This window comes from Dactylosporangium sp. NPDC050588, assembly GCF_040654975.1.
In the GTDB taxonomy this organism is placed as follows: domain Bacteria; phylum Actinomycetota; class Actinomycetes; order Mycobacteriales; family Micromonosporaceae; genus Dactylosporangium; species Dactylosporangium maewongense.
This window is the reverse complement of sequence record NZ_JBFAJA010000031.1, coordinates 1-57,671: the sequence shown is the minus strand read 5'-3', so window position 1 is coordinate 57,671 and position 57,671 is coordinate 1. Positions and strand designations below refer to the sequence as shown.

The following is a 57,671-nucleotide window of genomic DNA, read 5'->3' as shown; positions in this document are numbered from 1 at the left end:
CGCATCCGGCAGTAGCCGTACCAGTGCGCCGTACAGCGACTGGTTGAACACGAAGCCGGGTTCGCCGACGCGGCGGAGCTCGAAGAGGGCGCCGAGCCAGTAGCGCCGGGAGGCGTCCGGCGCGACGGCGGCGGTCAGGGCGCCGGCCGCACCGAACGTGGCCGCGGCAGTGGCGGCCGCCCGGTATCGCCTGGTCGCCAGCAGGTACAGGACGAACACCAGCGGGACGAGCTTCACCGCGGCCGCCAGCCCGATGCCGATCCCGGCGAGGCGGTGCCGCCGCGCGACGAGCAGCCCGAGATCGGCGGCCACGAGCCCGAGCAGCACCAGGTTCACCTGGCCGAACGAGAACACCGCCCGGACGGGGTCGAGCATCGCGGCGCCGGCGGTCGCGCAGAGCAGCACCGCGCCGGGCGGCCAGCCGGTGCGGGCGGTGAGGGGGCCGACCAGCCAGGACAGCACCCCGGTCAGCGCGGCGGCGCTCACCACGAAGCTCGCGCCGACGGCGACCGGCCAGGGCGCGACGGCGAGCGGCGCCATGAGGATCGCGGCGGCCGGCGGGTAGGTGAACCCGTACGGGCTGCCGGGCAGCAGGTACGCATACAGATCCCCGCCGGCCAGCCAGAAGCTGACGGCGCCGCGGTACACCCGCAGGTCGAACAGGCCGTTCCAGCCGGTCAGCGTGGCGCTGACGAGCACGGCGGCGAGGAGGCAGGCACCGGTCGCGACGTACGCCACCCGCTGCCGCATGCGATCACGGTAGCCGCCGATGCTCTGGCCAGCCTCAGCCGTTCGACTGGGAGCCGTTCGATCATGCGAGGGCGGCCGGGGGCGAGGAGGGGGCGCCGTGGATCGCCTTGTAGGCGAGGTAGGCGGTCAGTCCCTCCGGGCCGAGCTCGCGGCCCATGCCGCTGGCCTTCACCCCGCCGAACGGGGCGGCGTGCGAGGTGCCGTACATGTTGACGCCGATGGAACCGGTCTCGATCTGCCGGGCGACCCGCAGGGCGTGCTCGACATCCTGGCTGAAGACGCAGCCGGCGAGGCCGTAGTCGGAGTCGTTGGCGATGGCGATCGCCTCGGCCTCGCTGCTGTACGGGATGACCGCGACGACCGGGCCGAAGATCTCGTCCCGGGCGATCCGCATGCTGTTGTCGACCTGGTCGAAGACGGTCGGCTCGAGGTAGTAGCCGCGGTCCAGGCCGGTGGGCCGAGCCGATCGCGGAGCACTGCTCCCGCCCCGGGGGGTCGAAGGTGCTCCCGCCGGAGTGGCTCATCGACGCTCCACAGTGGACGGCGCCGGCGGTGGCCGGCTCGCTGGCCTTCGTGGACTGCGAAACCTACCGGCACTTCCCGGCCGGCACCCACCACGTCATCGTGGGACGGGTGCGCGGCGTCGGGCTGGGTCCGGCTCCCGATCCTGGCCCGCTGGTGCACTACCAGCGCGGATACCAAGCACTGCACCCGCTACAGGAGACGACGCGCATGCCATTCACCGCACCGCTCACCACCAACGGGAGCGTCCGATGACCCGTAGCGGCGACCAGTACCTCGAGGGGCTGCGCGACGGCCGCCAGGTCTTCATCGACGGCGAGCTCGTCGGTGACATCACCCGGCACCCGGCGTTCAAGGGCGCCGTGCGCTCCGTCGCCGCGCTCTACGACACCGTCGACGACAAGGCCGACCGCGACCAGCTCACGTTCGCCTCGCCGGCCACCGGCGAGCCGGTCAGCCTCGCCCACCTCATCCCGCGCTCGGCGGCGGACCTGACCCGCCGCCGGATCGCGCTCAAGGCGATGGCGGAGCAGACCTTCGGGCTGATGGGCCGCGGCCCGGAGCACGTCGCCGGGTTCCTGGCGGGGTTCGCCGGTCACTCGCACGTCTTCGCCGCCGGCGGCGAGCACTTCGCCCGCAATGTCGAGGCGTTCCACGCCAAGGCCCGCGACGAGGACCTGTACATGACGTACACCATCCTCCCGCCGCAGATCGACCGCTCGAAGCCCGCGCATCAGCAGGCCGACCCGCACCTCTACGCGGGCGTGGTGGCCGAGCGCGACGGCGGCATCGTGGTGCGCGGCGCGCAGATGCTCGGCACCGGCACCGCCGTCTCCGACTACGTCTACCTGAGCAACATCGCGCCGCTGCAGCCCGGCGACGAGGCATACGCGCTCGCCGCGATGGTCCCGGTCGGCGCGCCCGGCGTGAAGATCTACGCCCGCCGCTCGTACGCCGCGGCCTCCTCCAGCCTGTTCGACTACCCGGTCAGCGCCCGCTTCGACGAGACCGACTCGCTGCTCGTCTACGACGACGTGTTCGTGCCGTGGGAGCACGTGTTCGCCTACCGCAACCTCGACGTCGTCAAGCGTCAGTGGTTCGCCACCGCCGGGCACCTGCTGGGCAACAACCAGGCCCAGATCCGGTTCTGGACCAAGCTGGAGTTCCTGATCGGTCTCGCGCACCGGGTCGCGGAGATGAACGGCTCGGTCAACTGCCGCCGGTCAAGGGCGCGCTGGGTGAGATGGCCGCGCAGGTCGCCACCGTCACCGGGCTGATCCTCGCCCAGGAGCAGCACGCGACCGTCGACGAGCACGGCGTGGCGTGGCCCGGCCGCGCCGAGTGCTTCGCCAACATGGCGCTGCAGCCCGACCTGTACGCCAAGCTGCTGGTGATGATCCGCGACCTGTGCGGCGGCGGGCTGATCCAGCTGCCGTCCTCGGCCAACGACTTCGCCAACCCGGCGATCGCCGCCGACGTGAACCGGTTCGTGCAATCCCCGGGATGTCCCGCCACTGAGCGCGTCAAACTGCTCAAGCTGGTGTGGGACATGGTCGGCTCGGAGTTCGCCAGCCGCCATCACCAGTACGAGATGTTCTACGCGGGAGCTCCGTTCGTGGTGAAGATGCGCATGTACGACGCCTACGACTTCGGCGCGGGCCGCCGGCTCGTCGACACGATGCTGGACAGCTACGACCTGAGCGGGTTGCGCGACACCGCGCTCCCGCCGGCCGGCGACGCGCTCGACCCGGTGCGGGGGTGACCTTGGGGCAGGACCTGCGGGGCGCGTTCGAGACGCTGCGGCGGCACGGCAAGGCCGTCGTCGTCGCCGAGCCGGTCAGCTGGGAGTACGAGGCCGCGGCCGTGCTGTGGGAGCTGGCGCACGGCCCGGCCGTCCGCTTCGACGACGTGCCCGGCTACCGGGTCCCGCTGGTCGGCAACCTGCTCAACACCCGCGACAAGCTCGCCTGCGTGCTCGGCGTGGACCACGAGCGGCTCGGCGAGGTGCTCGCCGCCGCCCTCGACACGCCGGTCCCGCCGGCGGTCGTCGACGACGCGCCCTGCCAGGAGGTGGTCGTCACCGACGGCATCGACCTGACCGGGCTGCTGCCGATCCCGGCGATCAGCGAGCGCGACGGCGGCCGGTGCCTCTCCGCCGGCGTGCTGCTGTGCGCCCCGCCCGGCGGCTGCCGGCAGAACCTCGCCATCGCCCGGCTCCAGGTGCAGGGCCCGGACCGGCTCGGCGTCAACTTCGCCCCCACCCACTCCTGGCAGTTCCTGCAGGAGTGGTGGGCGCGCGGCGAGCCGATGCCGGTGGCGGTCGCGCTCGGCTGTCACCCGGCCGTCGTCGCCGCCTCGCAGCTGCTGGTGCCGTTCGACGAGGCGCACGCCGCAGGGGCGCTGTTCGGCGAGCCGCTGCGGATGGTCCGCGGCCGCACCGTCGACGTCCTCGTCCCGGCCGAGGCCGAGATCGTGATCGAGGCGCTGCTGCACCCGGGCGACCGTGCCCCGGAGGGCCCGTTCGGCGAGTTCCCCGGCCTGTACGCGCCGATGCGCGACAACCTGGTGCTGCGGGTCACCGCGGTCACCCACCGGCGTGACCCGTGGCTGACGATGATCGTCGGCGGCAACCACCCCGAGCACCTCGTCACCGGCGCCGTCGCGCGGGAAGCGACGCTGCTGCGGGCGGTCCGCGCGGTCGTGCCGAGCACCCGCCGCGTGGTGCTCACCGAGGCCGGCAGCTGCCGCTTCCACGCGGTCATCGCGATCGAGCAGCGCAACCCGGGTGAGGCCCGCCTGGCGATGCTGGCCGCGTTCAGCACCCAGGACCTCATCAAGCACGTCACCGTCGTCGACGACGACATCGACCCGGCCGACCCCCGGCAGGTCGAATGGGCGGTCGCCACCCGCATGCGCGCCCACGAGGACCTGCTGGTGGTGCCCGGCATGAGTCCAACCCGGTCGACCCGATGTCCGTCGGCCGGACCATCTCCAAGCTCGGCATCGACGCGACCCGCCCGCTGGGCGCCGACCCGGAGCGCTCGGTCCTCGTCGACGTGCCGGCCGGCGTCCGCGACCAGGTCCGCGCCCGCTGGTCCGAGCTGTTCCCCGATGCAGGTGCCTCATGATCGATCCGCAGGACGTCCGGGACCGGATCGCTCCGCGCATCCTGGTCGCCGGGGAGCCCGTTGCCGGCCTGCGCGCCTGCTCGCCGACCTCACCGTCGGCTCGACGGTCGACCGCACCGTCGAGGTCCTCTCCACCACCCCGAAGTCCGGCCGCCAGGGCGACTTCGTCCTGTCCACGGTGCAGACCCGCCTCACCCGCGCGGACGGGGTGCTGGCCGTGGTCGAGACCCAGGACATCGTGTACCGCCCGGCCTCACCCCCGACCTCAGCGGCACCCGTACTGCCGGAGGCGTCCTCGGTCGACGCGCTGCTGTCACAGGCCGGCCCGGGGGAGTGGGTGCTGCGCACGGACCCGGTCCGGCTCATGCGGTTCAGCGCCGCGACCGCCAACGGCCACCGCATCCACTACGACCTGGCCTACGCCATGGGCGTGGAAGGCTACCCGGGCCTCGTCGTGCACGGACCGCTGATGACCCTGGCCCTGCTGGAAACCGTCCGCCTGCGCGACGCCGCCCCGGTGACCGAGGTGACCCACCGAAACATGCGGCCCCTGTTCTGCGGCCAGGAGGCCCGCATCACCGGCACCAGCGAACTGTCACTGTCCACGGTGGACGGCGTGCACGTGACCGTCCGTGTCGCCGGCGGATCCCCGAGCGTCAGCGCGTAAGTTTCGTCGCGAGGACACGCCTGGACTGCGGAGCGTGCATCAGGGGTGACGGTGACGGTAGTGAGCCCGATACGGCATGGGGCATCATCGATGCAGCCGCGGTGGGTGGTGCTGCCGTCGCGATCCAGGGATGTGGATGCAGATGGGCTTCGACGCGGGGCGTGTGGTCGGGACGAAGCTGCCGCACCTGCTGGTCTGCGTCCTGCTGCTGGGCATCGCCGACTCCATGATCGGGCCGTATCTGGTGCTGTTCGGTGCGGACCGGGCGCTCCTGTCCCCGCTGCAGGTCGGTGTGTTCCTCTCCGTCATCGCCGTCAGCGGACTGTTCGTGACGTCCTGGCTCGGTCGCCGGTTCGACCGCGGTGCCGGCCGGTGGCCGGCGTTGGTCGCCGTGCTGGCGCCGGCCGTCGGCTACCTCGCGCTGAGCACGACCACCAGCTACGCCCTGCTGCTGGTCATCGGGGCGGGCCTGCTCGGCGCCGGCCTGGCGGGCTTCTCGCAGGTGTTCGCGCTGGCGCGTACCCACCTGGACCGGGTGTCCGGTGACGCGTCGGGACGCGGAACATTGGCGCTGCGGTCGGTGTTCTCGTTGGCCTGGGCCGTCGGTCCGATCCTCGGGGCGGCGGCCCTGGCGTGGCGTGGATACGGCGGCCTGCTGCTGCTGACATCCCTGGCGTTCGCCCTGATCGCGGCACCGCTGCTGCTGTTGGGTCCGACACCGGTCACACCCCGGGCCGCGCAGCAGTCGCGGACGCCATCCCGGTTGCGGCGGCCGGTGCTGCTGGTGGCGGCCAGTTTCATGCTGTTCAACACCGCGATGTGCGCCGGCTCGGTCGCGCTGCCGCTGTACCTCACGCGCACCCTGGGCCGGACCGACCAGGACGTGGGGCTGCTGGCCAGCACGGGCGCGCTGGCGGAGATACCGGCGGCGCTGGGTCTGATCCTGCTCCCGGCCCGGGTCCGCCGGCAGCGGGTGATCCTGCTGGGCATGCTGCTGTTCGTCGTGTACTTCGTGCTCGTCCCGGCCGGCTCCAGCCTGCCGCTGCTGATCGCCGCCCAGGTGGTCCGCGGCCTGGCCATCGCCGCGGTCAACGCGCTGGGCATCACGTACATGCAGGACCTGATGCCCGAGGCCACCGGCCGCGCGACCGCGCTGTTCGGCAACGCGTTCATCACCGCTTCGCTGGTCTCCGGCGTCGTCGCAGGTGCGGCCGCGCAGGCTCTCGGCTACCGGGCGGCGCTGCTGCTGTGCGGGCTGATCAGCGCCGCGGGCTGCCTGCTGCTCATCAGCGCCCGGCCGGCGCCACGTGACGAACTGCTGGTCGTCCCGCACCACGTGGGGAGCGCCCCAGGGGTCGAGATCAAGCCAGACCGGGATCGATGAGCGCCCGGAGGGCCGCGCAGTGTGCCGTGTAGGCGTTGCGGCCCGTGCGGGTCATCGAGAACGTCGTGCTCGCGCCGCGGCCGTGGCCGTCCTTGGCGGACTTGACATACTCGGCGGCTTCCAGTGCCGACATCTGCTTGGACAGGTCGGAGTCGGTGAGTTGCAGCTGTTCCTTGAGGAACCGGAACGACACCGACGGTGCGTTGGCCAGGATCGCCATCGCCGCGAGCCGCTTGGGGACGTGGATGATCGGGTCGAGGTCGCCGATCACGCCAGCCGGTCCCGGACTCTGCCCGCGGCGACGGCGTACTTGCGCTCGTAGACGACGAGGCCGGCGGTGACGAGCACGAAGGCGACCGCCGCGGCCACCGGCACGCCGACGAACCACCAGGCCGGCGAGTACTTTCCAGTTTGGAAAGTTTGATGCCGGCTCCTCGAGTCGCCGCGGCCGGGATGCACCACTGAAGGTGACCTGTATGTCACGCTGATGGATGGACGTGGCTGGAGAGGGGTTGGCGGTGTTGCCGGAGTGGGTGCCTGATGGTGTCGACATCACCACGCCGAACGCGGCGCGGGTCTACGACTATGCGCTCGGCGGGTTCCACAACTTCGAGGTCGACCGGCGGTTCGCCGAGGACGCCGAGCGCGCCTGGCCGGGCGTCATCCAGCTGGCGCACGACAACCGCGCGTTTCTGGGCCGGGCGGTGCGGTGGCTGGCCGACAACGGGATCCGGCAGTTCCTGGACATCGGCTCGGGCATCCCGACGCTGGGCAACGTTCACGAGGTGGCGCAGTACGCGGCCGCGGACGCGAGGGTCGTGTATGTCGACATCGACCCGGTCGCTGTCGCGCACAGCCAGCGGATCCTGGCCGGCAACCGGTACGCCACCGCCGTCCAGGGCGATGTACGGCGGCCGCAGGACATCCTCGGGCACCCCGCGGTGACCGACCTGCTCGACTTCTCCAGGCCGATCGGCGTGCTGATGGTCGCGGTGCTGCACTTCATCGGCGACTCGGACGACCCCGCGCGGATCCTGCGGGAGTTCGCCGACGCCACCGTGGCGGGCAGCTACGTCGCCGTCTCGCATTCGGTACCGGCCGAGGACACCGCCGGGCAGGAGAACGTGCGACGGCTCTACCAGCGCACGCCGACGTCACTGCACGTGCGTGCCCCCGCCGACGTGGTCGGCCTGCTCGCCGGGTGGCAGGTGGTGGACCCCGGCCTGGTCCCGATCAGCGACTGGCGCCCGGACCCGGAGGACGCGGACGATCCCGCACAGCGGTCGGCGTTCGGCGGTGTGGCCCGCAAGCTCAGCACCGGTTAGGTCCTGAGGTCGTTCACCCGTTCGGGTGGACGGGGTGGTACACGACCTCGGCTGCGGTTCACACTGTGCTTCCAGAGGACTCCCGTCCGCCACGAATGGCAAGGGCAGGTGCATGCGGCAGCCGAGGGCGGTACCCGCGAAGACCACGCCCTGCACGAGGCGTTGCCCATCGTCGGCGACGGGCGATGCCGGCGACCCTCGACCGAGGTTACGCCCGCGGTCGGGCGGGGGAAGTCGCGAGCTGTGACCGGCACTCAACCACGCCCTCAAGCCGACCCGCTGCGGGAACCCGCCGACGAGGTCACGCAGTTCGCGACCGTCTGGGAGCGGAGCCTGCCCAGGACGAACTTCGTGCCCGGTGGGCGGGCCCGCCGCCTCCACGTGCTCCAGACCTTGACCCGTCAGATGCTCACCGCGGTGACCGGCCCGGCGGCCGACCCGCAGGCCGGCTTCCGGGTCGGCCGCGACCTCGTCGACAGCGGCATGTCCGACCCGCAGATCATGGCGGCGAGCGTGCGCTTCCTGCGGCTGCGGCTCCTGACCGACCTCCGGATCACCGGACAGGACGCGGCGGACCGGCTCACCGTGCTGATCGACCAGTTGGCGCTCGGATTCGCCACCACGCTGCAGGACGTGGTCCGCCGCGCGGCGGAGGACGTCGGCCGCGACGAACGCGTGGCATGGCGCACCCACCAGCAGCACCTGCAGCAGCAGGTCCGGCACGCGTTGCTGCACGACCCGCTGACCGGTCTGCCGAACCGGGCGGCGTTCACCGCCTACCTCGAGGTCGTCATCGCCGGGAAGCCGACCGCGCGCATCGGTGTGTGCCTGCTCAACATCCAGCGGTTCGGCGCCATCAACGACACGTTCGGCACCACCACGGCGGACCAGCTGCTGCAGCTCACCGCGCACCGGCTGCGCGGCCTGGCCACCGGACGCGACTACTACCTCGCCCACCTCGGCGCCGACACCTTCGCCCTGGCCGTCGAGGACACCACTGGACCGGACGACGCCATCAAGGCCGCGGACGCCGCCCTGCCGCTGCTGCGGCACCCGTGCCGGATCGACGGACACGACCTGTCCGTCACCGCCATGGCCGGCATCGTGGAGCGCCCCGCCGCCCAGAGCAGCCCCGGCGACCTGCTGCGCGCCGCGGCGATGGCGTTGACCTGGGCGAGGCGCGACAACCCGGCGACGTCATGGACGCTGTTCGAGCCGGCCCGGGAAGCGCTCGACGTCCGGCGCCACCAGCTCACCCACGCACTGCCCGGCGCCGTGGGACGGGGCGAGCTCACCCTCGCCTACCAGCCGATCATCCGGCTGCGCGACAACACCATCGTCGGCATGCACGCCTTACCACGCTGGACCCATCCGGAGTTCGGGCCGGTGCCCGCGAGCGAGTTCCTCGACCTCGCCGAACGCGTCGGAGTCCTGATCCCGCTCGCCGCCCGGCTGCTGCGCGACGCCTGCGCCCGGGCCGCGACCTGGCAGAGCACCCCGGAGCCGCCGATGCTCAGCGTCGACTGCACCATCAGCCAGCTCCGTGACCCCACCATCCTCACCACCGTCACCGCGGCCCTGGACGCCAGCGGCCTGCCACCCGGCCGGCTCCAGCTCGCCATCGCCCAGGAGGCGCTGCACGACCTCAGCGACGACATCGCCTTCACGCTCGACGGACTGGCCCGCACCGGCATCCACATCGCCGTCAACAACACCGGCGGCCCCGCCCACCTCGCCGAGTCCCCGGTCAGCACCGTCATCCTCGACCCGCGTCTCCTCGACGGCATCGACGCCTACCTGCCGACGTACCTGTCGAGCACGACGACGCTGGCCTGGCTCATCGCCATGTTCCACGACCTCGACCGCACCGTCACCGCCATCGACGTCGACCACCGCGACCAGCTCGAAGCCCTCAACGACGTTGGTTGCGACACCGCCCGCGGCGGCTACCTCGCACACCCCATGACGGGTACAGCGGCCGACCAGCTCTTCAACCCCAGCAACCGGCCGCCTCCCACACCACGGTAACGCTACGACACCCACCGACCCCGCCCGCCGCACCGCCGGATCTGCTGAGCGGTGCGGCGTGACGCCCGGTGCCGGCGTGTTGCGGTCGCGGTGCCCTTCATGACCGACCGCCCCGGTTCAGGTGGGCCGGCGGCAGTGGTAGACCAGCGCCGGCGGAAGGTTCGTCCACACCGTCTGGCTGGTGACGACCTCGTCGAACAGCGATTCGAGCGAGCGCAGCAGGTTGCGGGCCGCTCGGGTGTGGCGTGCGTGCACGTAGGCGAACGTGGTGAACGCGCCCTGCGGCGACAACGCCTCGACCACAGCGGACAGCAGGTCGCGCTGCCGGGCTTCGGTGAACGCCGCCCACGGCAGACCGCTGACCACGACGTCGCTGCGGCCCAGGCCCCGCTGCGCGAGGAAACCGGCGATGCCGGTCGCGTCCGCGTGCACGACGTCGACCGCCGGGTGGGTGGCGGCCAGCTGCCGCGCGAACCGCGCGGTGACCTCGACCGCGATGTGCCGGCCGCGGCCGGCGAGGCGCCGCTGGATGGCCGCGGTGAAGGCGCCGGTGCCCGGACCGAGCTCCACGACGAGCGGGGAACCGGTCCGGGGCACGGCGGTCGTCGCCATCCTGGCCAGTGCGGGACCACTGGGGGTGATCGCGCCGACGGCTGCTCTCCCGCGCCGCCGGCGTCGAGCCCGCCGACTGCCTCGAACGCCTCGAGCCGCTGCACGCCCTCGGCCTCCTCGAGACCAGCCCGGACGACCCGACGTCGGTGCGGTTCGCGCACGACCTGGTCCGCGAGTCGATCGCCGAGACCACGACCCAGCAGCGGGCCGTCCGGCTGCATCTGCGCGTCGCGGACGCGCTCGATCACATCCACGCCGGCGACGAGGCCGTCGCCGAGCGGCTCGGGTACCACCTCTGGGCCGCCACCCCCTCGCCGACCCGGCCCGCACCGCGGAAGCGCTCGCACGGGCCGGCCGCCGCGCCGCGACGAAGCTGGCCTACCTCGCGGCCGACCGGCAGTTGCGGCTGTCCGCGCAGCTCGCGCGGACGGTGGGACTGATGGATCTGGAACTGTCCGCCCTCACGCTGCTGACCGTCGTGGTCAGAAGGCACTCCGGATACGACAGGTCCACCTTCGACCTGCTCGACCGCGCCGAGCACCTGGCCCGCACCCTGGGCCGGGACGCGGAGGCCGCCGACTTCCTCTTCATCCGGATGATGGGTGCCTTCACATCCATGGAGCGGGGCCGCGGGGCGTTGGCACGCCGGATGCACCAGCACGGTCAGGCGTCCACCGATCCGGCCGTACGGGCGTACGGCCGCAACGCCTGGGGCCTGCACCAGTGGGACGCCGGCCACATCGGCGCCGCCTACCGGTCCCTCACGGCCGCCGACAGCGCCCGTCCGGACACCGGGAATGCCGCCGTCGCGCCGGACCACGACACCCCGCTCCGGCGCGACGGCAGCATCCCGGGTGAGGGACCCGGCTGGCGGGCCGTGATGACCGCCCTGCACGGAGACGTCGCGACGGCCCTGTCCTTCGTCGACACCTGGTACCGGCCAGGCGACCCGTACGCCTTGACCGTCTGGGCCTACTACACCGCCATGATCGCCTCCATGGCCGGTGACCGGCCATGGCGAAACGGGCGTGCGAGCGGTGGTCCGAAGCCGGTCTCGACCGCCTCCGCACCCTGACCGACGAGTACATCCGCCAGTACCGGTGCTGGGCGCGCGCCCTCACCGGCGACGACCCGGCCGCCGCCGCGGCCGAGGCCGAACAGCTTCTCGTCGCCGGCCTGCTCAACCCCCCCACAGTGGGGCATCGCCTACCACTACGGGCTGATCGCCGAGATGTGGCTGGCCGCCGGGAGGCACGAGGATGCCGCCGTCGCTCTGAAGCGGGCCGATCAGGCCGTCCGGGACCACGGCCAGCGGTACGCCGAGGGGCTGATTCTGCTGATGCGGGCACGTCTGCTGCAGGCTCGCGGCGAGCCGGCGACCGCGGTCCGGGCCGCGACCGAATCAGCCCGGACCCGGTCGGCCGAGTGCGAGGCCCACCTCTTCGCGGAGCGGGCCACGAGACTCCTGCAAAACCCCGACCGGAGCTTGACGGAAGGGTGACCGCGCACCGGGCGCTCAGTGTGCCCCGCGGCGCCACCGCTCGATGCTGCTCAGGAGAACCTTGCCGGCGACCGCGATCACGGTGATCACGATCATCCCGGCGAGGACGCCGGTCGCGTCGAACGTCGCCTCCCCGTAGCGAACCAGCAGTCCCAGCCCCTGCCGGCCGCCGATGAACTCCGCCATGACCGCCCCGATCCAGGCGAGTTCGGCGGCCGAGCGCAGCCCGGCGACGATGCGCGTGGCGACGAGCGGCACGATCACCGTGGTGATCCGGGCGACGGCGCCCACCCCGAACAGCTCGGCCTCCTGGAGCATTCGCGCGTCGACGTCGCGGATGCCACTGAACGTGGCGAAGAACGTCGCGAAGAAGACCATGGCGATGACGGTCGCCACCTTCGAGGATGTGCCGAGCTCGAACCAGATGAACAGCAGGGTGACCAGGACGATGCTGGGAACGATGTTGGCGGCCCTGATCAACGGGCCGAAGAAGTCCGAGAGCGTGCGACTGGCGCCGACCAGGACGCCGCACGAAACCCCGGCGATCGCACCCACGCCGAAGCCGACGGCGGACTCCGACAGGGACGTCAAGATCTGCTTCCAGACGGAGCCGATCGGCGTGCCGACGGTGAACCACTCCACCAGGCGCTGCCAAACCGCAGCAGGTGTGCTGTAGAGGTAGGAGTCGAGCCAGTACATCCCGGCCAGCTGCCAGGCGGCGATCGCCATGGTCAAGGCGGCGAGTTGTGCCGATCGATTCACGACGCGACGACGTCGCGCCTGCCGGACAAGGTTTGCCCTGGCCGCCGCCACGCTTCCGGGCGCGATGGTCTGCCGTCGACGCGCCGCCCGCATGCTGCTGATCATGAAGGCACTCCCTCAGCGCTCATCCGAGTCCCAGTTCTCGTAGCACCTTGACGACACGGTCGTTCTCACTCGCCACGAACGCGGCGAACTCGTCGCCGGCGATGAAGGCATCGGTCCAGCCCTTCGTGGCCAGCGCGACCTTCCACTCCGGCGAGTTGTGCATGTCCGTCACGAGGTCGACCAGCCGTTGCCGCTGCGCGGCGGTCAGACCAGACGTGGCAACGAGTCCTCGCCAGTTCGCGAAGACCAGGTCCACGCCCAACTCCTTGAGCGTCGGTGCGTCAAGGCCGCCGGTCCGCCGGGCCCCGGTCACCGCGAGGATCTTCACCTCACCGACCTTGGCCTGCTCGGCGACCTCGCCGATGCCGGTGGCCGCGAAGGCCACCTCGTTGCCGAGCACCGCGGCCAGGAGTTCAGCGCCGCCGCCGAAGCTGACGAACTTGACGCTCGTCGGCGCCACGCCGACCGCCTGTGCCAGCAGCATGGGCATCAAGTGATCCGGCCCGCCGGGCGCCGACGCGCCGCCGACGGGAACCCCTGCGGGGTTCGCCTTCCAGGCCGTCACGAGATCCTGCAGGGTGTCGTACGGCGAATCCTTCGGCACCACCACCGCTTCCATCTCTTCGATGAGTCGCGCAACAGGCAGGGTGTCCATCAGGGTCACCTGCGACCTGTTGGTGTGGACGGCGCCGACGACGCCGAGCCCCATCTGCATGAGCAGGTGCTCGTCGCTCCCGTCGTCGACGACGCGCCGCAGCCCTGTCGTGCCACCGGCGCCGGCGACGTTGAAGACCGTGACGTCCCGTGCCAGACCGGCGTCCTGCATGACTTTCGCCGCCGTCCGTGCCGTGGTGTCGTAGCCGCTGCCCGGGCTGTTCGGCACCAGAATCCTCAACCCGTCGACCGGCCGGCGGGCAGCGCCGGGGGTGCCGTCGCCGACGCTTGCGTCGCATGCCGACGTGATCACGGGGACAAGTGCCAGGACCGTGGCTGCCGCGACCCGGAGCCATCTCCGTTCGCCCAACTGATGTCCTTCCAGGTACAGCATCGGCGCAACGTGCGGTCGGGGTGGAGGCGGATCGCCGTGCATGGGTCGCATGCGGGGCGTTCCGACGCGCATCGGAGTCTCACCGTGGTCGCGGGTGTGAGGTCATCACCGGCGGCATAATGTTTGGCTATGGGTGTCGACGTGCGGCACCCGCGCACGATCAGACCGTCGACGTGGGGCGCCGGGTCGCCGGGACCGTCACCGAGGTCGCCCAGGCGGCCGAGCTGACCAGGACAGGCACGACGAGGCCAGCCCAGAGCAGGGCAAGCCTCGCCGCGATGTCCGGCAGCCTCCGTGGGCGCGGACGGGTGCGTCCTACTGCTGCAGGATCGGGTGTGTCTGGGGGTTGGCCTTCCACCAGCGCTCGAAGGCCGGATTGTTCGGCACGTGATCGAGGAATGCGTGGGTGACCGCGCGGTAGAGCTGTTCGCATTCGGTGTGGCTGAACGCGTCGCGGCGCCAGATGACGAGGAGACGGGCGATCTGCGGCTCGCCGCGCAGGGGTAGGACGGCGGTGCCGGGCGGCTGGGGCCAGGTGGGGTCGACCAGCCGGACGCCGTTGCCGGAGCGGACCAAGGGCTGGCCGGCGCCGCTGGGAGCGTCGTAGCGGATGTCGGGCTCGAACCCGGCCGCGCGGCACGCCCGCCGCAGCGACGTGAGCGAGCCGTCGTCCGGACCGGGCGGCCCGACCCACCGCTCGTCACGCAGATCGGCCAGATCGACGCTGTCCTGCCCGGCGAGACGGTGGGACGCGGACAACGCGATGAAAATCGGATACCGGGGGATCAGGGTCCGGTTGGCCAGCATCCCACCGAGCGGAATGTCGAACCCCTCCATGATCCCGATCAGGGCGGCGTCGAGCTGCCCATGCGTGACGGCGTCCACGAGCAGCCGCGACGACGGCTCGATCCGCAACGCGACCTCGGTGTCCGGAAACGCCTCCTTGACCCGGTCGACCAGGCTCGCGGCACACGCCAGATGCACCGTGCCGAACCGGACGAACCCCGGCGCCCGGTGCGGCTCACGGAAGTCGTCGACAAACGCGTCGACCTCGTTCAGCACCACCCGCGCCCGACTCAGGACCCGCCGGCCGAGCTCGGTCGGCTCCACGCCCGCACGGCTCCGCACGAACAGCACCCCACCGAGCAACTCCTCGATCCGGTGCAACTGCGCGGTCAACGCCGGTTGGGACAGATTCAGCTGCGCCGCCGCGGCGGTCACACTACCCGCCTCGGCGATGACGCAGATCGCGCGCAGGTGCCGCACGTCAATGCCCATAGCGAAACATTATGCCGCCGACGATGACCCCACACCGGCAACCGCTGTGAGACTCCGACACGCACCACACCGGACACCCCGGCACACAAACCCGCCTCCATCCCCGACCGTAAAGGGCGCCGCGAATGGACCCGATCGTCGTGGCCGCCGAAGGACCGCACCCCGGTCCATCAACCGACCGGCCCAGCACCGCCACCACCGCGGCGGCGGGCCGGTCACCCACCCGGATGGCACTCGGCCGGCTCCGTCGCGACCGGGTCGCGATGGTATGCGTCGGGATCGTCGTGCTGTTCGTGGCCGTCGCCGTCTTCGCGCCGGTGCTGGCGGCGTTGGAAGGCCAGAGTCCCACCGCGCTGCATCAGGACCTCATCGATGACTACGGCTTCCCGACCGTCGGGCCGAGCGCCGAGCACTGGTTCGGCGTCGAACCCCGTCTGGGCCGGGACCTGTTCGCCCGTTGGGTTTACGGCGCCCGGCCCTCGCTGCTGGTCGCCGGGGCGGCAACGCTCGTGGCCACGGTCGTCGGTCTGATCGCGGGCATGCTCGCCGGCTTCGTCGGCGGCTGGCTGGATCGGATCGTGTCCTGGCTCATCGATCTTGTGCTGAGCCTGCCGTACCTGCTCTTCGCCATCGCCACCCCGGCGGTGCTGCTGTCCGTGACCGGTGGTGCGGAGGCGCCGCCACAACAGGTCGCCAGGGTTCGCTTCATCTCCCTGATCGTCGTGTTGTCGTTCTTCGGCTGGGCCGGGCTTGCGCGGCTGGTGCGCGGGCAGGTGCTGTCGTTGCGCGAGCTCGACTTCGTCGCCGCCGCGGCGGTCCTCGGCCTGCCGACCCGCACGGTGCTGTTGCGGGAGCTGCTGCCCAATCTCGTGGCGCCGGTCGTGGTGTCGGCGTCGCTCTCGCTGCCCGGCTACATCGTCGCGGAGGCCGGTCTGACCTTTCTCGGGGTCGGGCTCACCGAGCCCACGCCGTCGTGGGGCGTCACCGTCGCGGCGGCCCAGAACTACTACCGCGCCGATCCGCTGTACCTCTGGCTGCCCGTGCTCGGCATCACCACGCTCGTGCTCACCCTGAGCCTGCTCGGCGACGCCGTCCGGGACGCCTTCGACCCGAAGACGCACCGCTGACCGCAGGCAGAACCTGCAGGCGCACCGCTGACCGCAGGCGCACCGCTGACCGCACGCAGAACCCGCAGGCGCACCGCTGACCGCAGGCAGAACCTGCAGGCGCACCGCTGACCGCAGGCGCACCGCTGACCGTACGCAGAACCCGCAGGCGCGCTGATCGCACACATCCCGCAGAACCCGCGGGTGCACCGCCGACCGCACACATCCCGCAGAAATCGAGGCATTGCATGAAGCACGTCAGATCGGTCGTGGTGGTGGCCGCCGTGATGGCCGCCGCGGCCACCGGTTGCGGCAGCCCGTCGTCGAAGCGGACCTCCGCGGACGACGGCAGGTCGACCATCGCCACCGACAAGGTCATCATGGACCGCGACGCCAAGGGACCCGCGAAGGATGCCCCCGGGGCCCGCAAGGGCGGCACGATCACCGTGTACTCCCAGCCGACACCCAACACCTTCGACCCGACCGACACGTACTACGTCGACGCCAACGAGATCGACAAGCTGGTCTTCCGTACCCCCACCCAGTTCGACATCCGCCCGAACGGCGACGCGGTGCTCGTCTCCGATCTCACCGATCTCGGCACCGTGTCGGCCGACAAGCTCACCTGGACCTTCCGGTTCCAGCGCGGAATCAAGTACGCCGACGGCAGCGAGGTCAAGGTCGAGGACCTCGCATACGCCATCAAGCGGTCCTTCGCGCACGACGTGTACCCCAATGGGCCGACCTACCACATGACCTACTTCAAGGACGGCGACCCGGCGAAGCCCGGTGCGTACAAGGGCCCGTACACCAGCGGCGACACGTACGCCGGCGTCGAGACCCCCGACCCGGGCACGCTCGTCATCCATCTCGCGCAGCCGTTCCCGGACCTGCCGTTCTACATGAGCTACCCGCTGTTCACGCCGATTCCCAAGGCGAAGGACACCCGCCAGGACTACAAGAACAAGCCGATGGCGACCGGGCCGTACGAGTTCGACAGCTACACCCCCGGGGCGCAGCTCAAGCTCAAGCGCAACCCGAACTGGGACGCGAACACCGACCCGGCCCGGCACCAGTACGTCGACGGCTGGGACTTCAAGTTCGGCGAGCAGGACGTCAAGACCCAACAGCAGGTGCTCAACAGCAACGGCGCCGACGCCAACGCGCTGAACTACCAGAACATCGATGCCTCGCTGGTGCCGCAGCTGACCGGTCCCAAGGCCGGCCAGCTGCTGCGGGGAGCCAGCCCCTGCCACCAGATGACCCAGCTGGACTCGCGCAAGATCCCGCTCGAGGTCCGCAAGGCGATCGCCGTCGCCTACCCGTACGACCAACTGTGGAAGGCCTCCGGGTTCAACGACTACGGTCAGCAGGCATCCAGCACCATCATGCCGCCGAGCGTCCCCGGCTACCGTGCCTACCAGCCGCTGCCGGGCCTGTCCGGCAAGGGCGCCGGCGACCCCGCCGCGGCGAAGAAGATGCTCACCGACGCCGGCAAGCTCAACTTCGAGGTGAGCTGGTACTACGACAACACCAAGCCGCTGACCCAGCAGACCACGCAGATCCTGTCCGACGCGCTGACCGCTGCCGGGTTCACCGCCAAGCCGATCGGCGTCTCCACCGCCGAACTGCGCGGTAAGGTCGGCGACTACAACGCCCCGACGAACCTCGGCGCCTCGCCGGCCGGCTGGTGCTCCGACTGGCCCTCCGGCAGCAGCTGGTTCCCGGTGCTGTTCCAGACGCACAGCATCGCCGACGGCCAGAGCATCGGCATGCTCACCGACAAGGACCTCGACGCCCGGATCAACGCGATCGCCGCGCTCCCGCCGGACGAAGCGGTCGGCAAGTGGGCGGACCTGGACCGGGAGATCATGAGCCGCTACGTCGTGCTCCCGCGGTACTACTACAAGGTCGCCGTCGTGATCGGCACCAACATCGGCGGTGCGCTCGTCGACTCCACCATGGGCATGCCGAACTACAAGAGCATGTTCCTCAAGGGCTGACCGCCACCCGATCCCGGGCCCGGTCAGGCGTTCAACTCGTCGGGCCGGGCCTGGCAGCCACCCAGGCAGGACACCGTGCTGTTGTACATCCTCAAGCGGCTCGTCAGCGCCGTCTGTGTCATCGTGGCCACCCTCGTGGTGAGCTTCGCCCTGTTCTTCGTCGCGCCAACCGACCCGGCCGCCGCGATCTGCGGAAACCGCTGCACGCCGCAGCGGGTCGCCGAGATCACGCACAGTCTCAGCCTTGACAGACCGGTCGCGGTGCAGTTCCGTGACTACGTCGCGGGCATCGCCGCCGGCCGGGACTTCATGATCGGCGGTACCGTCGTGCACTGCTCGGCGCCGTGTCTGGGCTACTCGTACACGCTCGGGCAGCCCGTGACGACCCTGCTCGCCCAGGCCGTGCCCGTGACGCTGTCGATCGTCGTCGGTGCGGCCGTCGTGTACCTGAGCGTCGGCGTGCTCGCCGGGACGTATGCCGCGCGCCGTCGCGGCACATTCATCGATCGCGCCACCGTCGGAGTCACGCTGACGGTGAGCTCGGTGCCCTACTTCGTGGTCGCGTTGATCGTCGCCCTGTACGCGACCGCACTGCCGCGCTCGGCCTACCACGCGCTGCTGGACGATCCGCTCGCCTGGGCCAGCGGGCTCAGCGCCGCGTGGCTCACGCTCGGGCTCGCCAACGCCGCCGCGTACACCCGCTACTCCCGCGCCGCGATGGTCGACATCCTGAGCGAGGACTACCTGCGGACCGCCCGGGCGAAGGGCGCCTCGCCGCGCCGGGTCGTCTACCGGCACGGCCTGCGAGCCGCGCTCACGCCGGTCGCCACGATCTTCGGCCTGGATCTGGCGCTGCAGCTGACCGGTGCGATCTTCACCGAGAGCATCTTCGGGCTGCCCGGGCTCGGCGTGCTCACGCTGCGCGCCTTCAATCAGTTCGACCTGCCGGTGCTCATGGGCGGGGTCCTGGTCGGCGCCGTGGTGCTGGTCGCCATGAACCTCCTGGTCGACCTCCTGTACACGGTGCTCGACCCGAGGGTGCGGCTGGCATGACCGATCCGTTCGTTCAAGTGCGGGACCTGACCGTGCGGTTCCCGGTCGCCGGCAGCATGGTCCGCGCCGTCCAAGGCCTCAGTTACGACGTGGAGCTCGGCCGCACGCTGGCCATCGTGGGCGAGTCCGGCTCCGGCAAAAGCGCCTCCAGCCTGGCCCTGCTCGGGCTGCATGACCGGCGGCGCAGCATCATCACCGGCTCGGTCAGGATCGGCGGTCGCGAGTTCATCGGCATGCCGGAAGAGCAGCTGCGCCACCACCGCGGCAACACCGCCGCGATGATCTTTCAAGATCCGCGAGCCAGCCTCCATCCGTACCTCACGGTCGGCTACCAGATCGCGGAGGCCTATCGGCTGCACCACCGCACGACCCGGCGGGCCGCCCGCGCGCACGCCGTCGACATGCTCGGCCGGGTCGGGATCGCCAACCCGGCCCGGCGCGCCGGCGACTTTCCTCATGAGTTCTCCGGTGGCATGTGCCAGCGCGTCATGATCGCCATGGCACTGGTCAACGATCCGAAGCTCCTCATCGCCGATGAACCGACCACGGCGCTGGACGTCACCGTCCAGGCGCAGATCCTCGGGCTCATCGCGGGCCTGCGCGACGAGTTCGGTTCGGCGGTCATCCTCATCACCCACGACCTCGGTGTCGTCACCGATGTGTGTGACGACGTCCTGGTCATGTACGCGGGCCGCAGCGTCGAGCACGGACCTGTGCGCAGCGTCCTGGGCAGCCCGACCCATCCGTACACCTGGGGCCTGCTGGAAAGCCTGCCCTCGCTGTCCGGACCGGCGGGTGGCCGGCTGCACCCGATCCCGGGCGCGCCGCCGGACCCGCTGGAGGCGCTGCCCGGCTGCCCGTTCCATGCGCGGTGCGAATATCCCGCGCGGGTCGCCGGCGACCGTTGCCGCACGGTGCTGCCCGACCTCGCCGTTCGCGCCGGTGACGGCGCCCATCGTTCCCGCTGCCATCTCGCCGCTCCCGCCGCGGTCTTCGCCGGCGAGATCGCGCCCCGCCTGATCTGAGCGCTCGAAAGGTTGACACCGTGCCCGACGTACCGTTGCTCGAGGTCCGAGACCTCGTCAAACAGTTCAGTGCGCGACCCGGCGGCCGACGTACGGTCACAGCGGTGGACGGTGTCGCGTTCGACCTGCGTCCAGGCGAGACGCTCGGCCTGGTCGGCGAGTCGGGCAGCGGCAAGTCGACCATCGGCAAGCTCGTGACCCGGCTGCTCCGCCCGGATCGCGGCGAGATCCGGCTCGCCGGGCGCGACATCTCGACGCTGTCCGGGCGGGCCATGCGCCCGTTCCGGCGCGACGTCCAGCTGGTCTTCCAGGATCCGTACTCCTCGCTCAACCCGCGCCACACGGTCGGCGACATCCTCGGCACGGCGCTGCGGGTCCACGACACGGTGCCCAGGTCGCAGGTCGCGCATCGGATCGGGGAACTGCTCGGTCAGGTCGGTCTCGACCCGGCCCACGCCGGCCGCTACCCGCACGAGTTCTCCGGCGGGCAACGGCAGCGCATCGGCATCGCCCGCGCGCTCGCGGTCGGGCCGCGGCTCATCGTCGCCGACGAGCCGGTGTCGGCGCTCGACGTGTCGATCCAGGCGCAGGTGATGAACCTGCTGGAGGACCTGCGCGCCGAGCTCGGCCTGGCGTTCCTGTTCATCTCCCACGATCTCGCCGTGGTGCGGCACTTCTGCGACCGGGTCGCCGTGCTGTACATGGGCCGGATCGTGGAGATCGGCACCCGCGAGCAGATCTACGCCGACCCGCGGCATCCGTACACGCAGACTCTCATGGCCGCGGTCCCGGACATCGCCAGGTTGCGCGGGGGGAGCCCGCGACGCATCCGGGTCCCGTCGGCGTCCCCGGTCGCCGCGGAGTCGGGCGCGCAGCGGTCGGGATGCCGGTTCCGGGCGCGCTGCCCGGTGGCCGCACCGGTGTGCGCCGAGTCGGAGCCGGCGCTCACACTTCGTGCCGGCGGGCACCGGGCGGCCTGTCACATCCGGTGATGCTGGACCCCGCGGTCGGCGGCGTGCAGTGACACGCCCTTGCCGCGGACCGTATGCAGGTAGCGCACCGGCGCCGCCGGCTCACCGAGCTTGGCGCGCAGCCGGTGCACCAGCACGTCGATGCCGTTGATCGACGTCGTCCCGCCGCGGCCGAGCCGGGTTCGCAGGACGGTGCGGGACACCACGCGTCCGGGATGCTCGGCGAGGCACGCCAGGAGGTCGAACTCGCTGCGGGTGACGGCGACCGGCACGCCGTGCAGTGACACCCGGCGCTCAGCGACGTCCACCCGCAGGGCGCCGACGACACAGGGCGCCGGCGGCGGCGCGGCCGGCACCCGGCGCAGCAACGCGCCGACCTTCGCGTCCACCACCGCCGGCTGAGCCGGCTTGGGCAGGTAGCCGTCCGCGCCACCGCGCAGGGCCTGGAGCACCTGCTCCTCGGGACAGTCCGCCGTGTGCAGCATGACCGGCCGGCGGGATCCGAGGCACATCAACCGCAGCAGCAGCAATCCGTCCACCGTCGGCAGGAACGGATCGATGAGCACCACGTCGGGCCGCTGGTGGGTGTGGCAGGTGAGGTCGGCCAGCACCCGGCCGGCCGCGTGCAGCGACACGTCCGACACGACGTGTCCGTACTGGGCCAGCCCACTGGCCAGGGCCCGCCGGTATGCGGAGTCCTCGTCGATGAGCAGGAGGTTCGCCACGTTAGCCATCCGAGGTCGGGGTCCGAACGTCCGCAGAATTTCACGTCGGAGGCCTCGATCCCCATAGCCGGCACCATAGCGTCCACTGATCGCAGCGGCTCGCCCCGCGGCTCGGCCGGCGCCGTAAAGGTTGCCGAAAGCTGGCGCCCCGCCGAACCTGACTGTCCCATGTGGACCGGTTGTCGCCGATCTCCCGCGCTGGTTAGCGTCCAGCGCCGAGCAACACATCGAAGCATGTAATCACGTGTCCTGTGGTCCGTGCTTCGGCTCGCCAAACCCCCAAGGAGATCGCATGACCACAAGCCAGCTCCGGCGAAGAATCGCCCGGCTGTCCGGCGCCGCACTGCTGCTCGCTCTCGCGGGCGGACTGACGGCGGTGCCGGCGGCGGCGGGCCCCGCCTCACCTTCCGGTGCGGCGGCCGCCTCGGCGAGCACGACCAAGGCACCGCCCGCCGCGGCCGACCTCGCCACCACCGACCGGCACCTCGACAGGCAGGCGCAGCCGGTGAACCGCCGGGCGCCGCAACCGGCCGCGAACACGGCCACCCGGACCGACTACGACCGGCCGGCCGCCACCGTCCGCCAGGCCCGCCCGTCGGACCGCGCTTCGCTCGCGGCGGCCGCCTGCAACACCTCCGACTTCACCAGCCGGACCGGATCCGCGCTGGTGAGCCAGATCAAGTCGTCGTCGGTGGACTGCATCAACAGCCTGTTCAGCCTCTCCGGCAGCGACGCGTACAACGCCTTCCGTGAGGCGCAGATGGCCAGCGTCGCGTACGCGGTGCGGGACGGCGCATCCAGCTACCCGGGCAACTCCAGCACGGGGATGCCGCAGCTGGTGCTCTACCTGCGCGCCGGCTACTACGTGCAGTGGTACGACACCTCTGTCGGCACCTACGGCACATCACTGCAGACGGCGATCCGGTCCGGCCTGGACGCGTTCTTCGCCGGCTCGCGCGCCTGGGACGTCACCGACGCCAACGGCGAAACCCTCGCCGAGGCGGTCACGCTGATCGACAGCGCCCAGGAGAACGCACGGTACCTGTACGTCGTGAACCGGCTCCTGACCGGCTACAACTCGTCGTACAACGCGTCGTGGTACATGCTCAGCGCCGTCAACAACGTCTACACGGTGCTCTTCCGGGGCCACCAGGTGCCCGCGTTCGTCACCGCGGTGCAGTCCGACCGCACCGTGCTGAACAACCTGTACAACTTCGCGTCGGGCCACCTCGACCTGCTCGGCACCGACAACGCCTACCTCACCTCCAACGCGGGCCGGGAACTCGGCCGGTTCCTGCAGGAGACCGCGCTGCAGCCCACCGTCCGGCCGCTGGCCGGCGGGCTGCTGTCCAGCAGCAGCATGACCGGCCGCACCGCGCCGCTGTGGGTCGGCGTGGCCGAGATGACGCAGTACTACGACGCGGCGAACTGCAGCTACTACAACACCTGCAACCTCTCCGCCCGGCTGTCCAGCTCGGTGCTGCCGATCAACTACACCTGCAGCGCGTCGATCAGGATCGTCGCGCAGAGCATGACCTCGTCCGAGCTCAGCCAGTCGTGCAGCAGCCTGTTGTCGCAGGACGCGTACTTCCACAGCGTGGTCGCCGACAGCGGGCCCGTCGCCGGCGACGTGAACTCGGACATCGAGGTCGTGGTGTTCGACTCCAGCACCGACTACCAGACCTACGCCGGCGCGATCTACGGCATCGACACCAACAATGGCGGCATGTACCTGGAGGGCACCCCGTCCGACCCCAACAACCAGGCGCGGTTCATCGCCTACGAGGCCGAGTGGGTCCGGCCCGTGTTCCAGATCTGGAACCTCAACCACGAGTACACGCACTTCCTCGACGGCCGCTTCGACATGTACGGCGACTTCAACGCCAACGTCACCACGCCGACCATCTGGTGGATCGAGGGCTTCGCCGAGTACATCTCGTACTCGTACCGCAACGTGGCCTACACCTCCGCGCAGACGCAGGCCGGCTACCACACCTACACGTTGCGTACGCTGTTCGACACCACCTATAGCAATGACCAGACCCGCATCTACAACTGGGGTTACCTGGCCGTCCGGTACATGCTCCAGTCGCACCGCGCCGAGACGATGACCCTCCTCGGCTACTACCGAACCGGTGCGTACACCACCGCCCGCACCTACCTGACCAGCAGCATCGGCAGCCGGTACGACGCCGACTTCGACGCGTGGCTGACCCGCTGCGCCGCCGGCGACTGCGGCGGCAGCACCACCCCGCCCACCAACAAGCCGCCCACGGCCTCGTTCACCGTCGCCACCAGCGGACTCACCGCCACGTTCACCGACCGCTCCACCGACAGCGACGGCAGCATCGCGTCGCGCCAGTGGACCTTCGGTGACGGCAGCACCTCCACCGCCGCCAACCCGAGCAAGACCTACACCGCGGCCGGCACGTACTCGGTCACCCTGAAGGTCACCGACAACCAGGGCGCCACCGCCACGACGACCCAGTCGGTCTCCGTGTCCACCGGCGGCGGCACCACGCTGCCGGAGTGCACCGGCTCCGACACGCGTGTCCTCGACCGCAACTGCCAGCGCTCGGCGCGGTCGGCGACCGCCGGCAACTACAACTACCTGTACATGTACCTGCCGTCCGGCGTCACGACCCTCACCATCGCCGCCAGCGGCGGGACGGGCAACTGCGACCTGTACTACAGCCCGACCAGCTGGGCGACGACCACCAACTACTCCCGATCGTCCACCGGCAGCACCAACGCCGAAACACTGACCATCACCAACCCGCCCGCCGGCTACAACTACATCAGCCTGTACGGCCGGACCGCCTGCTCCGGCGTCACCGTCAGCACCCGGTACTGACCGGCATCCCGCAACGAGGCTCCCCGCGCCGCACCCGGCGCGGGGAGCCGCACTGCGTGGCGGGTGTCGGCCCCCCGCCGTGACCCTCCGGCTCAGGCGAGGTACAGCGCGCACAGATCCGGCTGGCCGAACTGCGGGTGGATGAACCCGTTGCGGACGTTCGCGCCGGCCATCCGCAACGCCTTGATGTAGAACACAGGGATGCTGACGGCCTGGGCCTGGATCGCCTCGTCCAACGCGCCCCACAACCGGTACTGCCGCTCCAGGTTCGACTCGGCCAGCGCCTCGTCGATCATGGCGTTGATCTGCGGGTCGTTGAAGTTGGCGTAGTCGGTGTTGCCCGTGGAGCCGTCCCTCGGCACGTTCCGGCCGTCGAATTGCGGCGGGATCACCGCCGAGCCGTTCGGCCAGTCCGGCACCCAGCCGGCCCACATCATGTCGTTGCCGTTGGCGGGGTCACCGATACCGGTCGAGTAGTACGACTGGGACGGGTACGGCCTACGGACCACCTCGACACCGATGCGCTGATACGACTCCACCACCGTGCTGATCGCCCGCGCGACGTCGCTGGAGTTCGGATACGCCAACCGGATACGCGCCGGGCACGGCCGGCCGGTCGCCGCCGCCTGCTGGAGCAACCGCAGCGCACGCTCCGGGTCGCCGTCCGGATTCGCCGCCGAACCGTAGAGATCGAACGCCCGGTGCGACTTCAACTGCGGCGCCAGCATGGTCGTCGCGAACTCCCCGACGACGAAGCCACCCAGCGAGGCCCGCAGCCGCCGCTTGTTCAACGCGTAGGTGAGCGCCTGCCGGCAGGCGAGGCCCGGCAGGGTGCGGGTGTTGAGCGCGAAGTACCGCACCCCGCCGGTGCTGCCGATGACCGCCCGGCCGGCCAGCACCGGATCGTTGATGATCTGCTGGACGAAGTTCGGCGCGGCGTCCCGGTCGATCGCGATCGTGTCCGCCCACGCGCCGTCGCTGTCGATGAGGTTCGCGGTCACCGCCGTGGTGTCGTTGCGCCAGGTGATCACCACGCGATCCGGGTGCGCGCCGCGAACGGTGTCGGTGCCGCGGTGCCAGAACGGATTGCGGGTGAGCACCAGCTCCTGCGCCGTCGACGACTCGATCTTGTACGGTCCGTTGGAGTAGGGCCGCCGGTCGTAGGCCTCCCCGGTGTCCTTCGTGGCGGGCACCGGCGCGAACACCGACAGCGCGACGGCGTAGCCGAAGTCGCCGACGGGCTGCTTGAGGTGGAAGCGGATGCTCTGCGGCGTCAGGCATTCGACGGAGCGCAGGCCCGCGCTGTCGCCGCCGGTCGTGAACGGGCCGGTGTACGGCTTCGGATTCGGTTGCAGGTACTGGCCGGGATACTTCGCCCCGTCGTCGAACTGCGGTGCGAAGCTGCGCTGGATGCCGTACTTCACGTCGGCGCACGTCACCGGGGTGCCGTCCTCCCACCGCACGTCGTCCTTGAGCGTGAAGTCCCAGACCTGATTGCGCTCGCTCGGCCGGCCCGCATCCGTGGCCAGGTCGCCGACGACCTCGCTCGCGGCCGCCCCCGGCACCGACCTGAACGTCGTCAGCGTCCGGGTGAGCAGCCGGCTCACGTTGGCCTCGGTGACGGCGTACACCCGTTGTGGGTCGAGGTGCGCCAGCGCCCCACCGATCACCACGTGCAGGGTTCCGCCGTCGTGGGGCACGAGCTCCCGCCCGCCGCCGTCCTGGCACGCGCCGAGCGCGAGCGCTGCGACGAGCACGAAACCGATCCCGGGCCGGGTCGTGCCGCCGGTCGGCGGCCGGCCGGCCGTGAACGGCGTGCCCGGCGGCGGGTCGGTTCGTGTTCGGACCGGTGCTGGTAGGACCGGCGGGATGGTTGCCGACAGGTTCGGGTGCGGCAGCTGCATGGCGACCCCTCGATTGGACCGGGCCGATGCGGCCCGCGTGGGATTAGCCCCCGTGCAGCGTGCGATGTTATCTGTAACATATTACAGTGTCCATGCTCGGGGCCCGGCTCGGTGACACGTGGACGCGACCGGAGGCCGAACCGGTGCGACCGCGCGCTGCCATAGCGAACTTCTATGCCTCGGCTGATGAGTCGCCCGGCACCGGCGGTGCGACTCTGGCTGCACGCCTGCCGCGTCAGCCGCGTCTCGGACCAGCGGAGCGCAGGCCGTCCAGCGCCACCGACCCCGTAGAAGGACCTCGTGACACAGCCGCCGCTGCGTACCGGCAGCCATGACCTAGCCGTCAGCCGAACATTGGCCGAGTTCATGCGAACCGGCTGGGCGGACACCGAGCGGGCCGACCTACCGGCCGACCCGGTCGTGCCGTTCACCCGCGCACGTCGGGAGCGGCTCCACGCCCAGTTCGCCGGCCATCGCCTCCTCGTGCCCGCCGGCGGTGACCTGCGCCGCAGCAACGACACCGACTTCCGGTTCCGCCCGCACTCCAACTACACCTGGCTCACCGGCGATCAGACCTCCGACGGGGTCCTGGTCATCTCGCCGGACGGGTCCGCCACGCTGTTCCTGCGCCCGCGCAGCGACCGTAAGGACGACGAGTTCTACCGCGACCGTCGCTACGGCGAGCTGTGGAACGGCCGGCGTCCCACGCTGCTGGAAACCGCGCGGCGCTGCGACATCCCCACCCGGCACATCACCGAGCTGGAGCACGAGCTGCGGTTGTCCGCGCCGACACTCGTCCTGCGCGACGTCGATCCGCGCGTCGACCGGCTCGTCCCGGCGGACGACAGCGGCGCCGACGCCGAGTTCGCCGCGGCGCTGGACGAGCTGCGCCTGATCAAGGACGACTGGGAGATCGCGCAGCTGGAGCACGCGGTCGCCGCGACCACCCGCGGGTTCGAAGACGTGGTCCGGGCCTTGCCACAGGCACGCGACACGTCGGAGCGATACCTGGAAGGCGTCTTCTGGACACGGGCGCGCGTGGAGGGCAACGACGTCGGATACCACTCGATCGTCGCGGCCGGCGCCCACGCGACGACCCTGCACTGGACCAGCAACGACGGCCCGGTTCGCGACGGCGACCTGCTGCTGCTCGACGCGGGTGTCGAGACCCGGACGCTGTACACCGCCGACATCACGCGGGTCCTGCCGATCTCGGGACGGTTCACCCCGCTGCAACGCGACCTGTACGAGCTGTGCCGGCGGGCCAACGATGTGGCCTTGTCCTGCCTGCGCCCCGGCGCACCGTTCCGCGCCTTCCACCGGGCGGGCATGGCGGTGCTGGCCCAGGGCCTGGAAGACCTCGGGGTCCTGCCGTGCACGGCCGCCGAGGCGCTCGAGGAGGAGTCCGGCGTCTACCGCCGGTGGACCCTGTGCGGATCCGGACACATGCTCGGCCTGGACGTCCACGACTGTGCGCTGGCACCCGCCGACCGGTACCTCGACGGGGTGCTCGAACCGGGGCACGTCCTGACCGTCGAACCGGGCCTGTACTTCCAGCCTGACGACGAGCTCATCCCGGTCGAACTGCGGGGCCTGGGATTCCGTATCGAGGAGGACATCCTCATCACCTCCGACGGTCACCGGGTCCTGTCGGCCGACCTGCCGCGCACCGCGGCGGATGTCGAGTCGTGGATGCACCGCACAGCCGCCTGACGCACGGGCGTCCGCCGAGACCTTTCCGTGGGGTGGGGCCGTTGCCCCCTGTCCGGGTGCCTGGACAGGGGGCAACGGTTTGCGGTGACCGCCGTGCGGGCCCACGGACGAACCGACCAGCCACCGACGACCCCCAGCACCGTCACGACCGAACCAGCGCCGCGGAGGCCACCCGATGCGTTCCAGACACATGTTCCACGCCGTCGACTCGCACACCGAAGGCATGCCGACCCGGGTGATCACCGGGGGAGTCGGTCTGATTCCCGGCAACAGCATGGCCGAGCGCCGCCGGTACGTGATCGAACACCTCGACCACGTGCGGACCCTGCTGATGTTCGAGCCACGCGGCCACGCCGCGATGAGCGGCGCGATCCTGCAACCGCCGATCCGCCCGGACGCGGACTGGGGCGTGGTGTACATCGAGGTGTCCGGCTGCCTGCCGATGTGCGGGCACGGCACGATCGGCGTCGCGACCGTCCTGGTCGAGACCGGCATGGTGCCGGTGGTGGAACCGGTCACCACGATCCGCCTCGACACCCCCGCCGGCCTCGTCGTCGTCGACGTGCACGTCCGGGACGGCGCCGCCACCGCCGTCACCCTCACCAACGTGCCGGCATATCTGGACGCGGCGGACCTGACCGTCACCGTCGGCGGGTTCGGCGACGTCCGCTACGACATGGCGTACGGCGGCAACTTCTACGCGATCCTGCCGCTGGAGCGGTTGGGACTGCCCTTCGAACGCGGCGCCGCCGGCAGCATCATCGAGGCCGGGCTGGCGGTCATGGCGGCGGTCAACGAGCAGCGCAAACCCGTCCACCCCGAGGATCCGGGCATCGCCGGCTGCCGGCACGTCTACCTCGCCGCGCCGGGTTCGGACGCCAAACGGTCGCGGCACGCGATGGTGATCCATCCAGGCTGGTTCGACCGGTCCCCGTGCGGCACCGGCACCAGCGCGCGCATGGCCCAGCTGCACGCCCGCGGCGAGCTGCCGCTGGACGCCGAGTTCCGCAACGAGTCGTTCATCGGCAGCGAGTTCACCGGACGGCTCGTCGCGGCGACGACCGTGGCCGGCCGGCCCGCGGTCGTCCCGGCGATCACCGGCCGCGCCTGGATCACCGCGACCGCGCAGTACCTGCTCGACCCGACCGATCCGTTCCCGAAGGGCTTCCTGCTGTGAGATCCGTGCAGAGCCGATCACCACAACAACCGGACGACATCGTCGTCACCGTTCCCGCCGCCGGAATGGGCGGCGTCGTCGCCGCCGTCGAGCGGGCCCGCCTGGCGCAGCGCGAATGGGGCGGATGCCGGGCCGGCGAACGCGCGGCCGCGCTCACCGAGGCGGCCGGACGGGTGCACGCGGCCCGTGACGAGCTCATCGCGCTCGCCGTCCGGGAGGTCGGCAAACCGGTCACCGAGGCGACCGCCGAAGTGGACCGGACCGTGGCGATCCTGCGGTACTACGCGCAACAGGTCTACGACCCGGCGGGTGCCGTCCACGAGCCGACCGGGACGGGGCTGCTGTACACCCGCCGCCGCCCGCTCGGGGTCGCCGGGCTCATCACGCCGTGGAACTTCCCGTTCGCCATCCCCCTGTGGAAGGCCGCGCCCGCGCTCGCCGCGGGCAACGCGGTGGTGCTGAAACCCGCGCCGCAGGCGACCGCGTGCGCCATGCGGCTGTTCGAACTGCTGGCCGGCCCACTGCCGGACGGGCTCGTCGAGGTGGTCCCCGGGCATGCGAGCGAAGGCCAGGTGTTGACCTCCACCACCGATGTGGTGTCGTTCACCGGCTCGGTGCAGGCCGGCACGGTGGTGGCGGCGCGCGCGGTCACCACCGGCGTCCCGGTGCAGGCGGAGATGGGCGGGCACAACCCGGCGATCGTCCTGCCGGACGCCGACCTCGACCGGGCCGCCCGGCACATCGTGGCCGCGGCCTACGGCTATGCGGGACAGAAGTGCACGGCCACGCGCCGGATCATCGGCGTCGGCGCGGCGAGCGAGCCACTGCGTGAGGCGCTGCTCATGGCGATCGACGAGCTGCCGTGCGGGGATCCCGGCGACCCCAAGACCGTGTGCGGCCCGGTGATCGACGACGCGGCCCGCGGCCGCATGCTCGCCGCGGCCCGTGAGGCCCGCCAGTCGGGAGGCACCGTGCTGGCGGGCGGCACCGCATCGGACAACCTGGTCGCGCCGATCCTCGTCGGCGGCCTCTCCGAAGGCCATGCGCTGGCGCGGCACGAGACGTTCGGACCGTTCTGCCTGCTGCAGACCGCTGCGGATGTGCCGACCGCGGTGGCGATGGCCAACAGTGGTGCGTACGGGCTCGTGAGCGCGGTCTACACCGCCGACCTGGGACACGCGCTGCGACTCGTGGAGGAGCTGGGGACCGGGCTGGTGAAGGTGAACGCGCCGAGCACCGGCGTCGACTTCCATCTGCCGTTCGGAGGCGTCAAGGCCTCCAGCTACGGTCCGCCGGAGCAGGGCAAGGCGGCGATGGACTTCTACACCACGGTGCGGACGGTGACGGTCCAGCCCGGCTGACCCGGTCCGCGTACGGGTGTCATCGGTGCGCGCCGGGCAGCAGGGAACGCGTCAGGAGCAGGAGGTTGGCGGGCCGTTCGGCGAGGCGGCGCATGAAGTAGCCGTACCAGTCGTCGCCGTACGGCAGGTACACCCGCATCCGGTTGCCGGCCTGCGCGAGCCGCAGCTGCTCCTGTGAGCGGACGCCGTACAGCATCTGGAACTCGTACCCGTCCGACGGCACGGACAGCTCACCGGTCAGCGCCGAGGCGTGGGCGATCAGCGCCGGATCGTGCGTGGCGACCATCGGATAGGCGCCGGCGCGCAGCAGCGTCTCCAGGCACGCACGGTACGCCGCATCGACCTCGCGTGCGTTACGGACGAGCACCGAGGCGGGTTCGGCGTACGCGCCCTTCACCAGGCGCACCCGGCTGCCCGGATACGCGAGATCCCGGCAGTCGGCCGCGGTGCGCCGCAGGTAGGTCTGCACCGCCACGCCGACCCAGGGGAACTGCAGGCGCAGCCGGCCGACCAGCGACAAGGTGGTGTCCACGGTGGTGTGGTCCTCCATGTCGAAGGTGACCGTCGTGCCGGCGGCGGCCGCGGCGGCGCAGACATCATGGGCGTACTCGTCCGCGTACCGGCTACCGTCGCCGGGGACCGCGGCGCCGAGCGCCGACAGCTTCACCGACACCTCCGCCGCCGCGGCGAGACCGGCACCGTGCAGCGCTGCCAGCAGCGCTGTGTAGGCGTCGCGGGTCGCACGCGCCTGCTGCGCTGTGCGGGTGTCCTCCCCGAGGTGGTCGATCGTCACGGTGAGGCCGGCCCGGACCAGGCGGTCTGCCACCGGGACGACCTGCTGCTCGTCTTCGCCGGCGACGAACCGGTCGACCAGCCGCCGGGTGAGGCGGAAGCGCGACACCGCCGTGCGGGTGCGCGGGCTACGGGATGCGGCGAGCAACAGCTGGTTCGGCATGAGCTCACCGTAGGTTCGTCCTGGCACTCGGGCTATCGCCGGCTGTCGAACGGTGCCGGGCATGCTTTCGACAATTGTCGAACGACGGTCAGGCCATGCCGGCGAGCCGCGCCATGTGCAGGCTCGTGTGGATGGTGAGCCGATCGTCGCCGTCGCGAAGGGACAGCTGCGACAACTGTTCGATCTTGCGAAGCCGGTAGTAGACGGTCCCGCGGTGCACGTGGAGCGCGGCGCAGGTGCGACGGATGTCGCCGGCCTCGACGAGGTAGGTGCGCAGCGTCTCGACGAGGGTGGCGTCGGCGAGGACCGGCAGCAGCCGCGGTTCGATCGCCTGCTGGAGCGCTTGGACGGGCAGCAGTGTGAGCACCCGCAGCGCCCCCAGCCGCGGCCAGTCGGCGATCGGGCGGTGTTCGGGCATCGACCGGGCCACCCGCAGCGCGCACCGCGCCTGCCGGTAGCTGTCCGCCGCACCGGCGAGCGTCGGATGCACGCCGCCGACCCCGGCGACCCAGCCGGCAACGCCGCCCGCGGCGAGGACATCCAGTGCGCGTCCGGCAGTGCGGTGCGGGTCCTCCGCGGCCGCCGCGAGGGAGAGCAGCACGACGGCGTCGTCGTGGACGGCCCGCAGCACCTTCCGGTCCAGCCCCCGCGGCGCGTCCAGCGCCTCGGTGACCGCCGTCTGGTCCATCGGCTGCGCCGCCGGATCGACAGCCGCGGCCACCGTCACCGCCACGCGCCGAGCGGACCAGCCCTGGTCCTCGAAGAAGCGGATCGACTCCTGGCGGCTCGGCTCGTGCTCGCCGACGAGGTCGCGCAGCCGGTCCGCGACGAGCTGCTGCCGGTGCGCGTCACGATTGAGGAGGCGGCCGAGCCGCTCGGCGGCCGCGACGATCCGATCGAGGACGGCCGGGTGCGCGGCGGTGCCGTCGTCGAGAAACCACAGGAAGCCCACCGTGCGCCCGTTGCTGCGGACCGGCACGACCAGCCGGGCCATCGTGTCGCGGGACGGGTCGGCCGGGATGTGTACCGGTCCCATGGCGGTGCGCACGTTGAAGGTGTCCAGATACCGGCGGATCTCGGCCGACGTGGTCCGGGTCAGCAGCGTCTCGCGCCGGATCCAGTCGACCTCGCCGCGGTGCGGGCCGAAGGTGAGGGAGTTGAAGTTGGTGTCGGTGAGCTGCACGGCGAGCCCGGCCGCCGCCGCCAGGTCGTCGACCAGCTCGTCGATCTCGTCGTGCACAGCGCCCCTCGATGTCATCGCGGAGACGCCGCGGCCGAGGCCCGACACCACGGACCCGACGCTGCTACGGGCCCGTGCGAGCGGACCGGCGTCCCGGCGCCCACTGTATCGGCGTCCCGGCGCGACGCCGCAGGACGGACGCTACAGCGCCGCGGTCTGTGACAGCTCGTGACCCGCGTCTGCCGCGGCCGCCGCGGCGGCGCTGCGCCGGGAGCGCTTGCGGCTGTACATCCGCTCGTCGGCATGGTGCATCAACGCGGAGGTGGTGGTGCCGTCGTCCGGGGCGATCGCGATGCCGATGCTCGCACCGACACGTGCCTGCCGCCCGGCGACGACGACCGGTTCGGCGACGCGCCGGCAGATGTCGTCGACGATGTCATCGATGGCCGCGGGGGAGGCGACGTCGCGCAGCAGCACGCAGAACTCGTCGCCGCCGAGCCGGGCGATCGTGTTCGGGGCCTGGACGATCTCGGCGAGGCGGGTGGCTGTCTCCTGCAGCAGGGTGTCGCCCACGTCGTGCCCCAGCGTGTCGTTGACCGCCTTGAACCCGTCCAGGTCCACGAAGAGGATCGCGACCGACTCGCCCTCCCGCCGTCGGGTCAAGGCGTCGTCGGCCCGCTCCAGGAAGAGCGCCCGGTTGGGCAGCTGCGTCAGCGCGTCATGCATGGCCCGCCAGCGCATGGTGGCGATGAGATCGATGGCCCGCAGCGCCGCGGACGAGGTCGCGGCGAGGGCGGCCAGCGCCTGCTCGTCCTCGGCGCGGAACCGTTCGTTGGTGGTGCGTGGTTCGGCGAGCAGCCGCAGCGGTGTGTCGTCCGGCTGGTGGACGACCGCGCAGATCTCGCCCTTGGCGGCCGGCCTGTCGGTGTACACGGCGTGCCTGGAGCGCAGCATGCGTGCCGCGTAGTCGAGCGTGGCGTGCTGGATCGCGGCCGGGTCCGTGCACCGTTGCAGGTGCAGCACGGCGTCTGAGAGCACCGTGCTGCGGATGTTGGCCAGCTGTGAGCGGACCAGCGCACGGGAGATCACCATCAGCATCCCGATCGGCACGATGAGCAGCGGCGTGGCGGCCGGCGCGTCGCGGAAGATCGCGACCGTCAGACACGCCAGCGCGCCCTGCGCGCACCCGACCAGGAACTCGACACCGACGCTCGCGGTGAACAGCGCCACCGCGTTGCGGCCGCGAGCGAAGTAGGCGGTCACGGCGACGACGGCGAGCGTGCCGGTCTCACCGAGCACGCCCAGCACCAGCGTGCTGGCAAGGAGCTGCGGAAAGCCGCTCAGCCACAGCTCCACGAGCGGCTTGACCGCGATGACACCTGCCCACACCGCCGTCGCGGCGGTGAGGTGAGCCACCCTGACCATGGTGTTCATGGACAGCGTCCAGCACGCGACGATCATCCCGACGGCGACGCACTGCACGGCGACGCTGAACGGCACGATGTGCGCCACGACGACATACACAGTGGTGTCGAGCAGCATCGTCACCTCGGCGCGCAGGCCGGACATCACCAGAGGCGATCTGGCGAGCACGGCGATCGCGAGGGCGGTCAACGCGACAGCGGCCGCGTCCATCTGCAGCACGTGCGGCCGGCCGACCTTCTCGGCCCATTGCGTCCCGGACAGGGCCAGGACCGCGACACCGATGACGGCTGACACTGCGGTGAAGGCGCGAAACGCTGTTCGTTGCTCCGGGGGCTGCACCGCGCTCATCGGATCACCTCATCCGCTTCGTGGCCTTCCTGCCGCACCGGGAGCTCAGGGCTACACGGCGATCAGCTCATCGGCGGGGTCCGGCCGCACATGAGCGCCCACCCGATCCGATCCCCGCCCGGCGTCGCGTGTCGTATGGCGACGTCAGCTCGGAGCAGCGGCGGCCGGATGGGTGGTTTCGGGGCGATCCGCCCAGATTCCGCGGACATGCCGCAGGTGGCCGCGGATGTGTTTCACGATCGCACGTTCGTTCTTGCCGCGCAGCAGCTCCACCAGTTGCAGATGTTCGTTCGCCGAGTCGATCAGCGTGCCCTCGTTCAGCAGCGTGCCGAGACCGTAGAGCCGGCTGCGGTTGCGCAGGTCCGCGACCAGCGCGGTCAGTCGCGCGTTGCCGGCGAAGCCGAGCAACGTCAGGTGGAACGCGGTGTCGGCCTCGATGTATCCGACGACGTCTGACCTTTGCGCGGCCGCGACGATGCTGCTTGCCAGCGACTGCAGGTTTCCGAGCTGTTCGTCGGTGAGCCGGCCGGCCAGTCCCGCGACGGTCGGCACCTCGAGCAGTTCGCGGATCTGGGTGATCTCGTCCAGCTCCTCGTCGGAGACGGAGTTGACCCGGAAGCCCTTGTTCTTGGCGATGGAGATCAGGTCTTCCTTCGCCAGGTCGAGGATCGCCTCGCGCACCGGTGTGGGGGACACGCCGAACTCGCTCGCCAGCGTGGGTGCGGAGTACAGCACGTCCGGGCGCAGCCGCCCGGCGATGATGGCGGCCCGGAGCGCTTGCGCGATGTCCTCTCGGAGGCTGCGACGGTGACCCATGACCGGTAGGCCGAGGTTGGCGTGTCCGCCCGCCTCCGATGGATCTCCCGGATTCATCTGCTTGCCACCTTCCACCCTCGATGTGCTCGGTGTCCTGGCATTTTCGCCTACTCCCGGCGCGGTGGACATGCGGGGTGGGGCAAACGAGGCTCACGGATATTGTGGTCGTCAGTGGTGTGTGACATATTACTGGCGTGTCGGATATGGCTCGTGGAGCCGATGTGGTGGTGATCGGCGCCGGGATCATCGGCGCCGCCTGTGCCTTCGCCGCGGCACGTGCGGGCCTGCGGGTGGCGGTGCTCGATCGGGGCCCGGTCATCGGCGGCACGACGGGCGCGGGGGAGGGCAACATCCTCGTCTCGGACAAGGGCCCAGGGGCGGAGCTCGACCTCGCCGTGCTGTCCAGCACGCTGTGGCGGCAGTTCGGCGCCGAGCACGGCGACGCCATCGAGTACGAGCCGAAGGGCGGCCTGGTGGTCGCGGCCGGCGAGGCCGACATGCGGGCGTTGCGCCGGTTCGCCGCCGAGCAGCGAGCCGGCGGCGTGCAGACGCAGGTCGTCACGGCGGACGACCTGCCCGAACTCGAGCCGCACCTGGCCCCGGGACTCGCCGGCGGGGTCCGATACCCGCAGGACGCCCAGGTGCAGCCGATGCTCGCCGCCGCGTTGCTGCTGCGCCTCGCCCGTGACCGCGGAGCCACCATCCACCCCGACACTCCGGTGATCGCGATGCGTCGTGACGGGCACGGACGGGTGATCGGCGTCAGCACGCCGGGCGGCACGATCCCGGCGGGGTCCGTGGTCAACGCAGCTGGCGTCTGGGCAGGCCAGATGGCCGCGCTCGCCGGTGTACGGATGCCGGTGCTCCCGCGACGCGGATGCATCCTCGTCACACAGCCGCTCCCGGCGATCGTCCGGCACAAGGTGTACGGCGCCGGCTACACGACCGACGTCATGAGCGACGCCACCGACCTGCAGGTGTCGCCCGTCATCGAGGGCACCCGCGCCGGCACCGTCCTCATCGGTGCCAGCCGGGAGCGGGTGGGGTTCGACCGCGCCATGCCGATACCGGTGCTGGCACGGCTCGCCAGACACGCGACGGAGCTGTTCCCCGTGCTCGCCGACGTCTCGGTCATCAGGGCCTACCTGGGCTTCCGGCCGTACATGCCGGACCACCTGCCGGCGCTGGGAGCGGACCCCCGGGTGCCGGGACTGCTGCACGCGTGCGGCCACGAGGGCGCCGGGATCGGACTCGCCCTTGCCTCCGGCCACCTCATCGGCCAGGTGCTCACCGGCGCCGAGCCGACCCTCGACCTGTATCCGTTCCGGCCCGACCGGTTCAGCGACCCGGCGGACGGTGCGCGCACCGGTGCGCCCACCGAGGAGGCGACGTGAATCCACCACCCGAGCCCTGGCGGCTCGTCCATGCCGATCCTGATCCGCCCTTCGAGATCATCGTGGACGACCAGCCGGTGCGCGCCGTCCCGGGACAGACGATCGGCGCCGCGCTGTGGGCGGCCGGGGTGCGCAGCACCCGGCACACGCGCGGCACCGGCCGCGGTCGGGGGATGTTCTGCGGTATCGGGATCTGCTTCGACTGCCTGATGACCGTCAACGACGGTCCGGCGCTGCGCGTATGCCAGATCGAGGCCCGCCCCGGCGACGTCGTGCGCACCGGGACCATGTGATGCCGACCTATGACGCGGTCGTCATCGGCGCCGGTCCGGCCGGCATGTCCGGCGCCCACACCATCGGGCAGGCGGGTCTCCAGGTGGCACTCGTCGATGCCGGACCGCGCCTGGGCGGGCAGTTTCACCGTCACCCGCCGGCCGCGTTCCACGCCACCCGGCCGCAGGCGCTGCATCACGGCTGGCGGCACTTCTGCGCATTCCGCGATCGCCTGGCCGATCTCCCCGGAGTCACCCACCTGCCCGATCACCACGTCTGGTCGGTGGAACAGGCGGACGGCCTGATCACTGTGCGTGCCGTAACCGACCTGCGCCGACCCGTGGGCGTCACGATCCGCGGGCGGGCGCTGCTGATCGCCACCGGTGGCTACGACCGGCAACTGCCGTTCCCCGGCTGGGATCTCCCCGGAGTGCTCACCGCCGGCGCAGCGCAGGCGCTGCTCAAAGGAAATCTCGTGCTCGCGGGCCGGCGGGTGGTGGTCGCGGGGTCGGGACCGTTCCTGCTGCCGGTCGCCGCCGGGCTGGGCCGGGCCGGCGCCACCGTCGTCGGGGTCTACGAGGCTGCGCGTGTCAGCCGGTTCCTGCGCCACGCGACGACCCTCGCGCAGAACGCCGGCAAGCTCGTCGAGGCCGCGAGACACCACGCGACACTGCTGCGCCATCGCATCCCGATGCACAGCGGCTGGGCGGTCGTCGCCGCGCACGGGGACACACATCTGGCCGCGGTGACGGTCGCGCGACTGGACCGTGCCGGCAATCCCGTGCCGGGCACCCGGCGCCGCGTGCCGTGCGACACCCTGGCGATCGGCTACGGGTTCACGCCGCAGACCGAGCTGCTGGTGCAGCTCGGTTGCGCCACGCGGGTCGACGTCGACGGCAGCGTGGTCGCCGACGTCGACGCCGGGCAGCGCACGAACGTGCCGTCGGTCTACGCCGCCGGCGAAGTGACCGGGATCGGCGGCGCGGCACTGTCCGAGGTGGAAGGCGTCATCGCCGGCCTCGCGATCCGAGCCGGCGTCGGGAAACCGGGCAGGGTGCCCCGCCGGTTGCTGTCCCGCCGGACCGCACTGCGCCGCTTCGCCGCCGCCATGCATGACGTCTACCGGGTCCCTGCTGGTTGGGTCGGCTGGCTCACGCCGGAGACGATCGTCTGTCGTTGCGAGGAGGTCCCCGCCGAACGCGTGCGCGCGGCCGTCGAGCAGGACGGCGCCACCCAGCCGCGGACCGGGAAACTGCTCACCCGAGCCGGCATGGGCTGGTGCCAGGGCCGGGTCTGTGCCCACGCGGTATCCACGCTCATCACCCACTTCGGAGGACGGCCGGCGTCGCCGGCCGATCTCGCGACCTGGGCCAACCGGCCCATCGCTCAGCCGGTGCCGCTGCGCCTGCTCGCAGACGCCGCACCAGATCTGTCCGCACCCCAACCCTAGGAGAACCCACCATGGCCACCACACCCTGGCGCGGTGTCGTCGTCGCGACCGCCCTGCCGTTCCGGGATGACCTGTCCGTCGACCTGGACGGCTACGCAGAGCACGTGCGCTGGCTCGCGCAATCCGGCTGCGACGGTGTCGTCCCCAACGGTTCCCTGGGCGAGTACCAGGTGCTCGACGAACGCGAACGCGCCGACGTGGTGCGCGCCGCGGTCGCCGCGGCCCCGGACGGATTCTCCGTCGTGCCCGGCGTCGCCGCCTACGGCGCTCGCGACGCGCGGCGCTGGGCCGAGCAGGCGGCGGAGGCCGGAGCGCACGCGGTGCTGCTGCTACCTCCCAACGCCTATCGCGCTGACGAGCGTGCCGTGCTCGCGCACTACGCCGAGGTGGCCAAGGTGGGCCTGCCCGTCGTGGCGTACAACAACCCTTACGACACCCGCGTCGACCTCACCCCGGAGCTGGTGGCGCGACTGCATGCCGAGGGCTCCATCGTCGCCGTCAAGGAGTTCAGCGGTGACGCGCGTCGCGGCTATCAACTCGCCGAGCTGGCCCCCGACCTGGACGTGCTGATCGGCACCGACGATCTCGTCGTCGAGATGGCCCTGGCCGGAGCGACCGGCTGGATCGCGGGCTTCCCCAACGCGCTGCCGGAAGCCTGTGTGCGACTGTTCCGAGCCGCGGTCAGCGGTGACCAGCACACGGCACTGCCGCTCTATCGGACGCTGCACCCGCTGCTGCGCTGGGATGCGAAGACCGAGTTCGTCCAGGCGATCAAACTCACCATGGACCTCACAGGACGCCACGGAGGCGCCTGCCGCCCTCCCCGCATGCCGCTGCTGCCGCAGCACGACGGGGAGGTCCGGACGGCCGTCGAACACGCGCTCGCGGCAGGCATGCGATGACAGTCGCCGCACCAGTCGCGGCTACCCGGCGGGGCGTGCGGAGGTCCACAGGTCGTCCCCGTCGTCGTCGCGCCACGGGTCGTCGTCCGGTGGTGTGGCGGCCGCCGGTCGCTCCGGTTCGGGTGCCGTCTGCCGCTCCACCGAGATGAGCACGGCGAGCGCGGTGGTGATCGGCACGGCGGCGACGATGCCGATCGTGGCCACGACGCTGCGGACGACTTCCTGGGCGAGGAACTCGCTGGTGATCGTCTCCGCGAAGGGTTGGTTGCCGGCCGCGATGAGCAGCAGCACCGGCAGCGACGCGCCGGCGTAGGCGAGGACCAGCGTGTTCACCACGGCGGCGATGTGTGCCCGGCCGACGCGGGTCGCGGCGCGGTACACCTGCCGCCGGGTCATGCCGGGGTCGGCGGCGGCCAGTTCGCTCACCGCCGCGGCCTGGGTGACGGTGACGTCGTCCAGCACGCCGAGCGAGCCGATGACGATGCCCGCGAGCAGCAGTCCGTGCAGGTCGACGGCCTGGAAGAACATGGCGAGGGTGGTCGCGTTCTCGCCGCCGTTGCCGGTGAGGTGGGTCAGGTCGACCGACCACACGCCCAGCACACCGGTGAGGACGAGGCTGGCGAGCGTGCCCAGGACCGCCACGGAGGTGCGCACCGAGATGCCGTGGGTGAGGTACAGCACGGCCAGCATGATCGCCGCCGAGCCGGCGACCGCGACGGCGAGGGGCGGCTGACCGGCGGCGATGGCGGGCACGACGAACAGCAGCAGCACGGCGAAGCTGACCCCGAGCCCGGCCAGCGCCGCGAGCCCGCGCCATCGGCCGAACACCACGATCACGAGGGCGCCGAGGAGGGCGAGCCAGATCAGGGGCTTGCCGCGCTGGTGGTCGATGATGGTGTACTGCTGGGCTTCCGGCCCCTCTGGCGTGTCGACGAGCAGCATGACGACCTCGTCGCCGACCGAGACGCGCGGCGCCTGCGGCCCGTCGGGCAGCGGGGTCCGGATGGTGCGGCGGGCGTCGGGTCCGTCCTCGACGCGGACCTCCACCGTGCCGCACCGGCTGGTGACGATGCCGGTGGGGGTCTGGACGATCTCGTCCGGGGCGCAGGCGCGCTGCTCGACCCGGGTGACGGTGCCGAGGTGGCGCCTGCCGGTGTCGCCGTCCACGCGGGCCGGCTCGGCGCGGGGCCAGAGCACGGCGATCGCCGCCAGGGTCGCGGCGATCACCGGCAGCATGACGGCGATGATGATGACGCGGATGCGCCGCGACGCCGCCGGTCCGGTGGCGTGGTCGTGCCCGGTTCCCATGCATGTTCTCCTGGAGCAGCTGCGTGATCTCGGTGCTGAGGCGTGCGGTGCCTCTCCGATCAGCGCAGCCACACCTGCAGCAGGGCACGGTCGACCGCCGAGCGCGGCCCCGCCGATCCCGGCGGTTGCGCGCCGGCGGCCGGCGGCGTGAGCTCGTGGCATCGGGCGGTGCCGGCATCGACGGCCGGCGGCGCCACCGTCCGGGCCGAGGAGTGGTCGGCGATCGGGCGTTCGGAGGCCTGCGCGGCACCCGACGGGTTCGACGATGCGCAGTCATCGGCGGTGGCGACCAGTTCGGTCACCGCGGGCGCGCGCTCCGGCAGCAGCACGACGGGGTGGACCGTGTAGCCCACGACGCTCAAGGCGAGCAACAGCCACAACAGCGGCTGCCAGCTGCCCTGATGACGCATCGGATGCCTTCCTCGAGTACGGAGTGGCTGCCACCGTACCTGAAGGCCGCGGGCGCGGTGATCGTTTGCCCACCGCTCGACACCCGCGAATAGTTAGGTTAGCCTCACCAACTATGCCTCTGTTGGATCCCCGGCAGGTGCGCGCCACCTACCTGGTGACCGACACGGCCGGCGCGCATCACCCTGCCCTGATCGACCCCGCCGGATGCCTCGGCTACGGGGAACTCGCCGATCGGGTGGCCGTGCTCGCCGCCGCCCTGCCATCAGCACAGGCCGGCCGGCGACTCGTGCACGTGCCGCTGGCCCCGGACCGCGACCTGGTGCTCGGATATCTGGCGGTGCTGTCGGCCGGGCACGTTGCCCTGATCACCCCGCCCGAGCACCGGTCGATCACCGCGGTCTACCAGCCCGACCTGTGGCTCCACCCGGACGGCACCTTCGAGGCCGCGACGCCGGACAGCGACACCGACGCACCGCGGCACCTCCTGCACCCGGACCTGGCGGTGCTGCTCAGCACGTCGGGCAGCACCGGCTCACCCAAGCTGGTCCGGCTCAGCCACGACAACGTGCTCAGTAACGCCGAGGCGATCGCGTCCGCGCTGTCGATCACCCCGGCCGACCGCGCGGTCACCTCGCTACCACTGCACTACTGCTTCGGGCTGTCGGTGCTGCACGCCCAGCTCCGCGCCGGTGCCACCACGGTGCTGCGGCCCGGGTCGGTGACCGACCCCGGCTTCGCCGACGACCTGCGCCGCGACCGGGTCACCCTGGTCGCCGCCACCCCGCACGTGGTGGACCTGCTCGACGTCCAAGGCGTGCTGGAGCATCAGCCCTCGCTCCGGCTGCTCGCCCAGGCCGGCGGCGCGTTGCCGCCCGAGCGGGTGCGGGAGCTCGCCGCCCGGGGCCGCGCGGCCGGCTGGGGCATGGCGGTCATGTACGGCCAGACCGAGGCCACCGCACGGATGGCGGTGCTGCCACCAGAGCTGGCGGAGCGATACCCCGACGCGGTGGGATGGCCGATCGCCGGATCGGCGTTCCGGCTCGACCCGGCCGGCGTCGACGAGCCGGTGACGGCACCGGCCGCACCCGACGGCCCGGTCGGCGAGCTGGTGTTCACCGGCCCGGGCGTCATGCTCGGATATGCCGAGCACCCCGACGACCTGGCCCTGGGGCGGACACACAGCGAGCTGCGGACCGGCGACCTCGCGCGGATCGACGCCGACGGACTGGTCCGGATCGTCGGCCGCCGGTCCGACTTCGTGAAGATCATGGGCATCCGCATCGACCTCGGCCAGGTCGAGCGCTCCCTGCGCGGCCACGGTCTGCGGTCCTGCGTCACGGGCCGCGACGACCAGCTGCAGGTCACCTACCGGCGCGGCGAGCAGTCGCCCGACCAGGTCCGCGACCGGGCAGCGCAGGTCTCCGGTCTCAGCCGGTCGGTGATCTCGGCCCGCGCCGTCGACGAGCTCCCGCTGCTGCCCAACGGCAAACCCGACCGCCGGCGCAGCGCGGACCTGCACGTCACCGAGACCTCCGGCCAGCAGGCAGAAACGGCCGCCGCGGTGGTCGCGGTGCTGGAGCCGCTGGTTGGCAGCGACGGCGTCGACCTCGACCGGTCGTTCGTCGAGCTCGGCGGCGACTCCTTCAGCCACGTCGTCGCGTCCGTCGGCCTGACGCGGCTGCTCGGCGACCTCCCGCCCGACTGGCACCACCGCCCGGTCCGCGACCTGGTCGCGCTCGCCGACCGGCGGCCGCCGTCGCGCTGGTGGAGTCCGCTGGTGCAGCGGGTCGACACGACCGTCGTGCTGCGCGGCGTGGCCGTGGTGACGATCTGCGGCAGTCACGTCGGCCTGTTCCGGCTGGCCGGCGGGGCGCACATCCTGCTCGCGGTCGCCGGCTTCCTCTTCGCCCGCTACGTGCTCACCTCGCCGGCGACCGCGGAGCGCGTGCGGCGAAGCGCCCGGATCGCCGTCGGGGTCGCCGTCCCGGCGGTGACCGTCACCGCGGTGATGCTGCTCGGGTTCGGGACGGTCCACTGGTCGAACGTCGCGCTGGTCCACTGGCTCGTCCGGCCGCAGGCCTCCAACAACTTCTGGTTCGTCGAGGCCTACCTGGTGATCGTGGCCGTCACCGTCGCGGCGCTGGCGGTGCCGCGGCTGCGGGCCGCATACGCCGCCGACGCCTGGCGCACCACCATGGTCGCCTTCGTGGTGCTGCTGGTGCCCCGCTACGTGGTGATCGCGCTGTTCGACGGCCCGCTGCGTGGCCTGCCGGGCACGGTCGCGTGGCTGTTCGTGGCGGGTGTCGCGATGGCGGTGGCCGACAGCCGGAAGCGCCGGTTGGTCACGACCGCGGTCGCGGTGGCCGCCGCCGTCGGATTCTTCCCCGGACAACCCGCACGCAACCTGGCGATCATGCTCGGGCTCACGCTGCTGGCGCTCGTGCCCGCCCTCCCGGTGCCGCGGCTGCTCGTCCGCCCGCTCGGCGCACTGGCGGCCGCCTCGCTGCACATCTACCTCGTGCAGTTCCAGGTGTTCGCGTTCTTCGCCGCGCCGATCCTCAAGTTCGCGGTCGCGATCGCCGCCGGCCTGGGGTTCTGCGCGGCCGGCAACCACGTCCTGCACCGGCGGCTGCCGCCGCTGCCGCCGGTCGAGGTCATCCGCCGTCGCATGGCGGCGAGGCAACTCGTGAGAGAGGACATGACATGCGTCGACGCACGTTCCTGACCGGCCTGGGGGCAGTCGGGGCGGTGAGCCTGGTGGGGTGCGGTTCGAAGTCCGAGGACGGCTACGTCGCCGACCCCGGTTCGTTGCAGGTCTACTCCGCCCAGCACGAGAACCTCACCAAGGCGTGGGCCGAGGCGTTCACCGCGGCGACCGGCATCAAGGTGCAGATCCGCAAGGGCTCCGACGCCTCGATGGGGCACCAGATCGTGGCCGAGGGCTCCGCGTCGCCCGCCGACGTGTTCCTCACCGAGAACAGCCCGGCGATGACGCTGGTCGAGCGCAACAAGCTGCTCGCCCCGCTCAACGAGGAGACCCGGCGGCAGGTGCCGGCCAACCTGACGCCGTCGTCGCAGGTGTGGACCTCGATCGCCGCCCGGTCCACGGTACTGGTGTACAACACCACCAAGCTCGACAAGGCCGGCCTGCCGAAGTCGCTGATGGACCTCGCCGGGTCGCAGTGGAAGGACCGCTGGGCGTGCGCCCCCGGCGGCGCGGACTTCCAGGCCATCGTCGCGGGCATGCTCGCCGGCCAGGGTGAGCAGAAGACCACCGAATGGCTGGCCGGCCTGAAGTCCAATGCCCGGGCGCTGCAGAACAACATCGCCACGATGAAGTCGGTCAACGCCGGCGAGATCGAGTGCGGCGTGATCTACCACTACTACTGGTACCGGGACCAGGCCGGCACCAAGGAAGGCAGCGGCAACACGGCCCTGCACTACTTCCGCAACCAGGACCCCGGCGCGTTCGTGTCGCTGTCCGGCGGTGCCGTGCTCGCCGGGTCGAAGAAGCCGGCCGAGGCCCACCGGTTCCTGGCCTACATCACCAGCGAGGCCGGGCAGCGCGTGCTGGTCGACTCCAAGTCGATGGAGTACGCCGTGGGCAACGGCGTCGCGTCCGCGTCCGCGCTGCCGCCGCTGGACAGCCTGCAGGCGCCGCCGGTCGACCCCTTCACGCTCAACTCCGACAAGGTCAACAAGCTGATGACCGATGCCGGCATCCTCTGACCTCCGCGAGCCGCCCGCCGCGGCGCACGACGTGCCGGTGCCGTCCCGGCCGGCCGTCCGCGCCCGCCGGTCCACCCGGATGCCGTGGCTCGTCGTGGCGGCCGCGGTCCTGGTCGCGGCCGTGATGATCCTGCCGGTCCTGGTCGTGATCGGTCAGGCGGCCACCAGCGGCGACGAGGTGTCGCGGCTGCTGCTGCGGCCGAGGACGGCCGAGCTGCTCGGCAACACGATGCTGCTGGTCCTGCTGACCGTCCCGATCACCGTGCTGCTCGGGTGCGGTGCGGCCTGGCTGGTGGAGCGGACGACCCTGCCGGGCGCCGGCGCGTGGCGCACGCTGCTCCTCGCGCCGCTGGCGATCCCGGCGTTCGTCAGCAGCTACGCCTGGACGTCGGTGCTGCCGTCGGTGCAGGGTCTGGGCGGCGCGGTGTTCATCACCGTCCTGGCCTACTACCCGTTCGTGTTCCTGCCGGCCGCGGCCCTGCTGCGGGCCCTCGACCAGGGACACCTGGACGCCGCCCGGTCGCTCGGCGCGTCCGGTCCGGCGGCGGTGCTTCGGGTGGCGCTGCCGCAGCTGCGTCCGGCCATCACCGGCGGCGCGCTGCTGGTCGCCCTGCACCTGCTCGCCGAGTTCGGCGTCCTGCAGATGATGCGGTTCCCCACCTTCACCACGGCGATCCTGCAGCAGTTCGCGGTCGGGTTCAGCAACGCGGCCGGCAGCATCCTCGCCGCCGCGCTGATCGTGCTCTGCGTCGGGCTGCTGGCCCTCGAGGTGCCGCTGCGCGGCCGCGCACGGATCGCCCGGGTGGGCTCCGGCACCCGGCAGCGTCCGGTCGCGTACCGCCTGGGCGCGTGGACCGTCCCCGCGTCCGCCGCCCTTGTCGGGCTGGTCGGCCTGGCCCTGGTGGTGCCGCTGGTGCTGGTGCTGCGCTGGTTGGTGCGGGCGATGACGTCCGGCGCGGTGGTCGCCGGTCCGCTGCTCGCGGCGACGGGCTCGACCGTCGGCCTCGCGGCGCTGGCCGGCCTGACGGCGGCGGTCATGGCGCTCCCCGCCGCGTGGCTGCTGCACCGGTACCCGTCCCGCCTGGCGACCGCGCTGGAGCGGGTCACGTACCTCGCGAGCGCACTCCCCGGGGTGGTCATCGGGCTGGCGCTGGTGACCCTCGCCGTGCAGTGGGCCCGTCCCGTCTACCAGACCACCGCGCTCGCCGTGCTGGCCTACACGGTGCTCTTCCTGCCCCGCGCCATGGTCGCCTGGCGGTCCGGCCTGGCCGCGGCCCCGCCCGAGCTCCTCGAGGCGTCGCGGTCGCTCGGGGTGTCCGGTCTCGGGACCCTCATCCGGGTCGTCCTGCCGCTGGTGCTGCCATCGGCGGTGACCGGATTCGTGCTGGTCTTCCTCGCGACGTCGACCGAGCTCACCGCGACCCTGCTCCTCGCCCCGACCGGCACCGAGACCCTCGCGACCGCGTTCTGGTCGGCGAGCGACGAGTTGGATTACGTCGCGAGCGCCCCGTACGCTGCGGCGATGATCGCCCTGTCCGCCCCGCTCACCATCCTGCTGCGCCGGCAGATCCTGGACCAGCGGTGAGCGGCGCGGGCATCTCCGTCACCGGGCTCACCGTCGGCTACGGCGGCCCGCCGGTGCTGGACCAGGTCGACCTGCGGGTGCGCGCGGGCGGCATCACCGCCGTGCTCGGCCCCTCCGGCAGCGGCAAGACCACGCTGCTGCGGGCGATCGCCGGGTTCATCCGCCCCGACCGCGGGCGGATCGAGGTGCGCGGCGAGGTGCTGACCGACGGACCGGCGCTGGTGGCTCCGGAGCGGCGCGGCATCGGCTACGTCCGCCAGGACGGCGCGCTCTTCCCGCACCTCGACGTCACCGGCAACATCACCTTCGGGCTGCCACGGGCCGAGCGGCGCCGGGCGGCCCAGGTCGAGCCGCTGCTCGAGCTCGTCGGGCTGTCACCGGACCTGGCCCGCCGCCGGCCGGACGAGCTGTCCGGCGGGCAGCAGCAGCGCGTCGCGCTCGCCCGCGCCCTGGCCCGGGAACCGTCGGTGGTGCTGCTCGACGAGCCGTTCTCCTCGCTCGACACCGCGCTGCGCGCCGCGACCCGCGAGGCCACCCGCGCCGCACTCGCCGAACGGGGCGCGACCACCGTCCTCGTGACCCACGACCAGGGCGAGGCCCTGTCCTTCGCCGACCAGGTGGCCGTCATGTTCGACGGCCGGTTCGCCCAGGTCGACAGCCCGGCCGGCGTGTATGCCGCACCGGCCACGCCCGAGGTCGGCCGGTTCCTCGGCGACGCGATGCTGCTGCGCGGCCAGGCCGGCGGCCGGACCGTCCACTGCTGTCTGGGGCAGCTCGACCTGGCCGAACCGGCTACCGGCGACGTCCTGGTGATGGTGCGACCCGAGCAGCTCGTCCTGCGCGAGCCGTCCGGCACCACGGCGACGGTCGCGTCGGTGACCTACCACGGCGCCGACGCGATGGTCCGCCTGGACCTGGCCGGCCAGAGCACCCATCTGGTAGCGCGCGTCCCCGGCGACCGGACGCCTCGCCCGGGCGACGAGGTGGGCGTCGCGGTGCCCGCACCCGTCCGCTCGTTTCCCCGACGCTGACCCGTTCTAAGGTGGGCCGGTGCGCCTGGACCATCCCGACGACGACGAGCAGCGGGCGATCTTCGAGGAGCTGCTGGCGTCGGTCTCCACCGGCGGCGGGATCTACTCCTGCAACGGGCTCGACATGGAGACCGAGGAAGCGCTCTGGGCCATCGCCCGCGCCTACCCCGCCGTCACCGACGACCTGGTCGCCGCCGCCCGGGCGGCGTTCGCCGGTCAGCTGGACGGCTCCCACGCGGCCGCCCGCCGGGCAGCGCTGGTGAGGAAGTTCGACGAGCTGAACCGGCGCCGTGCTGCGGACGCCGGGGGGAGCCGGGAGGGTCTGCCTCCCGGCTCCCGCGACTAGGGCCGGTTCCCGGTGGGGATCGTGATGAGGGTGGTCGTGCCGGAGGCGCCCTTGTTGAGGAACAGCATCGCCAGCGCCCGGATGAACTGGTCGAACATGTAGAAGGTGGCGGGCGCGATCGGGATCAGCCCTTCCCGGAACGCGATGTAGGTGGGCCAGGCGGTGCGAATGAGGGTCGCCGCCGCATAGTCGCGCGGCAGGCGCAGCCAGTCGCCGATCTCGTTGCTGAGCACGTACCGGACGAACTCGTTGAGGAAGCCGCGGGTGACGCCGAGGTCGATCTGCGCGGTCAGCCCGAGCAGGTCCTCGGCCAGCTCCTTGCCCTCCTGCGTCGGGGCGAGGATCGGGGTGAGCGCCGACGCCGACTGCGCGTATGCGGCGGCCCACGTCTGCGGGATGAACTCGTCGCGCACGCCGAGCAGGTGCATGGCGACCTGCCACTGGTGCAGGAAGGCGGTCTCCTCCGCGGCCGTCATCCGGACCTTCCACTCCTTCAGCTTCTTGTGCACGAAGGTGCCGAGGCTGTGGAAGGTGACCAGGATGTCGCCGTTGCTGATCGGGATCCCGCCCGGCTCGTTGGCGACCGCGCGCCACTGCGGCGACTGCGGCAGCAGATGCCGCACCGCGGCGTGCACCAGGCGCGTCTTGTTGGCGGTGACCACGAACTGGCCGTTGGGCTCGAACGCGGTCAGCTCGCTGAGGTCGTAGCCGAAGGTGAACGTCTTGGCCGCGCGGTCCTGCATGTTGGCGCCGCCCGCGGACCAGTACACCGACTTGGCCTCACGCGGGATCACCGTGCTCATGATGCCGCTGCCGAGCCCGTACAGCATGAACAGGTAGGTGTCCTTGCGCCGGTTGAAGTCGGCGGCGAGACGCAGCTTGCTGCGGTCGGCCCAGGAGGGCAGCGTGTTGACCTGCTGCAGGTAGGTGCGGAGGTTGGCCGGCAGGCCGCTGGGCAGCGCGTCGCTGTTGTTCACCCAGGACCGCATCGCGGTGTTGACCGCTGGGACCTGGCCGTTGTCGAGCAGACCGGCGACCAGCTGGTCCACTTCGTCGTCCCAGGCCCACCACGGGTCGGTGCCCGCGGCGGCGGGCGCTGCCGCGGCCGGGACGGCGCCCACCGCGCTCACCAGGCCGAGCGCGACGCCGAGGGAGAGGACGCTCCGTCGGTTGAGGTTGAGATTGCTCATTTACTTACCCCGGTTCCGTGAAGGCATGGGCGCTGCTCATGCAGGGGCTAAGCAGTGGCGGACAGCGACAACCTTACGGAAGTCGATGTGTGATTCTCCGTTAACATACGAAACAATCCGCCGGTCGGCAAGGGCGTCTGCGCAGTGAATCTCCGCCGCGCCGGAGGGCAGCCGTCGCCGCCGGTACCGTGGCCGACGCCCGGTCATGTGTCAGGATCGGCGGCATGCCATGGGACATCGCCGTGCCGCTGCGGTGCGGACCCCTGACCGGCGTGTCCGGCGGGCTCCCGCACACGCCTGGTCGGTCGCCGCTGTGACCACCGAGTCGACCGCGGCCGTCCGGCCCCGCAACCGCAAGCAGCTCGTCATCGAAGCGGCCGGCCGGATGTTCAGCGAACGGGGTTACCACGCGGCGTCCATGGAGGAGATCGCCGCCAGCATGGGCATCACCGCGGCTGCCCTCTACCGGCACTTCCCGAACAAGTACGCGCTGTTCGCCGAGTGCGCGAACGTCATGGCGGACCGGCTCGTCGCCGCGCTCGACGAGGTGCCCGCCGAAGCCTCCCTGGCCGACGTCCTCGCCGCCGCCGCCCGGGTCACCGTCGCCCATCGCGCGTCGGGCGGCGTGTACCGATGGGAGGCCAGGTACCTCGAGCGCGGCGACCGGCAGGCGCTCAGGGCGAAGTTCGCGCACGTGGTCGCCCGGGTGGCGGACGCGGTCCAACGCGAGCATCCGCTCCCGGACGAGCACCTGCGGGCCGTCGCCGCGCTCGGCGCGATCGGGTCGATCACGATGCACCACACCGCGATCGCGCAGCGCCGCCTCGAAGAGGTGCTGGTCGGGTCCGCCCTCCGCGTGGCCGCGACCGACCCGGCGGCGGCCACCGGCATCGCGCGCCTCGTCGACCTGCCCGCCCAGCCCGTGGCGCGCACCCGGCGCTCGGAGATCCTCGCGGCCGCCATCCCGCTGTTCGAGCGGGACGGCTTCGCCACCGTCACGAACGGCAGGATCGCGGAGGCCGTCGGGCTGGTCCCGTCCGCGATCTACCGGTACTTCCCCGGCAAGGCCGACATCCTGGCCGCCGCCTGCCTGCAGGCGGCGGGGCTGCTGGCCCAGGCGGTGGAGCAGAACCTCCGCGGGACGGCCGACCCGCACGACGCGGTGGTCGCGCTGACCGCGACCTACGTGGCGTACAGCTTCGAGCACACGGCACTCACCAGCGTCGCCAACGCCGAGCTCGCCGGCCTGCCGGCCGACCTGCAACGGCCGCTGGTCGTCGCGCAGCGGGAACACATCGCCGTGTGGGAGCAGCAGCTGCGGTCGGCGCGTCCGGAGCTCGACTCGCGCCAGGCCCGGGTGCTGATCCACGCCGGCTTCGGCGTGGTGGTCGAGGCCGGACGCAGGCTGCGCTGGCGGGACAGCCCGGAGCGCCGGGACGCCGTCGCCGCGCTGCTCATGAGTGCGCTGGGCATCCGGTGAGCCGCCGGTCGCGGCGGTGCCGGTGTCGCTCGTGTGCCGGCTCCGCCACCGCCGCGATCGTCCGACGCTCAGCCCGTACGGAAGCGGCGGCGGGCGCCGACGAGCAGCAGGCCCGCACCGGCGGCCAGCAGCAGCCCGCCGGACACGGCGAGCAGGCCGACGTCCGTCCCGGTCTTCGGCAGCGCCGGGACCGGTGAGACGCTCGCAGCCGGAGAGGTCACGGCCGGGGAGGTCGGGGCCGGCGTCGTCGCGGCCGTGGTGCCGACGGTGAGCTTCACCTTGGTGTCCTTGTTGGTGTACCGGTTGGTCGGCGTCAGGACGAGCTCGACCTCCGACCGCTTCGCCGGCACGGACAGGCGGATCGTGAACGTGTCCTGCGCGCCGGCCGCGAACGGGCCGGTGCGGTGGATCTCGCAGCCCTTCTCGGCGGGGATCCGGCCGCTGCCGGTGCAGGCGGGCGACACGGCGCGCACGCCGCCCGGGGTGTAGGCGACGAGGTAGTACTGGCCGAACGTGAAGCTGCCGGCGTTCGTGACGCGGACGGCGACGTGGACGTGCCCGTCGCTGACCGGGCCGGCCTGTGCGGACAGGCGCAGCGGCCCCTTGTCCGGCCACGCGACCACGAAGTCGTTGCGCCTCCCGAGCGTGCCGTCCGGTGCCATGCCCTGCAGGTGGCCCAGCGTCGACACCTGGAAGACGGGCTCGCCGGTCGTCGAACGGATCTTGATCCCGACCGTCTTCGGGTTGCCCACGTTCGGGGCGACGGTGCCGGCCGAGCAGATCCAGGTGCCAGCCTTCGTGCCGGCGTCGCACTGGCCGGGCTCGACGGTGACCGAGCCCGTCGGCAGCTCCAGGACGAACCGCCCCTCGAGCGCGCTCGCGCCGCTGTTGATGACGCCGATCTCGGCGACGCCCGACGGGGTGTACGGGTCGCCGGAGAGGCCGACCTTGCCGGAGATGGCGTCGATCGGCCCTTCCGCCGGAGCGGCCGCGGCGGGCGAGACGAACAGGGCGGTGGCGGCGAGCGCGACAGCGGCGGTGCCGATGCGAAGCAGCACGGTGATCTCCTCATGACGATGTGTGGATGTCGGACACATCGATCACGCCCGGACTTGAGGGGCCGGTTGTCGAACCGCGTGTCGAGCAGCGGACACAACCAAAACGCCTTGTGGCTTCAACCGGCCCGGCAGGAGGCGCCGCGACCAGCCCGCCGCGATGCTCCGCCCGGAGGTGTACTCGGCAGACAGGGGGTAGTGGACCGGCGGTTGTGAACGTGACTGAGCAGACTCGGAGGCGTTTCGATGACCGCAGGCACGCGGGTGGCCGCGAAGCGGAAGTTCCGGTCGGAGAACGGCACATACGTCACCACGGCCCGTGGCGCGGAGGTGCTCGGCACACCCCTGCTGAACAAGGGCACGGCCTTCACCCACGAGGAGCGCACCGCGCTGGGGCTGGAGGGGCTGCTACCGCCGGCGGTCCTGTCCCTGGACGACCAGGTGCGGCGGGTGTACGAGCAGTACCACCGCCAGCCTTCCGACCTGCACAAGAACGTCTTCCTGGCCATGTTGCAGGACAACGACGAGGTGCTGTTCTACCGGCTGCTGGCCGAGCACCTGCGCGAGATGCTGCCGGTCGTCTACGACCCGACCGTGGGTGAGGCGATCAAGCGGTACAGCCACGAGTACCGCCGCCCGCGCGGGGTGTACCTGTCGGTCGACGAACCCGACCGGGTGGAGAAGGCGCTGGCCGACACCGGGCTGGGTGCCGACGACGTGGACCTGATCGTCGCCTCCGACGCCGAGGAGATCCTGGGGATCGGCGACTGGGGCTCCGGCGGCATCGACATCGCGGTCGGCAAGCTGGCCGTCTACACCGCCGCGGCCGGCATCGACCCGGGCCGGGTGATTCCCGTCGCCCTCGACGTCGGCACCGACAACGAGGAACTGCTCAACGACCCGGACTACCTCGGCAACCGGCACGCCCGGGAACGCGGGCGACGCTACGACGAGTTCATCGACGCCTACGTGCGGGCGGCGACCAAGCTGTTCCCGAACGCGCTGCTGCACTGGGAGGACTTCGGCCCGAGCAACGGCCGGCGGATCCTGGAGCGCTACCGCGACCAGGTGTGCACGTTCAACGACGACATGCAGGGCACCGGCGCGATCGTGCTCGCCGCGGCCCTGAGCGCCGTGCGGGTGGCCGGCACCCGGATGCGGGACCAGCGGATCGTCATCTTCGGCTCCGGCACCGCCGGGGTCGGCATCGCCGACCAGCTCCGCGACGCGATGGTCCGCGACGGCGCGGACCGGGACGCCGCGATCCGGCAGATCTGGTGCGTCGACAAGCAGGGGCTGCTGACCGACGACATGACCGACCTGCGCGACTACCAGACCCTGTACGCCCGACCGGCCGGCGAGGTCACCGCCTGGCGGAGCGACGGCCGCATCGGGCTGCGGGAGACCGTCGCGAACGGCAGACCGACCATGCTCGTCGGCACCTCGACCGTGCACGGCGCGTTCACCGAGGCCATCGTCAAGGAGATGGCCGGGCACGTGGACCGGCCGATCATCTTCCCGCTGTCCAACCCGACGGAACGCATCGAGGCGATGCCCGACCAGCTCATCGCGTGGACCGCAGGCCGCGGCCTCGTCGCCACCGGCATCCCGGTCCCGCCGGTCACCTACCAGGGCGTCACCTACGGCATCGGACAGGCGAACAACGCCCTGCTGTACCCCGGGCTCGGCCTCGGCGCCATCGTCGCCAGGGCCAAGCGGATCAGCGACGGGATGTTCGCCGCCGCCGCCGAAGCCGTCGCCGGCCTGGTGGACGTGAGCACACCCGGCGCGTCGCTGCTGCCGCACGTGGAGAACCTGCGGGACGTGTCGGCCACCGTCGCGGCCGCCGTGGCGCAGCGGGCCGCCAACGAGGATCTGGCCCGTGCCGAGCTCACCGACCCGGCACGGCAGGTACGGGATGCGATGTGGCAACCGGAGTACCGTCCGGTCAAGGCAGGGTGACGAGATGGCCGAACCCAAGCCCGCCGACCGTCGCGTGCCCGAGGTGCGCGACGTGCCGATCGGCATCGACGCCACCGGCACCCGCACCGAAACCGACTCGCTCGGCCCGGTCGCCGTCCCGGCCGACCACTACTGGGGCGCGCAGACCCAGCGCTCCCTGGTGCACTTCGACATCGGCGACGACCGCATGCCCAAGGCGGTCTACCACGCCTACGGCTACGTCAAGAAGGCCGCGGCGATCGTCAACGCCCGCGCCGGGCGGATGCCGCAGTGGAAGGCCGACCTGATCGCACGGGTGGCCGACGAGGTGATCGCCGGCAAGCTCGACAGCGAGTTCCCGCTGTACGTCTGGCAGACCGGCTCCGGCACCCAGTCCAACATGAACGTCAACGAGGTGATCTCCAACCGCGCGATCCAGCTCGTCGGCGGGCAACTGGGCAGCAAGACGCCGGTACACCCGAATGACGACGTCAACATGGGCCAGTCCTCCAACGACACCTTCCCCACCGCCATGCACATCGCCGCGGTCGTCGCGATCGAGGAGCGCCTGCTACCGGCGCTCGCCAGGCTGCACGACGCCACCGTGGTCAAGAGTCGCGAGTGGGCCGACGTCGTGAAGATCGGCCGGACACACCTGGAGGACGCCACCCCGCTCACCGTCGGCCAGGAGTGGTCCGGCTACGCCGCCCAGCTCGAGGACGCCGTCGAACACCTCGCCTCGACCAGGCGGGGGCTGTACCGGCTGGCGATGGGTGGCACCGCCGTCGGCACCGGCCTCAACGCCCCGACCGGCTTCGGCGAGGACGCCGCCGCGGTGATCGCGGAGCTGACCGGCCGGCCGTTCGTCACCGCGCCCAACAAGTTCGCCGCCCAGGCTTCCCTGGACCCGCTCGTGCGCACGTCGGCCGCGCTGCGCGGGATCGCCACGGCGCTGTTCAAGTTCGCCAACGACATCCGGTGGCTCGGCTCAGGACCGCGCACCGGCCTGCACGAGCTGCTCCTGCCCGCCAACGAACCCGGCTCGTCGATCATGCCCGGCAAGGTGAACCCGACCCAGGCCGAAGCGATGCTCATGGTGTGCGTCCAGGTGCTCGGGTCGGACACCGCCGTGGCCATCGGCGGCAACGAGGGCAACTTCGAGCTCAACGCCTTCCGGCCCGTCGTCATCAGCAACGTCCTGCACTCGATCCGCATCCTCGCCGACGCCGCCGAGCACTTCCGCGAGTTCCTCGTCGAAGGCGTCAGGCTCGACCGCGACCAGCTGCGGCAGAACGTGGACCGCTCGGTCATGATGGTCACCGCGCTGTCGCCGGTCATCGGCTACGACAAGGCGTCCGAGATCGCGCACCTCGCCATCGACGACGGCCTGTCCCTCAAGGAGGCGGCGCTGCGGCGCGGCGTCAGCGACGAGATGTACGAGCGGATCGTCGTGCCCGAGGACCTCACCCACGCGGGTTGACCGTGCTTTGCTCTTGGCTTTTGCTCTTGGTCGCGGCCTGACGGGCGCGTCGGTGGCTCAGATGGCGAGCGCGCCGACGAGCCGGTCGCCGGCGTGGTCGTGCAGGACGCTGATGACCGGCGCGACCGGGATCCCGGCGGAGGTGAGATCGGCGGCGACGAAGCCGATGCCGTCGCGCATGGCCCGCCGGTGCACCGAGGGGCGGCGCAGCAGCTCGCCCCGGTCGACCGGCACGACGACGAGCGCCTGGCGCCGGGCGGCGCCGACCCGCCGCACGGCGACGCCCCGCAGCTGCGGCCACGGGTAGCTGTCGACCTCGATGACGGCGCGGGGGTCACCGGCCTGCGGCGACCGGCGGTGCAGCGTCAGCCAGGTGACCCGCCGCGCCTGGCCCCGGCTCAGCTGGACGACCGCGACGACGATCCCGACCAGGCCGATCCCCGACAGGAAGGCCATCGTCCACTTGCCGTCGTCGCTGACGTCCCAGAACGGGAAGAAGTACAGGCAGACCGCGGACAATGCGACGGCGGGCACCGCCCAGCCGGCCGCCCGCCAGCGGCCCTCGGACTCCGGGTCGCCGGCCAGGACACGGATGCCGGCCTCGTCGATGTGCAGCCTGGTGCGGCGCGACAGCCGGCCGATACCGGCGAACGCCCCCGTGACCAGCAGGGCGCCGGGGACCGCGCCGGGCCCCACTCCACGGGGTACGTGATGACGACCCGCGACGGCGACATCGACAGCGCCCGCGTGGCCTCCTGCCGCACCCTGCCGAGGGTCGCGGCGACCAGGTCCACGACGGGGACGCTCTGCTCACCGAGCAGCAGGTTACGGTCGTCGACGCGGCGCTTCGGGTTCGGCTCGCACGACTCCGGCACGAGCCGCGCCTGCCGCTGCGCCGCCCGTCCCGTCAGGATCTGCCCGTTGGCGCCGACACAGACGGTCGACGGCAGCAGCGGCGACCCGTCGAACAGCATGGGCCGGACCCTGCCGTCGGGATACGAGAGCATCGCCACCGTGTTGGAGGTGCCGTAATCGATAGCCAGCCACGAATCCGCGAACGCGTTCCCCGCCACACGGCGAAGTGTAGGGCGCCCGCCCCCCGACGAACGTGTGGAAACCAGCGCCGTTCAGTGGAGGCCGCCTGAGGCGCAGAAGACCGCGCCGTAGATGTCGGGATGGCGCAACCCCATGGCCAGCGCGAGTTCCGCACCGGCCGAGACACCGAACACCGCGGTTCGGCCGGCTGGCAGCCGGACGGCCAGGCGGGTCGCCGCCCATCGCCGGACGTCCTCGACGAAGAACTTCTCGTGGGCCGCGAACCGTTGCGGGTCGAAGGCGACCTCGGCCGTGCTACGGCCCGGTGAGTACTCGTGCAGCCGCACCGTCTCGTCCTCGACGCGGCGCGCGCCGATGATCATCGTGGGTGGCAGGTCGGCAGCCTCCAAAACCTCTCCCCACGACGTGATCAATTGCCCGTCGCCGGCGAAGACGACCGCCTCGGCCGCAGCACGCGGACTTGTCCGGGTCAGTTGGGTCTGTGTGCCGTGCCATGATCGACGTCATGAGTGACTGGCTTCGGTTCCTGACTGAGGTGTCGTGGTTTCTGGAGCCCGGCCAACCGGTCACGGTCGGCGAGCCGCTGCCCTGGATCCGCGGACCTGTCGATGGCTTGCCTCAGTTGAGCAGGCTGTTCGCGACGGCGACATGCACTCCGGTGACCGTCGCGAACCATACCTACGAGCTGCTGGCGTGGGGTGAGCCGGACGAGCGGTACGGATGGCTCGGCCACCCACCCCGCAAGGTCGACGACGCGGTCGCTCCGATCCACAACCGCTTCTGGCAGGCCTGCGGAGGCATCGTCGAGCGATTCGGGGAACCGAGCACTTGGTGGACCAACCAGGACGAAGTGCTGACCGCCGCAGCGGCAGAGGTCTGCCCCGTCGAGGCCCTCGCCGACTACGCATGGATCTGGCAGGACCAAGGCCTGCAGGTGCCCGACGTCGAGGAGTACTACGTCGTCGCCATCGAGGCCAACGGCAACCTGACTCTGGCCCACCGCCGCGACGGCCGGCTTCTGCTGTTCGCGCCCGACCATGCGTTCGGCGGCGTCACGCCCTTGGCCGGTTGCCCACCGTACTCGCTGCTCACCATAGACGCGGCGCCTGATCTTACGAGTTGGATCGAGGTGTGCGCCGCGGCCTGGCAGGATCGGTGAACGGACAGCCTCGCGCTCGTTCAAGGTACCTTACCCGGTGGGCCACGGCGGCATGGCAGGATCGCGGCATGGCGATCATGGATCAGGACGAGTTCTGGGCAATCGTCGATCGCGCCCGTGAGGGCGTCGATGACACCCGAACCGCCGAGGGTTCC

49 protein-coding genes and 1 pseudogene (1 of these 50 running past the window's edge) are annotated in these 57,671 nt (G+C 71.6%); 31 read left to right on the top strand and 19 right to left on the bottom strand.

The window, feature by feature from the left end:
- Positions 1–750, bottom strand: partial view of a glycosyltransferase 87 family protein gene (locus tag AB0I21_RS22630; protein ID WP_360563863.1) — the 5' portion only. The gene continues 525 nt to the left of window position 1, outside the view; the window shows 750 of its 1,275 coding nt (coding positions 1–750); it begins with the start codon at positions 748–750; its stop codon lies beyond the left edge, outside the window.
- Positions 751–811: 61 nt separating this feature from the next.
- A complete protein-coding gene (locus tag AB0I21_RS22625) occupies positions 812–1,198 on the bottom strand; it encodes an aldehyde dehydrogenase family protein (protein WP_360563950.1) in 387 nt (128 codons plus the stop codon).
- A 17-nt stretch (positions 1,199–1,215) separates the two neighbouring features.
- On the opposite strand from AB0I21_RS22625, the gene AB0I21_RS22620 reads away from it, so the two are divergent.
- The 4 genes and pseudogenes from AB0I21_RS22620 to AB0I21_RS22605 all read left to right on the top strand — a co-directional run bounded on the left by AB0I21_RS22620 (position 1,216) and on the right by AB0I21_RS22605 (position 6,451).
- Positions 1,216–1,527, top strand: a complete 312-nt coding sequence (locus AB0I21_RS22620) for a flavin reductase (protein WP_360563948.1) — start codon at positions 1,216–1,218, stop codon at positions 1,525–1,527.
- A pseudogene (locus AB0I21_RS22615) lies at positions 1,524–3,034 on the top strand (4-hydroxyphenylacetate 3-hydroxylase N-terminal domain-containing protein). Before AB0I21_RS22620 ends, AB0I21_RS22615 begins: the two are co-directional and overlap by 4 nt.
- The gene (locus AB0I21_RS22610; RefSeq protein ID WP_360563861.1) at positions 3,031–5,067 is read left to right on the top strand and encodes a UbiD family decarboxylase; all 2,037 of its coding nucleotides are present in this window, start codon (positions 3,031–3,033) and stop codon (positions 5,065–5,067) included. The pseudogene AB0I21_RS22615 and the gene AB0I21_RS22610 overlap by 4 nt, the downstream one beginning before the upstream one ends.
- 130 nt (positions 5,068–5,197) lie before the next feature.
- Positions 5,198–6,451 carry a sugar efflux transporter gene (locus tag AB0I21_RS22605; protein WP_360563859.1) on the top strand — a complete coding sequence of 418 codons (1,254 nt, stop codon included), beginning with the start codon at positions 5,198–5,200 and terminating at the stop codon, positions 6,449–6,451.
- On the opposite strand, the gene AB0I21_RS22600 is transcribed toward AB0I21_RS22605, so the two are convergent.
- On the bottom strand, positions 6,429–6,722 hold the full coding sequence (locus tag AB0I21_RS22600) for a transcriptional regulator (RefSeq protein ID WP_360563857.1): 294 nt from the start codon (positions 6,720–6,722) through the stop codon (positions 6,429–6,431). The two genes, AB0I21_RS22605 and AB0I21_RS22600, sit on opposite strands and share 23 nt — an antisense overlap.
- A 220-nt stretch (positions 6,723–6,942) precedes the next feature.
- Between AB0I21_RS22600 and AB0I21_RS22595 the strand changes: the two genes are divergently transcribed.
- Together AB0I21_RS22595 and AB0I21_RS22590 are read left to right on the top strand one after the other, a co-directional pair.
- Complete coding sequence (locus tag AB0I21_RS22595; RefSeq protein ID WP_360563855.1) at positions 6,943–7,776, top strand: SAM-dependent methyltransferase; 834 nt, start codon at positions 6,943–6,945, stop codon at positions 7,774–7,776.
- 243 nt (positions 7,777–8,019) lie between these two features.
- Positions 8,020–9,804: an EAL domain-containing protein gene (locus AB0I21_RS22590; protein ID WP_360563853.1), complete on the top strand. Its 1,785-nt coding sequence runs from the start codon at positions 8,020–8,022 to the stop codon at positions 9,802–9,804.
- A gap of 117 nt (positions 9,805–9,921) precedes the next feature.
- Here AB0I21_RS22590 and AB0I21_RS22585 read toward each other — a convergent pair whose 3' ends face one another.
- A complete protein-coding gene (locus AB0I21_RS22585) occupies positions 9,922–10,416 on the bottom strand; it encodes a methyltransferase domain-containing protein (protein WP_360563851.1) in 495 nt (164 codons plus the stop codon).
- Positions 10,417–10,562: 146 nt separating this feature from the next.
- On the opposite strand from AB0I21_RS22585, the gene AB0I21_RS22580 reads away from it, so the two are divergent.
- The gene (locus AB0I21_RS22580) at positions 10,563–10,856 is read left to right on the top strand and encodes a hypothetical protein (RefSeq protein WP_360563849.1); all 294 of its coding nucleotides are present in this window, start codon (positions 10,563–10,565) and stop codon (positions 10,854–10,856) included.
- A complete protein-coding gene (locus AB0I21_RS22575; protein ID WP_360563848.1) occupies positions 10,856–11,491 on the top strand; it encodes a hypothetical protein in 636 nt (211 codons plus the stop codon). Before AB0I21_RS22580 ends, AB0I21_RS22575 begins: the two co-directional genes overlap by 1 nt.
- A 441-nt stretch (positions 11,492–11,932) precedes the next feature.
- Here AB0I21_RS22575 and AB0I21_RS22570 read toward each other — a convergent pair whose 3' ends face one another.
- The 3 genes from AB0I21_RS22570 to AB0I21_RS22560 form a co-directional block, all read right to left on the bottom strand.
- Complete coding sequence (locus tag AB0I21_RS22570) at positions 11,933–12,679, bottom strand: ABC transporter permease subunit (RefSeq protein ID WP_360563846.1); 747 nt, start codon at positions 12,677–12,679, stop codon at positions 11,933–11,935.
- Between the two features lie 124 nt (positions 12,680–12,803).
- Positions 12,804–13,904 carry a tripartite tricarboxylate transporter substrate binding protein gene (locus AB0I21_RS22565; protein WP_360563844.1) on the bottom strand — a complete coding sequence of 367 codons (1,101 nt, stop codon included), beginning with the start codon at positions 13,902–13,904 and terminating at the stop codon, positions 12,804–12,806.
- Between the two features lie 243 nt (positions 13,905–14,147).
- Complete coding sequence (locus AB0I21_RS22560; protein ID WP_344500445.1) at positions 14,148–15,110, bottom strand: LysR family transcriptional regulator; 963 nt, start codon at positions 15,108–15,110, stop codon at positions 14,148–14,150.
- A 125-nt stretch (positions 15,111–15,235) separates the two neighbouring features.
- Here AB0I21_RS22560 and AB0I21_RS22555 point away from each other — a divergent pair, with 125 nt between their 5' ends.
- The 5 genes from AB0I21_RS22555 (at position 15,236) to AB0I21_RS22535 (ending at position 21,289) form a co-directional block, all read left to right on the top strand.
- Positions 15,236–16,237 carry an ABC transporter permease gene (locus AB0I21_RS22555; RefSeq protein ID WP_360563842.1) on the top strand — a complete coding sequence of 334 codons (1,002 nt, stop codon included), beginning with the start codon at positions 15,236–15,238 and terminating at the stop codon, positions 16,235–16,237.
- Between the two features lie 227 nt (positions 16,238–16,464).
- The gene (locus AB0I21_RS22550) at positions 16,465–18,219 is read left to right on the top strand and encodes an ABC transporter substrate-binding protein (protein WP_360563840.1); all 1,755 of its coding nucleotides are present in this window, start codon (positions 16,465–16,467) and stop codon (positions 18,217–18,219) included.
- Positions 18,220–18,294: 75 nt separating this feature from the next.
- Positions 18,295–19,272, top strand: coding sequence for an ABC transporter permease (locus tag AB0I21_RS22545; RefSeq protein ID WP_360563839.1), 978 nt, complete (start codon positions 18,295–18,297; stop codon positions 19,270–19,272).
- Positions 19,269–20,297 carry an ABC transporter ATP-binding protein gene (locus AB0I21_RS22540; protein WP_360563837.1) on the top strand — a complete coding sequence of 343 codons (1,029 nt, stop codon included), beginning with the start codon at positions 19,269–19,271 and terminating at the stop codon, positions 20,295–20,297. Before AB0I21_RS22545 ends, AB0I21_RS22540 begins: the two co-directional genes overlap by 4 nt.
- Positions 20,298–20,332: 35 nt before the next feature.
- Complete coding sequence (locus AB0I21_RS22535) at positions 20,333–21,289, top strand: oligopeptide/dipeptide ABC transporter ATP-binding protein (protein ID WP_360563946.1); 957 nt, start codon at positions 20,333–20,335, stop codon at positions 21,287–21,289.
- Here AB0I21_RS22535 and AB0I21_RS22530 read toward each other — a convergent pair.
- Positions 21,277–21,993 carry a response regulator transcription factor gene (locus AB0I21_RS22530; RefSeq protein ID WP_360563835.1) on the bottom strand — a complete coding sequence of 239 codons (717 nt, stop codon included), beginning with the start codon at positions 21,991–21,993 and terminating at the stop codon, positions 21,277–21,279. The genes AB0I21_RS22535 and AB0I21_RS22530 overlap by 13 nt on opposite strands.
- Before the next feature lie 292 nt (positions 21,994–22,285).
- On the opposite strand from AB0I21_RS22530, the gene AB0I21_RS22525 reads away from it, so the two are divergent.
- Positions 22,286–24,847: a collagenase gene (locus AB0I21_RS22525; RefSeq protein WP_360563834.1), complete on the top strand. Its 2,562-nt coding sequence runs from the start codon at positions 22,286–22,288 to the stop codon at positions 24,845–24,847.
- 92 nt (positions 24,848–24,939) lie between these two features.
- On the opposite strand, the gene AB0I21_RS22520 is transcribed toward AB0I21_RS22525, so the two are convergent.
- Positions 24,940–26,751 carry an ABC transporter substrate-binding protein gene (locus tag AB0I21_RS22520; protein WP_360563833.1) on the bottom strand — a complete coding sequence of 604 codons (1,812 nt, stop codon included), beginning with the start codon at positions 26,749–26,751 and terminating at the stop codon, positions 24,940–24,942.
- 366 nt (positions 26,752–27,117) lie between these two features.
- On the opposite strand from AB0I21_RS22520, the gene AB0I21_RS22515 reads away from it, so the two are divergent.
- From AB0I21_RS22515 to AB0I21_RS22505, 3 genes are all read left to right on the top strand, one after another.
- Entirely contained in the window at positions 27,118–28,464 is a 1,347-nt protein-coding gene (locus AB0I21_RS22515; protein WP_360563832.1) for an aminopeptidase P family protein, read from the top strand.
- 175 nt (positions 28,465–28,639) lie between these two features.
- Positions 28,640–29,641 (top strand): proline racemase family protein, encoded by a 1,002-nt coding sequence (locus tag AB0I21_RS22510; protein ID WP_360563831.1) that lies wholly within the window; start codon positions 28,640–28,642, stop codon positions 29,639–29,641.
- On the top strand, positions 29,638–31,002 hold the full coding sequence (locus tag AB0I21_RS22505; RefSeq protein WP_360563829.1) for an aldehyde dehydrogenase family protein: 1,365 nt from the start codon (positions 29,638–29,640) through the stop codon (positions 31,000–31,002). Before AB0I21_RS22510 ends, AB0I21_RS22505 begins: the two co-directional genes overlap by 4 nt.
- 19 nt (positions 31,003–31,021) lie before the next feature.
- Here AB0I21_RS22505 and AB0I21_RS22500 read toward each other — a convergent pair whose 3' ends face one another.
- From AB0I21_RS22500 to AB0I21_RS22485, 4 genes are all read right to left on the bottom strand, one after another.
- Complete coding sequence (locus AB0I21_RS22500) at positions 31,022–31,957, bottom strand: proline dehydrogenase family protein (RefSeq protein ID WP_360563827.1); 936 nt, start codon at positions 31,955–31,957, stop codon at positions 31,022–31,024.
- An 88-nt stretch (positions 31,958–32,045) separates the two neighbouring features.
- Positions 32,046–33,197: a helix-turn-helix domain-containing protein gene (locus tag AB0I21_RS22495; protein WP_360563825.1), complete on the bottom strand. Its 1,152-nt coding sequence runs from the start codon at positions 33,195–33,197 to the stop codon at positions 32,046–32,048.
- Between the two features lie 141 nt (positions 33,198–33,338).
- Entirely contained in the window at positions 33,339–34,910 is a 1,572-nt protein-coding gene (locus AB0I21_RS22490; RefSeq protein ID WP_360563823.1) for a GGDEF domain-containing protein, read from the bottom strand.
- 144 nt (positions 34,911–35,054) lie between these two features.
- The gene (locus AB0I21_RS22485; RefSeq protein ID WP_360563821.1) at positions 35,055–35,801 is read right to left on the bottom strand and encodes a GntR family transcriptional regulator; all 747 of its coding nucleotides are present in this window, start codon (positions 35,799–35,801) and stop codon (positions 35,055–35,057) included.
- Between the two features lie 146 nt (positions 35,802–35,947).
- On the opposite strand from AB0I21_RS22485, the gene AB0I21_RS22480 reads away from it, so the two are divergent.
- The 4 genes from AB0I21_RS22480 to AB0I21_RS22465 are packed head-to-tail and all read left to right on the top strand — an operon-like array spanning position 35,948 to position 39,745.
- Complete coding sequence (locus AB0I21_RS22480; RefSeq protein ID WP_360563819.1) at positions 35,948–37,120, top strand: FAD-dependent oxidoreductase; 1,173 nt, start codon at positions 35,948–35,950, stop codon at positions 37,118–37,120.
- Complete coding sequence (locus AB0I21_RS22475; protein WP_360563818.1) at positions 37,117–37,413, top strand: (2Fe-2S)-binding protein; 297 nt, start codon at positions 37,117–37,119, stop codon at positions 37,411–37,413. Before AB0I21_RS22480 ends, AB0I21_RS22475 begins: the two co-directional genes overlap by 4 nt.
- Positions 37,413–38,843 carry an FAD-dependent oxidoreductase gene (locus AB0I21_RS22470; protein WP_360563817.1) on the top strand — a complete coding sequence of 477 codons (1,431 nt, stop codon included), beginning with the start codon at positions 37,413–37,415 and terminating at the stop codon, positions 38,841–38,843. The genes AB0I21_RS22475 and AB0I21_RS22470 overlap by 1 nt, the downstream gene beginning before the upstream one ends.
- Positions 38,844–38,854: 11 nt before the next feature.
- Positions 38,855–39,745, top strand: coding sequence for a dihydrodipicolinate synthase family protein (locus AB0I21_RS22465; protein ID WP_344500483.1), 891 nt, complete (start codon positions 38,855–38,857; stop codon positions 39,743–39,745).
- A gap of 21 nt (positions 39,746–39,766) precedes the next feature.
- Here the strand turns inward: AB0I21_RS22465 and AB0I21_RS22460 are convergent, their stop codons facing one another.
- Together AB0I21_RS22460 and AB0I21_RS22455 are read right to left on the bottom strand one after the other, a co-directional pair.
- The gene (locus AB0I21_RS22460; RefSeq protein WP_360563815.1) at positions 39,767–41,053 is read right to left on the bottom strand and encodes a YibE/F family protein; all 1,287 of its coding nucleotides are present in this window, start codon (positions 41,051–41,053) and stop codon (positions 39,767–39,769) included.
- Positions 41,054–41,112: 59 nt separating this feature from the next.
- A complete protein-coding gene (locus AB0I21_RS22455) occupies positions 41,113–41,463 on the bottom strand; it encodes a hypothetical protein (protein WP_360563813.1) in 351 nt (116 codons plus the stop codon).
- Between the two features lie 113 nt (positions 41,464–41,576).
- Here AB0I21_RS22455 and AB0I21_RS22450 point away from each other — a divergent pair, with 113 nt between their 5' ends.
- Genes AB0I21_RS22450 through AB0I21_RS22430 form a run of 5 tightly spaced genes read left to right on the top strand, consistent with a single transcriptional unit; the run spans position 41,577 to position 48,155 of the window.
- On the top strand, positions 41,577–44,189 hold the full coding sequence (locus AB0I21_RS22450) for an AMP-binding protein (RefSeq protein ID WP_360563811.1): 2,613 nt from the start codon (positions 41,577–41,579) through the stop codon (positions 44,187–44,189).
- Entirely contained in the window at positions 44,168–45,193 is a 1,026-nt protein-coding gene (locus AB0I21_RS22445; protein ID WP_360563810.1) for an iron ABC transporter substrate-binding protein, read from the top strand. Before AB0I21_RS22450 ends, AB0I21_RS22445 begins: the two co-directional genes overlap by 22 nt.
- Positions 45,177–46,778 (top strand): iron ABC transporter permease, encoded by a 1,602-nt coding sequence (locus AB0I21_RS22440; RefSeq protein WP_360563809.1) that lies wholly within the window; start codon positions 45,177–45,179, stop codon positions 46,776–46,778. The genes AB0I21_RS22445 and AB0I21_RS22440 overlap by 17 nt, the downstream gene beginning before the upstream one ends.
- Positions 46,775–47,809 carry an ABC transporter ATP-binding protein gene (locus tag AB0I21_RS22435; RefSeq protein ID WP_360563807.1) on the top strand — a complete coding sequence of 345 codons (1,035 nt, stop codon included), beginning with the start codon at positions 46,775–46,777 and terminating at the stop codon, positions 47,807–47,809. Before AB0I21_RS22440 ends, AB0I21_RS22435 begins: the two co-directional genes overlap by 4 nt.
- Positions 47,810–47,828: 19 nt before the next feature.
- Positions 47,829–48,155, top strand: a complete 327-nt coding sequence (locus tag AB0I21_RS22430; RefSeq protein ID WP_360563805.1) for a hypothetical protein — start codon at positions 47,829–47,831, stop codon at positions 48,153–48,155.
- Here AB0I21_RS22430 and AB0I21_RS22425 read toward each other — a convergent pair.
- The gene (locus AB0I21_RS22425) at positions 48,152–49,345 is read right to left on the bottom strand and encodes an oxygenase MpaB family protein (protein WP_360563804.1); all 1,194 of its coding nucleotides are present in this window, start codon (positions 49,343–49,345) and stop codon (positions 48,152–48,154) included. The genes AB0I21_RS22430 and AB0I21_RS22425 overlap by 4 nt on opposite strands.
- A 313-nt stretch (positions 49,346–49,658) precedes the next feature.
- Here AB0I21_RS22425 and AB0I21_RS22420 point away from each other — a divergent pair, with 313 nt between their 5' ends.
- Complete coding sequence (locus tag AB0I21_RS22420; RefSeq protein ID WP_360563802.1) at positions 49,659–50,825, top strand: TetR/AcrR family transcriptional regulator; 1,167 nt, start codon at positions 49,659–49,661, stop codon at positions 50,823–50,825.
- Between the two features lie 68 nt (positions 50,826–50,893).
- Here AB0I21_RS22420 and AB0I21_RS22415 read toward each other — a convergent pair whose 3' ends face one another.
- Entirely contained in the window at positions 50,894–51,883 is a 990-nt protein-coding gene (locus AB0I21_RS22415) for an LPXTG cell wall anchor domain-containing protein (RefSeq protein WP_360563800.1), read from the bottom strand.
- Positions 51,884–52,126: 243 nt separating this feature from the next.
- Between AB0I21_RS22415 and AB0I21_RS22410 the strand changes: the two genes are divergently transcribed.
- On the top strand, positions 52,127–53,842 hold the full coding sequence (locus AB0I21_RS22410; RefSeq protein WP_360563798.1) for an NAD-dependent malic enzyme: 1,716 nt from the start codon (positions 52,127–52,129) through the stop codon (positions 53,840–53,842).
- Positions 53,843–53,846: 4 nt separating this feature from the next.
- On the top strand, positions 53,847–55,301 hold the full coding sequence (fumC, locus tag AB0I21_RS22405) for a class II fumarate hydratase (RefSeq protein WP_360563796.1): 1,455 nt from the start codon (positions 53,847–53,849) through the stop codon (positions 55,299–55,301).
- A gap of 57 nt (positions 55,302–55,358) precedes the next feature.
- Here the strand turns inward: fumC and AB0I21_RS22400 are convergent, their stop codons facing one another.
- Positions 55,359–55,997, bottom strand: a complete 639-nt coding sequence (locus AB0I21_RS22400; protein WP_360563794.1) for a hypothetical protein — start codon at positions 55,995–55,997, stop codon at positions 55,359–55,361.
- A 15-nt stretch (positions 55,998–56,012) separates the two neighbouring features.
- Here AB0I21_RS22400 and AB0I21_RS22395 point away from each other — a divergent pair, with 15 nt between their 5' ends.
- Positions 56,013–56,333, top strand: a complete 321-nt coding sequence (locus tag AB0I21_RS22395) for a hypothetical protein (protein WP_360563793.1) — start codon at positions 56,013–56,015, stop codon at positions 56,331–56,333.
- Positions 56,334–56,428: 95 nt separating this feature from the next.
- On the opposite strand, the gene AB0I21_RS22390 is transcribed toward AB0I21_RS22395, so the two are convergent.
- Positions 56,429–56,770 carry an alpha/beta hydrolase-fold protein gene (locus AB0I21_RS22390; RefSeq protein ID WP_360563791.1) on the bottom strand — a complete coding sequence of 114 codons (342 nt, stop codon included), beginning with the start codon at positions 56,768–56,770 and terminating at the stop codon, positions 56,429–56,431.
- Between the two features lie 92 nt (positions 56,771–56,862).
- Between AB0I21_RS22390 and AB0I21_RS22385 the strand changes: the two genes are divergently transcribed.
- Complete coding sequence (locus AB0I21_RS22385) at positions 56,863–57,516, top strand: hypothetical protein (protein ID WP_360563789.1); 654 nt, start codon at positions 56,863–56,865, stop codon at positions 57,514–57,516.
- Positions 57,517–57,671 lie beyond the last annotated feature (155 nt).

Coding starts and splice junctions, on each gene's coding strand:
- AB0I21_RS22605 (WP_360563859.1), top strand. CDS start 5,198: ATGTGGATGCAGATGGGCTTCGACGCGGGGCGTGTGGTCGGGACGAAG.
- AB0I21_RS22595 (WP_360563855.1), top strand. CDS start 6,943: ATGGACGTGGCTGGAGAGGGGTTGGCGGTGTTGCCGGAGTGGGTGCCT.
- AB0I21_RS22585 (WP_360563851.1), bottom strand. CDS start 10,416: ATGGCGACGACCGCCGTGCCCCGGACCGGTTCCCCGCTCGTCGTGGAG.
- AB0I21_RS22575 (WP_360563848.1), top strand. CDS start 10,856: ATGGATCTGGAACTGTCCGCCCTCACGCTGCTGACCGTCGTGGTCAGA.
- AB0I21_RS22565 (WP_360563844.1), bottom strand. CDS start 13,904: ATGCGCGTCGGAACGCCCCGCATGCGACCCATGCACGGCGATCCGCCT.
- AB0I21_RS22560 (WP_344500445.1), bottom strand. CDS start 15,110: ATGGGCATTGACGTGCGGCACCTGCGCGCGATCTGCGTCATCGCCGAG.
- AB0I21_RS22555 (WP_360563842.1), top strand. CDS start 15,236: ATGGACCCGATCGTCGTGGCCGCCGAAGGACCGCACCCCGGTCCATCA.
- AB0I21_RS22550 (WP_360563840.1), top strand. CDS start 16,465: ATGAAGCACGTCAGATCGGTCGTGGTGGTGGCCGCCGTGATGGCCGCC.
- AB0I21_RS22540 (WP_360563837.1), top strand. CDS start 19,269: ATGACCGATCCGTTCGTTCAAGTGCGGGACCTGACCGTGCGGTTCCCG.
- AB0I21_RS22525 (WP_360563834.1), top strand. CDS start 22,286: ATGACCACAAGCCAGCTCCGGCGAAGAATCGCCCGGCTGTCCGGCGCC.
- AB0I21_RS22520 (WP_360563833.1), bottom strand. CDS start 26,751: ATGCAGCTGCCGCACCCGAACCTGTCGGCAACCATCCCGCCGGTCCTA.
- AB0I21_RS22515 (WP_360563832.1), top strand. CDS start 27,118: ATGCGAACCGGCTGGGCGGACACCGAGCGGGCCGACCTACCGGCCGAC.
- AB0I21_RS22510 (WP_360563831.1), top strand. CDS start 28,640: ATGCGTTCCAGACACATGTTCCACGCCGTCGACTCGCACACCGAAGGC.
- AB0I21_RS22500 (WP_360563827.1), bottom strand. CDS start 31,957: ATGCCGAACCAGCTGTTGCTCGCCGCATCCCGTAGCCCGCGCACCCGC.
- AB0I21_RS22490 (WP_360563823.1), bottom strand. CDS start 34,910: ATGAGCGCGGTGCAGCCCCCGGAGCAACGAACAGCGTTTCGCGCCTTC.
- AB0I21_RS22470 (WP_360563817.1), top strand. CDS start 37,413: ATGCCGACCTATGACGCGGTCGTCATCGGCGCCGGTCCGGCCGGCATG.
- AB0I21_RS22465 (WP_344500483.1), top strand. CDS start 38,855: ATGGCCACCACACCCTGGCGCGGTGTCGTCGTCGCGACCGCCCTGCCG.
- AB0I21_RS22460 (WP_360563815.1), bottom strand. CDS start 41,053: ATGGGAACCGGGCACGACCACGCCACCGGACCGGCGGCGTCGCGGCGC.
- AB0I21_RS22455 (WP_360563813.1), bottom strand. CDS start 41,463: ATGCGTCATCAGGGCAGCTGGCAGCCGCTGTTGTGGCTGTTGCTCGCC.
- AB0I21_RS22450 (WP_360563811.1), top strand. CDS start 41,577: ATGCCTCTGTTGGATCCCCGGCAGGTGCGCGCCACCTACCTGGTGACC.
- AB0I21_RS22445 (WP_360563810.1), top strand. CDS start 44,168: ATGCGTCGACGCACGTTCCTGACCGGCCTGGGGGCAGTCGGGGCGGTG.
- AB0I21_RS22440 (WP_360563809.1), top strand. CDS start 45,177: ATGCCGGCATCCTCTGACCTCCGCGAGCCGCCCGCCGCGGCGCACGAC.
- AB0I21_RS22425 (WP_360563804.1), bottom strand. CDS start 49,345: ATGAGCAATCTCAACCTCAACCGACGGAGCGTCCTCTCCCTCGGCGTC.
- AB0I21_RS22410 (WP_360563798.1), top strand. CDS start 52,127: ATGACCGCAGGCACGCGGGTGGCCGCGAAGCGGAAGTTCCGGTCGGAG.
- fumC (WP_360563796.1), top strand. CDS start 53,847: ATGGCCGAACCCAAGCCCGCCGACCGTCGCGTGCCCGAGGTGCGCGAC.
- AB0I21_RS22395 (WP_360563793.1), top strand. CDS start 56,013: ATGACGACCCGCGACGGCGACATCGACAGCGCCCGCGTGGCCTCCTGC.
- AB0I21_RS22385 (WP_360563789.1), top strand. CDS start 56,863: ATGAGTGACTGGCTTCGGTTCCTGACTGAGGTGTCGTGGTTTCTGGAG.